General features: G+C 45.0%; 56 protein-coding genes, 1 tRNA gene, 1 pseudogene and 1 riboswitch (1 of these 59 running past the window's edge). Of the genes and pseudogenes, 35 read left to right on the top strand and 23 right to left on the bottom strand.

Annotation, left to right across the window (positions count from 1 at the left end; genetic code table 11):
- The first annotated feature begins 96 nt into the window (after window positions 1-96).
- Window positions 97-597, top strand: a complete 501-nt coding sequence (locus tag ACFSKO_RS01365) for an Lrp/AsnC family transcriptional regulator (protein ID WP_380247606.1) — start codon at window positions 97-99, stop codon at window positions 595-597.
- A gap of 148 nt (window positions 598-745) precedes the next feature.
- On the opposite strand, the gene ACFSKO_RS01360 is transcribed toward ACFSKO_RS01365, so the two are convergent.
- Both ACFSKO_RS01360 and ACFSKO_RS01355 read right to left on the bottom strand, forming a co-directional pair.
- A complete protein-coding gene (locus ACFSKO_RS01360; RefSeq protein ID WP_380247603.1) occupies window positions 746-1,846 on the bottom strand; it encodes a GGDEF domain-containing protein in 1,101 nt (366 codons plus the stop codon).
- Window positions 1,847-2,139: 293 nt separating this feature from the next.
- The gene (locus tag ACFSKO_RS01355) at window positions 2,140-3,198 is read right to left on the bottom strand and encodes a hypothetical protein (protein WP_380247601.1); all 1,059 of its coding nucleotides are present in this window, start codon (window positions 3,196-3,198) and stop codon (window positions 2,140-2,142) included.
- Between the two features lie 107 nt (window positions 3,199-3,305).
- Between ACFSKO_RS01355 and ACFSKO_RS01350 the strand changes: the two genes are divergently transcribed.
- Together ACFSKO_RS01350 and metZ are read left to right on the top strand one after the other, a co-directional pair.
- Window positions 3,306-3,728 carry a rhodanese-like domain-containing protein gene (locus ACFSKO_RS01350; protein ID WP_380247599.1) on the top strand — a complete coding sequence of 141 codons (423 nt, stop codon included), beginning with the start codon at window positions 3,306-3,308 and terminating at the stop codon, window positions 3,726-3,728.
- 57 nt (window positions 3,729-3,785) lie between these two features.
- Window positions 3,786-4,988, top strand: coding sequence for an O-succinylhomoserine sulfhydrylase (gene metZ, locus ACFSKO_RS01345; protein WP_380247597.1), 1,203 nt, complete (start codon window positions 3,786-3,788; stop codon window positions 4,986-4,988).
- Window positions 4,989-5,089: 101 nt separating this feature from the next.
- Here metZ and ACFSKO_RS01340 read toward each other — a convergent pair whose 3' ends face one another.
- Window positions 5,090-5,515 (bottom strand): Lrp/AsnC family transcriptional regulator, encoded by a 426-nt coding sequence (locus ACFSKO_RS01340; RefSeq protein WP_380247595.1) that lies wholly within the window; start codon window positions 5,513-5,515, stop codon window positions 5,090-5,092.
- A 135-nt stretch (window positions 5,516-5,650) separates the two neighbouring features.
- Between ACFSKO_RS01340 and ACFSKO_RS01335 the strand changes: the two genes are divergently transcribed.
- The 3 genes from ACFSKO_RS01335 to ACFSKO_RS01325 all read left to right on the top strand — a co-directional run bounded on the left by ACFSKO_RS01335 (window position 5,651) and on the right by ACFSKO_RS01325 (window position 9,375).
- A complete protein-coding gene (locus ACFSKO_RS01335; RefSeq protein ID WP_380247593.1) occupies window positions 5,651-5,962 on the top strand; it encodes a cupin domain-containing protein in 312 nt (103 codons plus the stop codon).
- Window positions 5,963-6,083: 121 nt separating this feature from the next.
- Window positions 6,084-7,205 (top strand): substrate-binding domain-containing protein, encoded by a 1,122-nt coding sequence (locus ACFSKO_RS01330; protein ID WP_380247591.1) that lies wholly within the window; start codon window positions 6,084-6,086, stop codon window positions 7,203-7,205.
- On the top strand, window positions 7,183-9,375 hold the full coding sequence (locus ACFSKO_RS01325; protein ID WP_380247588.1) for an ATP-binding protein: 2,193 nt from the start codon (window positions 7,183-7,185) through the stop codon (window positions 9,373-9,375). The genes ACFSKO_RS01330 and ACFSKO_RS01325 overlap by 23 nt, the downstream gene beginning before the upstream one ends.
- 17 nt (window positions 9,376-9,392) lie before the next feature.
- On the opposite strand, the gene ACFSKO_RS01320 is transcribed toward ACFSKO_RS01325, so the two are convergent.
- On the bottom strand, window positions 9,393-9,851 hold the full coding sequence (locus ACFSKO_RS01320) for a GNAT family N-acetyltransferase (RefSeq protein WP_380247586.1): 459 nt from the start codon (window positions 9,849-9,851) through the stop codon (window positions 9,393-9,395).
- Window positions 9,852-9,922: 71 nt separating this feature from the next.
- The gene (pbfA, locus tag ACFSKO_RS01315) at window positions 9,923-11,314 is read right to left on the bottom strand and encodes a (R)-1-hydroxy-2-aminoethylphosphonate ammonia-lyase (RefSeq protein WP_380247584.1); all 1,392 of its coding nucleotides are present in this window, start codon (window positions 11,312-11,314) and stop codon (window positions 9,923-9,925) included.
- A 125-nt stretch (window positions 11,315-11,439) separates the two neighbouring features.
- Here pbfA and ACFSKO_RS01310 point away from each other — a divergent pair, with 125 nt between their 5' ends.
- From ACFSKO_RS01310 to sigJ, 6 genes are all read left to right on the top strand, one after another.
- Window positions 11,440-12,312, top strand: a complete 873-nt coding sequence (locus tag ACFSKO_RS01310; RefSeq protein ID WP_380247582.1) for a LysR substrate-binding domain-containing protein — start codon at window positions 11,440-11,442, stop codon at window positions 12,310-12,312.
- A gap of 137 nt (window positions 12,313-12,449) precedes the next feature.
- Complete coding sequence (locus ACFSKO_RS01305; RefSeq protein ID WP_380247580.1) at window positions 12,450-12,791, top strand: EamA family transporter; 342 nt, start codon at window positions 12,450-12,452, stop codon at window positions 12,789-12,791.
- Window positions 12,792-12,801: 10 nt separating this feature from the next.
- Window positions 12,802-13,806: a glycosyltransferase family 2 protein gene (locus ACFSKO_RS01300; RefSeq protein ID WP_380247578.1), complete on the top strand. Its 1,005-nt coding sequence runs from the start codon at window positions 12,802-12,804 to the stop codon at window positions 13,804-13,806.
- A gap of 21 nt (window positions 13,807-13,827) precedes the next feature.
- A complete protein-coding gene (locus ACFSKO_RS01295; protein ID WP_380247576.1) occupies window positions 13,828-15,183 on the top strand; it encodes a hypothetical protein in 1,356 nt (451 codons plus the stop codon).
- 134 nt (window positions 15,184-15,317) lie between these two features.
- Complete coding sequence (locus tag ACFSKO_RS01290) at window positions 15,318-15,749, top strand: carboxymuconolactone decarboxylase family protein (protein WP_380247573.1); 432 nt, start codon at window positions 15,318-15,320, stop codon at window positions 15,747-15,749.
- A 17-nt stretch (window positions 15,750-15,766) separates the two neighbouring features.
- Window positions 15,767-16,660, top strand: coding sequence for an RNA polymerase sigma factor SigJ (gene sigJ, locus ACFSKO_RS01285; protein WP_380247571.1), 894 nt, complete (start codon window positions 15,767-15,769; stop codon window positions 16,658-16,660).
- Window positions 16,661-16,663: 3 nt separating this feature from the next.
- Here sigJ and ACFSKO_RS01280 read toward each other — a convergent pair whose 3' ends face one another.
- The 4 genes from ACFSKO_RS01280 to ACFSKO_RS01265 form a co-directional block, all read right to left on the bottom strand.
- Entirely contained in the window at window positions 16,664-17,266 is a 603-nt protein-coding gene (locus ACFSKO_RS01280) for a YfbR-like 5'-deoxynucleotidase (RefSeq protein ID WP_380247569.1), read from the bottom strand.
- 63 nt (window positions 17,267-17,329) lie between these two features.
- Entirely contained in the window at window positions 17,330-18,193 is an 864-nt protein-coding gene (locus tag ACFSKO_RS01275; protein WP_380247567.1) for a type 1 glutamine amidotransferase, read from the bottom strand.
- A gap of 32 nt (window positions 18,194-18,225) precedes the next feature.
- Window positions 18,226-18,984 (bottom strand): HAD family hydrolase, encoded by a 759-nt coding sequence (locus tag ACFSKO_RS01270; RefSeq protein ID WP_380247565.1) that lies wholly within the window; start codon window positions 18,982-18,984, stop codon window positions 18,226-18,228.
- Window positions 18,985-19,304: 320 nt separating this feature from the next.
- Window positions 19,305-19,913, bottom strand: a complete 609-nt coding sequence (locus ACFSKO_RS01265) for an FMN-dependent NADH-azoreductase (protein ID WP_380247563.1) — start codon at window positions 19,911-19,913, stop codon at window positions 19,305-19,307.
- Between the two features lie 104 nt (window positions 19,914-20,017).
- On the opposite strand from ACFSKO_RS01265, the gene ACFSKO_RS01260 reads away from it, so the two are divergent.
- The 4 genes from ACFSKO_RS01260 to ACFSKO_RS01245 all read left to right on the top strand — a co-directional run bounded on the left by ACFSKO_RS01260 (window position 20,018) and on the right by ACFSKO_RS01245 (window position 23,525).
- Entirely contained in the window at window positions 20,018-20,923 is a 906-nt protein-coding gene (locus tag ACFSKO_RS01260) for a LysR family transcriptional regulator (RefSeq protein WP_380247561.1), read from the top strand.
- 181 nt (window positions 20,924-21,104) lie between these two features.
- Window positions 21,105-22,061: a tRNA dihydrouridine(20/20a) synthase DusA gene (gene dusA, locus ACFSKO_RS01255; RefSeq protein WP_380249410.1), complete on the top strand. Its 957-nt coding sequence runs from the start codon at window positions 21,105-21,107 to the stop codon at window positions 22,059-22,061.
- Between the two features lie 68 nt (window positions 22,062-22,129).
- A complete protein-coding gene (locus ACFSKO_RS01250) occupies window positions 22,130-22,573 on the top strand; it encodes an OmpA family protein (RefSeq protein ID WP_380247559.1) in 444 nt (147 codons plus the stop codon).
- Between the two features lie 40 nt (window positions 22,574-22,613).
- Entirely contained in the window at window positions 22,614-23,525 is a 912-nt protein-coding gene (locus tag ACFSKO_RS01245; protein WP_380247557.1) for a polysaccharide deacetylase family protein, read from the top strand.
- 3 nt (window positions 23,526-23,528) lie between these two features.
- Here the strand turns inward: ACFSKO_RS01245 and ACFSKO_RS01240 are convergent, their stop codons facing one another.
- Window positions 23,529-24,806, bottom strand: a complete 1,278-nt coding sequence (locus ACFSKO_RS01240; protein ID WP_380247555.1) for a 3-deoxy-D-manno-octulosonic acid transferase — start codon at window positions 24,804-24,806, stop codon at window positions 23,529-23,531.
- Between the two features lie 14 nt (window positions 24,807-24,820).
- Window positions 24,821-25,948, bottom strand: coding sequence for a glycosyltransferase family 4 protein (locus ACFSKO_RS01235; RefSeq protein ID WP_380247553.1), 1,128 nt, complete (start codon window positions 25,946-25,948; stop codon window positions 24,821-24,823).
- A gap of 620 nt (window positions 25,949-26,568) precedes the next feature.
- Here ACFSKO_RS01235 and ACFSKO_RS01230 point away from each other — a divergent pair.
- The 3 genes from ACFSKO_RS01230 (at window position 26,569) to ACFSKO_RS01220 (ending at window position 29,744) form a co-directional block, all read left to right on the top strand.
- Window positions 26,569-27,276 carry a hypothetical protein gene (locus tag ACFSKO_RS01230; RefSeq protein ID WP_380247551.1) on the top strand — a complete coding sequence of 236 codons (708 nt, stop codon included), beginning with the start codon at window positions 26,569-26,571 and terminating at the stop codon, window positions 27,274-27,276.
- A 109-nt stretch (window positions 27,277-27,385) separates the two neighbouring features.
- Window positions 27,386-28,165, top strand: a complete 780-nt coding sequence (locus ACFSKO_RS01225; RefSeq protein ID WP_380247548.1) for a response regulator transcription factor — start codon at window positions 27,386-27,388, stop codon at window positions 28,163-28,165.
- Window positions 28,166-28,184: 19 nt separating this feature from the next.
- Window positions 28,185-29,744, top strand: a complete 1,560-nt coding sequence (locus tag ACFSKO_RS01220; protein ID WP_380247546.1) for a sensor histidine kinase — start codon at window positions 28,185-28,187, stop codon at window positions 29,742-29,744.
- 37 nt (window positions 29,745-29,781) lie between these two features.
- On the opposite strand, the gene ACFSKO_RS01215 is transcribed toward ACFSKO_RS01220, so the two are convergent.
- The 5 genes from ACFSKO_RS01215 to ACFSKO_RS01195 all read right to left on the bottom strand — a co-directional run bounded on the left by ACFSKO_RS01215 (window position 29,782) and on the right by ACFSKO_RS01195 (window position 34,526).
- The gene (locus tag ACFSKO_RS01215; RefSeq protein WP_380247544.1) at window positions 29,782-31,086 is read right to left on the bottom strand and encodes an MATE family efflux transporter; all 1,305 of its coding nucleotides are present in this window, start codon (window positions 31,084-31,086) and stop codon (window positions 29,782-29,784) included.
- Window positions 31,087-31,302: 216 nt separating this feature from the next.
- The gene (locus ACFSKO_RS01210; RefSeq protein WP_380247542.1) at window positions 31,303-31,644 is read right to left on the bottom strand and encodes a hypothetical protein; all 342 of its coding nucleotides are present in this window, start codon (window positions 31,642-31,644) and stop codon (window positions 31,303-31,305) included.
- A 36-nt stretch (window positions 31,645-31,680) separates the two neighbouring features.
- Window positions 31,681-31,885: riboswitch (cobalamin riboswitch) on the bottom strand.
- 129 nt (window positions 31,886-32,014) lie between these two features.
- Window positions 32,015-32,899, bottom strand: a complete 885-nt coding sequence (locus tag ACFSKO_RS01205) for a transglycosylase SLT domain-containing protein (protein ID WP_380247540.1) — start codon at window positions 32,897-32,899, stop codon at window positions 32,015-32,017.
- A 117-nt stretch (window positions 32,900-33,016) separates the two neighbouring features.
- On the bottom strand, window positions 33,017-33,190 hold the full coding sequence (locus ACFSKO_RS01200; protein WP_380247538.1) for a hypothetical protein: 174 nt from the start codon (window positions 33,188-33,190) through the stop codon (window positions 33,017-33,019).
- A gap of 388 nt (window positions 33,191-33,578) precedes the next feature.
- Complete coding sequence (locus ACFSKO_RS01195) at window positions 33,579-34,526, bottom strand: N-formylglutamate amidohydrolase (RefSeq protein WP_380247536.1); 948 nt, start codon at window positions 34,524-34,526, stop codon at window positions 33,579-33,581.
- 184 nt (window positions 34,527-34,710) lie between these two features.
- Here ACFSKO_RS01195 and ACFSKO_RS01190 point away from each other — a divergent pair, with 184 nt between their 5' ends.
- Both ACFSKO_RS01190 and ACFSKO_RS01185 read left to right on the top strand, forming a co-directional pair.
- Complete coding sequence (locus ACFSKO_RS01190; RefSeq protein WP_380247534.1) at window positions 34,711-35,079, top strand: response regulator; 369 nt, start codon at window positions 34,711-34,713, stop codon at window positions 35,077-35,079.
- Between the two features lie 140 nt (window positions 35,080-35,219).
- Window positions 35,220-35,294 (top strand) — tRNA-Val (locus ACFSKO_RS01185).
- A gap of 55 nt (window positions 35,295-35,349) precedes the next feature.
- On the opposite strand, the gene ACFSKO_RS01180 is transcribed toward ACFSKO_RS01185, so the two are convergent.
- The 4 genes from ACFSKO_RS01180 to ACFSKO_RS01165 form a co-directional block, all read right to left on the bottom strand.
- Window positions 35,350-36,717: a TRAP transporter large permease gene (locus ACFSKO_RS01180; RefSeq protein WP_380247532.1), complete on the bottom strand. Its 1,368-nt coding sequence runs from the start codon at window positions 36,715-36,717 to the stop codon at window positions 35,350-35,352.
- A 2-nt stretch (window positions 36,718-36,719) separates the two neighbouring features.
- Window positions 36,720-37,367 (bottom strand): TRAP transporter small permease subunit, encoded by a 648-nt coding sequence (locus tag ACFSKO_RS01175; protein WP_380247531.1) that lies wholly within the window; start codon window positions 37,365-37,367, stop codon window positions 36,720-36,722.
- Window positions 37,368-37,434: 67 nt separating this feature from the next.
- Window positions 37,435-38,502 (bottom strand): TRAP transporter substrate-binding protein, encoded by a 1,068-nt coding sequence (locus ACFSKO_RS01170; RefSeq protein WP_380247529.1) that lies wholly within the window; start codon window positions 38,500-38,502, stop codon window positions 37,435-37,437.
- A gap of 323 nt (window positions 38,503-38,825) precedes the next feature.
- Complete coding sequence (locus tag ACFSKO_RS01165) at window positions 38,826-40,454, bottom strand: GMC family oxidoreductase (RefSeq protein WP_380247527.1); 1,629 nt, start codon at window positions 40,452-40,454, stop codon at window positions 38,826-38,828.
- 240 nt (window positions 40,455-40,694) lie between these two features.
- On the opposite strand from ACFSKO_RS01165, the gene ACFSKO_RS01160 reads away from it, so the two are divergent.
- Window positions 40,695-41,609 (top strand): LysR family transcriptional regulator, encoded by a 915-nt coding sequence (locus ACFSKO_RS01160; RefSeq protein ID WP_380247525.1) that lies wholly within the window; start codon window positions 40,695-40,697, stop codon window positions 41,607-41,609.
- Window positions 41,610-41,615: 6 nt separating this feature from the next.
- Here the strand turns inward: ACFSKO_RS01160 and ACFSKO_RS01155 are convergent, their stop codons facing one another.
- Together ACFSKO_RS01155 and ACFSKO_RS01150 are read right to left on the bottom strand one after the other, a co-directional pair.
- On the bottom strand, window positions 41,616-42,773 hold the full coding sequence (locus tag ACFSKO_RS01155; RefSeq protein ID WP_380247522.1) for an iron-containing alcohol dehydrogenase: 1,158 nt from the start codon (window positions 42,771-42,773) through the stop codon (window positions 41,616-41,618).
- A gap of 199 nt (window positions 42,774-42,972) precedes the next feature.
- Window positions 42,973-43,686 carry a sulfite exporter TauE/SafE family protein gene (locus ACFSKO_RS01150; RefSeq protein WP_380247520.1) on the bottom strand — a complete coding sequence of 238 codons (714 nt, stop codon included), beginning with the start codon at window positions 43,684-43,686 and terminating at the stop codon, window positions 42,973-42,975.
- A 214-nt stretch (window positions 43,687-43,900) separates the two neighbouring features.
- Here ACFSKO_RS01150 and ACFSKO_RS01145 point away from each other — a divergent pair, with 214 nt between their 5' ends.
- The 11 genes and pseudogenes from ACFSKO_RS01145 to ACFSKO_RS01095 all read left to right on the top strand — a co-directional run bounded on the left by ACFSKO_RS01145 (window position 43,901) and on the right by ACFSKO_RS01095 (window position 54,782).
- Window positions 43,901-45,133, top strand: coding sequence for an MFS transporter (locus tag ACFSKO_RS01145; RefSeq protein ID WP_380247518.1), 1,233 nt, complete (start codon window positions 43,901-43,903; stop codon window positions 45,131-45,133).
- A 257-nt stretch (window positions 45,134-45,390) separates the two neighbouring features.
- A complete protein-coding gene (locus tag ACFSKO_RS01140) occupies window positions 45,391-46,743 on the top strand; it encodes a pilus assembly protein TadG-related protein (protein WP_380247516.1) in 1,353 nt (450 codons plus the stop codon).
- On the top strand, window positions 46,740-47,345 hold the full coding sequence (locus tag ACFSKO_RS01135) for a TadE/TadG family type IV pilus assembly protein (RefSeq protein ID WP_380247514.1): 606 nt from the start codon (window positions 46,740-46,742) through the stop codon (window positions 47,343-47,345). The genes ACFSKO_RS01140 and ACFSKO_RS01135 overlap by 4 nt, the downstream gene beginning before the upstream one ends.
- On the top strand, window positions 47,345-47,974 hold the full coding sequence (locus ACFSKO_RS01130) for a TadE/TadG family type IV pilus assembly protein (RefSeq protein WP_380247512.1): 630 nt from the start codon (window positions 47,345-47,347) through the stop codon (window positions 47,972-47,974). The genes ACFSKO_RS01135 and ACFSKO_RS01130 overlap by 1 nt, the downstream gene beginning before the upstream one ends.
- A gap of 216 nt (window positions 47,975-48,190) precedes the next feature.
- Window positions 48,191-49,129, top strand: a complete 939-nt coding sequence (locus tag ACFSKO_RS01125; RefSeq protein ID WP_380247510.1) for a class I SAM-dependent methyltransferase — start codon at window positions 48,191-48,193, stop codon at window positions 49,127-49,129.
- A gap of 183 nt (window positions 49,130-49,312) precedes the next feature.
- Window positions 49,313-49,438 (top strand): type B 50S ribosomal protein L36, encoded by a 126-nt coding sequence (ykgO, locus tag ACFSKO_RS01120; protein ID WP_046503444.1) that lies wholly within the window; start codon window positions 49,313-49,315, stop codon window positions 49,436-49,438.
- Window positions 49,439-49,618: 180 nt separating this feature from the next.
- Complete coding sequence (locus ACFSKO_RS01115; RefSeq protein WP_380247507.1) at window positions 49,619-51,106, top strand: FAD-linked oxidase C-terminal domain-containing protein; 1,488 nt, start codon at window positions 49,619-49,621, stop codon at window positions 51,104-51,106.
- A 313-nt stretch (window positions 51,107-51,419) separates the two neighbouring features.
- Window positions 51,420-51,719, top strand: a pseudogene (locus ACFSKO_RS01110) (FAD-binding protein); the annotation flags it as partial.
- Window positions 51,720-51,728: 9 nt separating this feature from the next.
- Complete coding sequence (locus ACFSKO_RS01105; protein WP_380249408.1) at window positions 51,729-52,772, top strand: FAD-linked oxidase C-terminal domain-containing protein; 1,044 nt, start codon at window positions 51,729-51,731, stop codon at window positions 52,770-52,772.
- Between the two features lie 9 nt (window positions 52,773-52,781).
- Window positions 52,782-54,095 carry a glycolate oxidase subunit GlcF gene (glcF, locus tag ACFSKO_RS01100; protein ID WP_380247505.1) on the top strand — a complete coding sequence of 438 codons (1,314 nt, stop codon included), beginning with the start codon at window positions 52,782-52,784 and terminating at the stop codon, window positions 54,093-54,095.
- A 219-nt stretch (window positions 54,096-54,314) separates the two neighbouring features.
- On the top strand, window positions 54,315-54,782 hold the full coding sequence (locus tag ACFSKO_RS01095) for a DUF3592 domain-containing protein (protein ID WP_380247503.1): 468 nt from the start codon (window positions 54,315-54,317) through the stop codon (window positions 54,780-54,782).
- A 50-nt stretch (window positions 54,783-54,832) separates the two neighbouring features.
- On the opposite strand, the gene ACFSKO_RS01090 is transcribed toward ACFSKO_RS01095, so the two are convergent.
- Window positions 54,833-55,243: a hypothetical protein gene (locus ACFSKO_RS01090; RefSeq protein WP_380247501.1), complete on the bottom strand. Its 411-nt coding sequence runs from the start codon at window positions 55,241-55,243 to the stop codon at window positions 54,833-54,835.
- A 295-nt stretch (window positions 55,244-55,538) separates the two neighbouring features.
- On the opposite strand from ACFSKO_RS01090, the gene ACFSKO_RS01085 reads away from it, so the two are divergent.
- Window positions 55,539-55,991, top strand: a complete 453-nt coding sequence (locus tag ACFSKO_RS01085) for a VOC family protein (protein WP_380247499.1) — start codon at window positions 55,539-55,541, stop codon at window positions 55,989-55,991.
- A gap of 300 nt (window positions 55,992-56,291) precedes the next feature.
- On the top strand, window positions 56,292-56,310 hold the 5' end (the start) of the coding sequence (locus tag ACFSKO_RS01080; RefSeq protein ID WP_380247497.1) for a toll/interleukin-1 receptor domain-containing protein. Its footprint extends 680 nt past the window's final position; only the first 19 of its 699 coding nucleotides appear in the window; the start codon lies at window positions 56,292-56,294; its stop codon lies off the right edge, out of view.

Here is a 56,310-nt window from a genome sequence, read left to right as displayed (position 1 = left end):
ATTGTTACCCAAATCACCTAGATTCGCTTAAAAGTTTATAATGTGAAGTCATGTAAACTTAGGGAATTGCCGTAAATCACTATACAGGACGTTTGCATGCGCCGGGTAAAGTTAGATCGTATTGATCTTCGTATTCTTCAAGACCTCCAAGAAGATGGACGTGTCACCAATGTCGAGTTAGCTCGACGGGCGGGCATTTCAGCACCACCTTGCTTGCGACGGGTCCGAGCACTGGAAGAAGCTGGATTTATTAAGGGCTATCACGCAGAACTCGAGGCAGAAGCCTTGGGATATGAAGTGACTTTTTATGCTTTGGTTGGCCTTGCCGGACAGTCCGAACAAGTTTTAACAGAATTTGAAAGTTATATGAACGAGTGGCCCGAAGTGCGCGAATGCAGCATGACACGCGGGTCAAATGACTTTGTTTTAAAGCTTGTTGCGCGGAATACTGGTCATGAGAACGAGTTAACTGAGAAGCTAACGGCAGCACCACATGTTTCTACTGTTCAGACAATTCAGGTGATTCGGACTTCTAAGAATATGCCCGGGGTGCCGATCGATGATAACGATACTATACTGTTGAGTGGGCACGAATAATTCTTTTCTGAAGTGATATTCTTTGGAAAGAACGATATTTTAAGGGGATGCAGAGTTTCTGCATCCTCTTTTTATTTTCAAATGTTTGGAAAAATAGGACTGAGGAACTCGATAGGTTGGTTGTTAACTAATAGAGTAAGGTCGATGTTTATTTTGTAATGACACAATTTCGACCTTTATCTTTGGCTTTGTATAGAGCGCGGTCAGCTTTTTTCATTACGTCACTTGGTTCTTCTTGTTTATCTGTACGCTCTGATAGCCCAATTGAAATCGTAACCTTTGTTTGTTTGCCTTCGGGCCTTTTACGAGTGATTTTTTTCTTCGAATTCGAAGGCTTTTTCTGCGGGCGGTCTGTACCGCGTATTACAAATATAGTGTCTTGAATTCTTTCGCGAACATCCTCTAAATAATCCAGAGCTTCATCTATGCTCTTTCCAGGAAAGAGAAGCGTGAATTCTTCTCCCCCATAACGATAGGCTCTACTGCCACCACCGGTTTGGCTTAACCTTGAAGAAACCATGCGAAGTACTTGATCGCCAACATCGTGACCATGAGTATCGTTGAATTTTTTGAAAAAATCGATATCAACCATGGCAAGACTATAATGTCGTCCGAGTTTCTTCATATCGGCAAGTAAGGCGCGGCGACCGGGTATACTCGTCAACTCATCAAGAAACGCCATCCGATGAGATTCTTGGAAAAGGCCGAGGACGAGTAATAAAGAGGCGAGAGATATAAATATCAGTGAAGCCGAAGGTTCCCCGTGTTTCAAAGCGGCACCAAAGAGGGCAACTAATCCCCCGAGGTATCCTAGGTCCATTGGGCGATGTTTACGGATAACTTTGACAGTGAGAACCAGTGTCGCAAGGGCAAAAGAACCTAGAGCTGGCGCGGGGAGGGGCATCCATCCTCCCCAACTGGGGCGCCATTGAATGGCATAGTGTAAATCTATCCAAAGATTTGCAAAGATGCCTAGATCATTGGCTGGATAACCAAGAGTGGCGATAATCAACCCGCAAGAAAGAAGCGAAAGGCCCTTGGAAAATCCCGTAGGATTTAATATGCCGCGCTCCTCACTAATAGTGAAAATCATCCAAAAAATTGGGATGAGCATATACCCAGCTGCAATCTGTGTGAGAGAAGCATCATCGCCAAAATAGAACAGAGCCATCGAAATCAGGAAGCAGAAAACGGGATTGGATTTTCTAAACCATAGGCAAAGTACGGCGCCAAACGTAGGAAGTACCATTGGAGTCACGCTCAACAATAGTGCTACAGGTGCAGGATAGCTTTGGTGGATGAGAGCCAAGTAAATTGCCGCTGACAATAGGGATATTGGCAATAGATATATTTTGAAAAAATGTGAGATCACAGGGTAATTAACTTCAAAAAAAAGGGACCACTTGGCTCAAACTCTTGTCGGGTTGCCTCAGGATTATAAAGAATAGTGAAGCAGAATTGAGAGGATAACAACGTCTGCTTCACTTTAAGAATTGTGATACTTGTACAATATTATGTTTAGGTCGTCGGGACTAAATCATATTAATCGTTCTGGGAGAGCGCCTGCTTTGAAATCCTTTCCATGATGTCTTCTATTTCAGGACTTGCTGGGGCTGTTTCATCTTCATTGGCGTTTTCATCAAGAAAAGCATCGATATCGGTGTCTTGAATACTGTTACCCTCAGTCTCTGTATCATCTACTCCCGGATCGTCGGCTTTGATATCCTCAGGTTCAGTAATTTCTTTTTGGGTTTCTTTTTTATCGGTGTTTTTAGCACCATCTGCCAGAAGAGCATCTTCAAGCGGATCTTCTAATCCTTCAAGAATGTCTTCTTCAGTACTCTGTTCTGTTTCAGGAGCAGATTCAGAATCGGAAATAACAAAATCCTCAATGATACTTTCATCTGGCGATGTTTCATCCTCGCTCTCTGGTTCTTCATCAGGAAGTGCTAATTCCAAACTTTCTGCAATTTCGGCAATTAAATCATCTTCAGAGTCGTCCGGTATTTCAGATTCGGAGAGCTCTTCGTTCTCAAGCCCCGTAGATTCGAGAACAGTGTCATCGGGCAAGGCTTCTTCAGCTTCTGGTGAGCTCTCTACAGGGAGAGGTAATTCACCAACCTCTTCGTCTTCCATCTCACCTTCATCCTCAGAACTATCGCTATCAGTATTCTGTTGTCCGGCTTGATCAGAAAGAAGTTCTTCCTCGTTCTTTTCTTTAAAACTGTCGTCTTCAGAATTGTCCTCGAGAGCTTCAACCTCTTGTGTAGGTTCATCGTCAGGCGCGGATAAGGTAAGGTTTTGTGCTGGAGATTCGTTGGCAATATCAACTGTTTGACTGGTCATTGCCGATATTCTGACATCCATGTCTTGCAAGGTGTTTGAAGTGTCACCTTTCTCTATTGCCTGTAATAAAGAAAAGAGCATTGATCGTAATTGCTCGTTCTCGTTTTCAAGTTTGCCGATGGCTTGATCTTTTTGTTCGGTCACATTGAGAAGGGCAATTAGTCGTTGGCTGTACCCTTTTTGTTGGTCAGCAATGAGTCCAAAGTTCTCTTCTGCTGCTTCAACTCGTTGGCGTAGTTCTTCTAAATCAGACATGGTTGAATCCTAGTTCAAAAGTATTTGTCTAAAGTATTTGATGAAAAAGGTTTTAAAATCCCTAATTCTCAATATTAATAGGCGCCATAGTGAAAATGGAGACCATAATGGAACAGAAATACGCTGGTGATGTATCTGCGAGTGAGGCTTGGGCAACTCTGCAAGAGAACCCAAAAGCAGCTTTGCTTGATGTTCGAACCATTCCAGAATTTCAGTTCGTTGGCGTTCCTGATCTTTCCGGAATTGGAAAAGAAACTCATTGTTTACCTTGGCAAGTTTATCCACAGATGCAGATCAATTCTGACTTTGTCGAAGCGGTCAAACTTTCAGGTATGACGCAAGATCAACCAATTTTGATCCTCTGCCGGTCCGGTGTAAGGTCGGTTTCTGCGGCGGTTGCCCTAACTGTGGCAGGTTTCACAAACTGTTTTAATATTGAACAGGGATTTGAGGGACCACCAGACGACAAAGGACATCGCGGCAATCTCGCGGGTTGGAAGGCAGCAGGTATTCCCTGGAAACAAAGTTAATTTAACCGCCAGCCTAAAGAATATGGTTTGGCAATGACGACTAAATGGAAAAGAGAGATGACAAACAGCACTTCAAACGCTTCAACGCAAAAGCTTCGTCCCCAGACACAACTGGTGCGCGGCGGGCTCATGCGCAGCGGCTTTGATGAAACCAGTGAAGCGCTGTTTTTAAACTCTGGTTATGTCTATAGCTCCGCTGAAGAAGCCGAGCAGGCCTTTAATGGTGAGCGCGAACGGTACGTCTATTCCCGTTATGCTAACCCGACTCTCTCCATGTTTGAAGAACGCATGCGCTTGCTTGAAGGCGCAGAAGTTTGTCGTGGGACGGCAAGCGGTATGGCGGCTGTTAATGCAGCGCTGTTATCTCAGGTAAAAGCAGGGGACCGTGTTGTCGGTGCCAAGGCTCTTTTTGGGTCTTGTCTTTATATCCTCAACGAACTGCTGCCGCGTTATGGTGTCGAGACTGAAGTTGTCGATGGCACTGATCTTAAGGCTTGGGAAGCTGCTCTTGCTAAAGGGGCTAAAGCTGTTCTTGTCGAAACGCCTTCTAACCCTGCCTTGGATATCATTGATCTCAAAGCTGTTTGTGATATGGCCCATGCCGCTGGTGCATTGGTCATTGTTGATAACGTGTTTGCCACGCCAATGTTGCAAAAACCTATGGAATACGGTGCTGATATCGTTGTCTATTCGACGACCAAGCATATTGATGGTCAAGGACGATGCATGGGAGGGGCAATTCTTTGTTCTAAAGAGTTTGATACCGACCACCTGAAGGATTTTTACCGTCACACAGGCCCGTCAATGAGCCCGTTCAATGCTTGGACAATGCTCAAGGGATTGGAGACCTTAAGTCTCCGTGTTGATCGGATGAGTGATAATGCTTTGGCATTGGCAATGCATCTTGAAACCTTGCCTGGTTTGAAAAAAGTTATCTATCCTGGTCTAAAATCACACCCGCAGCATGAGCTCGCTATGGCGCAGATGTCTGGTAAAGGCAGTACTTTGATCGGTTTGGAACTCGAAGGTGGCAAAGAAGCTGCATTTAACGTGCTTAATCGGCTCCGTGTTGCTGATATTTCCAATAACCTTGGAGATGCGAAGACTTTGATTACGCATCCTTCCTCGACGACGCATCAACGCTTGAGCGAAGAAGAAAGACTAGCGGTTGGCATTACTCAGAGCTTCTTAAGGTTGTCTGTTGGCCTCGAAGACGCAGAAGATCTCAAAGAAGATCTCGAACAGGCTATTCGCGGATAGATTTCCGGGGTAGAACAACACATAAAGAGCCGTCTCTTGGAATTCCGAGGGACGGCTTTTTTTATTTACCCCTAACTTTATCCAGAGCTTTACCCATAACTTTACTGAGGCCGCTTGATATGGGTTTTCAAAAGGGTAGAGGTCGTCACTTCACTTACTTCTGGATAGGCAGACAATGTTTCTCTGATCTCGTTTGCGCTCTCTATTGTATCCGTTGAGATCTCTACCATCATATCAATGGCACCGCCAAGCGAATGACAGGCAGTGATCTCGGGGATCTCTTTCAGTCTTGGGGCGATAAGCTCACAGGAGGGTTGGTGCGTCTTGATCATGAGAAAGAGTCGTAGAGTTTTTTCATTTTGGGATGGCTTTAAGGTATAACCCGTAATTTCACCGCCCCTTTCCAAACGTCTGAGCCGTTCGATGAGAGCAGTACGTGAAAGATTGATACCTGACGCAAGCTCCTTAATTGAAGCCCGGGCGTTTTCGCGCAACAACATGAGAAGTTTTTGATCTTTGTCGTCCAATTGGAGCGCCTTATTTTCTTGTTGTTCTACTAGTCAAAATAACAGTCTCTACACTACATCATGTCTATATATTTGAGCTAAACAAGTTTCTAACCTCTACACGATCTAATTAATTATCTTGTGATGGAATACATTATGAAATTTGTGGAGCCGAGTAATTATACAGGTAATAAAGCCTGGGATGCTTTAGATGTTGCTGAAATCGAAGGTGCAACAGTACGACTTCATTGGACCGATCAGCCTTACAAATGGCATCAAAACGACGGTGATGAAGTCTTTGTTGTGCTCAATGGCAAGGTGAAAATGTTCTACCGGAGCAGGGGAGTTGAACAACACCAGATTATGAAGCCGGGAGATATTTTCCACGCTGGGAATGGCGACGAGCATGTCGCCCACCCGTTAGGTGAAGCTAGAGTACTCGTGATTGAGAAAAAAGGAAGTATCTGATTTTTGTGTAATTATTTAGATGGGAAAGAGGTAGGTATTATTCTGGGGGTAACATTATTGATATTATATGGTCTAATGGCTTCGTGAGTTGTATGGCTATTAAACCAAATAGGAAAATTTCATGAATGTGTATCTTTTCTTCAGACGGTTTCTTTGTGTTATTTTTTTCTTATTTACTGTCCCCTTTTATACAAAAAGTCATGCTCAAGATAATCAAGGATATTGGTTACTTGAAGATTATCTTGAAATGCATCCAGAACAGGTGAAAATTTCAGACAGGTTTGTTAGTCGAGTTCGCTCTACAGCTCTTGCGTTTAGCAAGCATCAACAAGACTCCACGAAAGTTTTAATTGTATATCCAGGCCTTCAGGTTTCTGATTACTGGAGACGATCTGTTGCTTCTTTTGAGGGGCGGATGCGAGAGTTAAATATTGACTATGAATTATCCTCTCATTTTACAAAAGCAGGATCGGATATCGAGTTACAGGGAAAGTTACTTGGCCAAAGTAGGGGTAACCCGCCTGATTTTTTAATATTTACTCTTGATGCTACACGCCACAAAGGAATGATAGATAGAATTATTTCAACAGATGAAACCCAGGTAATTTTGCAAAATATTACTTCACCTATCAAAGCTTTCGAAAAAAAACAGCCTTTGCTGTACGTTGGGTTTGACCATGGAATAGGCGCAAGGATACTTGCTGAGCGTTACAAGAGTGAGTACCCTGCAGGAGCAAATTATGCCATCCTTTACGGTACGCAGGGGTATGTAAGTAGCCTCAGGGGAGATGTTTTTTATCATGAAATGTCACAACATCTGAACTCAAAATTGCTTGGGTCTTATTATGTTGATTTTGATAGAGAGAAAGCTTACCGCGCAACACTGGAACTTCTAAGAGAGCATCCAGATCTTGATTTTATTTATGCTTGTTCAACAGATATTGCGATTGGTGCAATTGACGCTTTGAAAGAAACAGGGCGCCTCAGGCAGGTAAAAGTAAACGGTTGGGGTGGGGGAAGTGAAGAGCTTTCCGCAATCGAAAAAGGGCTGATGGATTTTACGGTTATGCGGATGAATGATGATAATGGTGTTGCCATGGCCGAAGCTATAAAATCAGTTTTAGAAGGAAAAGAAGCACACGTTCCAGTGGTGTTTTCTGGTGATTTTAGAACGGTTGATCAAGAGACAACCTCTGAACGGCTCTTATTATGGAGGAGCGATGCCTTTCGATATTCTGACTAATTCTCCCTCACAAAAACGTATGTTCAGATTATCAACGGTAATTGTTGCAGCATTCTTGTTTCTTATGGTGTTTGTGACAGGAACAGTTGTTGTTGCTGGTTACTGGGGCGCACGTGATGCTGTTCAAGCTGATATGGTGAGTTTAGGGGAGAAGAGTAAAACCATTGCAAGCCTAATATTTGATGCTCACTTTCAAGTGTCGAAAAGTGTGTTGGACCTTATTGCTGTGAATGAGAAAGTCACGAGAGGGCTTCAGGCCGCCGATTATAATCTTGTCAAAGAGGTTTTGAATGAAGCGTATTATTCTCAACGAGATGGGGATTTGGATGTCTTGTTTGTTCAAATTGGGCGGGAGCAAGAAACTATTGATGTTAGCGCGACACTTTTTGAAACCAATGGCCTTTTACAACAAGCACTGGCAAAAAACAAAATACGGTTTACTAATGAATTGTTTGTGACCTCTACAGAGAGGCAAGTACTTCATGCAATTTTACACAAAAAAGAAATTCTTCATCCTCTATCGGGAAAGGTTTTAGGTTACCTTTACGCTGGAATTATTCTTAATGATACGACGGCAATACTCAGTAAAATAGATGAAAATATTCAAGCTTCTGCACTTACTCTGGTGTTCGATGGTGCGATTGTCTCCTTGGTGAATAATACCGAAATCACGATTGATGCTATAGATACCTCATCTGCAGATACGTTTGTTTTATCATTGCCTCTGAATATTGAAAGCTCAGATAATCAATCTTTAGATTTGAAAATATTCTACCCTCAGGAAACGGTTAAAAATTTGGGGAAAAATTATAAAGATATTGTTCTAAGTATATTGGGAATAACGCTTGTTATATCAATTATTTCTGTATGGTTGGTTCGGCGGATAGCTAAAATAGCAATCTTTAATTTAAAAGAATATGCGGATGATATCTCACAAGGAAACGTGCAAAAAGAGTATGCACCCTCCCGGATTATAGAGTTTAACCAAATTGGTAGGGTGCTTCACCAGGTTGTTTTGAATCTTGAAGAAAGTGAAGCTCGAGCCAAAGCTATTTTAGATAACACATCTGCTGTTGTTTATTATAAGGATCTAGAGGGGCGATACTTACTTGTAAATAAAAGTTATGAAGACCTTTTTCAAATCAAAAAATCTGACGTTATTGGCCGTAAGAGCATGGCTCATTTACCTCCTGATTATATGGAAGAACTGGTCAGAAATGATATGGAAGTTCTCAGTAAAGATAAAGCGTTGACCTATGAGGAAAGCGCTGTTTTACCTGATGGGATGCATACATATTTAAGTATTAAATTTCCATTGAAATCAGCTCATGGTGATACAGTTGGAGTTTGCGGTTTCTCTACTGATATAACGGATCGTATTAATGCTGAAAAAGATCTGAGATCTGCTAAAGAACGAGCTGAATATGCTAACCGTAGTAAAGTCGAATTTCTAGCGAATATGAGCCATGAATTAAGAACACCTTTGAATGCTGTGATTGGATTTTCTGATCTCTTACTAATGCAGTTGAAGGGCAAAATTGATGAGAAACAACTTCAATATGTAGATGATATCAATAAATCTGGCGCATACCTTTTAAGCCTCATCAATGATATTCTTGATGTATCACGCTTAGAGCTACACAAAGTTAATATTGATGAAGATCATTTCAATTTAAATAAGACGTTGGACGATGCTTGCGGCATGTTGAAAACGCGTGCAGAAGAGGCACGGGTAGATTTCGAGATTGTTCCATTCAAAGAGCTTCCAGTTATGATTGGGGACGAAAGACGAGTGAAACAAATTATTCTTAATCTTGTGAGTAACGCTATTAAGTTTACGCCGCGGCCCGGGGTTGTGAGAGCATCTACGTTGATGAACGAAAAGAATGAAATCGTCTTAAAAGTTACAGATACGGGATTGGGGATATCCGAAAAAGACCTTGCTCGGGTAATGAATCCTTTTGTTCAGGTTGAGGGCAGTTTGACCAGAACGAGAGAAGGTTCAGGATTAGGGCTATCCCTTGTACAGTCCCTTACCGATCTTCATAACGGAGTTCTTGATATTAATAGTCAGCTGGGGAAGGGAACTGAAATAACTGTTACTTTTCCAGCTTCAAGAACTACTTCTCATGATATGAAGCCGGTGTCTGAGCATAATACCCTTCATTAGGATATTTTTTCTGAACTTCAAAGGCTGAGTTTCATACCTTCATGACTGGCTTTAAAACCGAGTTTTTCGTAAAATTTTAAAGCTTCGGGTCTAGATTTATCTGTCGCAAGCTGGACAAGTTTACAACCACGTTCCCGGCACTGACCTAAGGCCCATTTGAACATCTGGCTACCAAGTCCTGTTCCTCGGTGAGATGATGCAATACGTACACTCTCGACCTGTCCACGCCACATTCCAAGACGTGAAAGTCCGGGGATAAAGGTCAGTTGCAGACAGCCAATGATCTCCCCAGCTTGTTCAACCACCGCTAGGTATTGATTAGGATCGCGGTCGATCGCTTCAAAAGCAGCAATGTACTTGGTATTCACGGGCAAGGAACTGTCCTCGCGCTTGGTTCCAAGATCATCATCAGCAAGCATGATAATGATGGCAGGGAGATCGGCTTCTTTAGCGTGGCGGAAGTGGATATCAGTCATTCTTAAAGATTAGATATTCATTCCCAATCTCACAATACTTAAATCAATATGTGAGGTCGAAGATAATGACATTACTTGTACCCAAGTTCACTTTCCACCTCGCTAAGACAGATATCAATGATATTCATCGCGTACTCCATATCTTTTTGAGAGGTCACTAGTGCCGGGGTGAAGGTAAGGACGTTGCCCATAGTAGTTTTAAAACTTAGGCCTTTGTCTAAAGCACGATAAAGCACCATGTCAGCGGCGTCATTTGCAGGCGTACGAGTATCTCTATCCGTTACGAGTTCTGCGCCGAACAGACATCCGCGACCGCGTACGTCCCCAATTAAGGGGTGGCGGGTCATCATCTCCTGAAGGCGCTCCAGAGCATAGGTTCCAACTTTGGCGGCGTTATCGACGAGGCCTTCGTCTTCAATGATTTGAAGGGTTGTTAGGGCGGCGCGTGTGGTGACTGGGTTCTTTTCATGAGTGTAGTGACCATAGGCATAACGATCAGCGATATCGAGATCCGGACGGCAGATGGTTGCAGCAATTGGCAAGATGCCTCCGCCGAGGCTTTTGCCGACTACGAGGATATCGGGCACCACCCCATCATATTCGCATGAGAACATCTTCCCCGTTTTGCCAAGGCCTGTAGGGATTTCGTCAAAGATCAGCAGGGCACCAAAATCGCTGCAGGCTTCACGGACTTTTTTCCAAAAGCCGGGGGGCGCGATATAAGGTACCGCGCGGGTGGGCTCGGCAATAACCGCGGCTACATCGCCTTCTTTTTCAAGGACATAACGAATGGTATTGGCGCAGAGTTCCGCGGAACCTTCACGAACACCCCAGGCATTACGATAATCCCCAAAGGGTGGCACATGTTCAGTTCCCGGCAAAAGTGGGCCAATTGGCCCAGAGCGGAACATTTCTTCGCCGCCGATGGAACGGGCACCAAAGCCCGCGCCATGGAAGGAATCCCAAAAGGATATGGTTTTGAAGCGGCCTGTTTTTGCTCGAGCATAGGCGAGAGCGATCTCAATGGCGTCTGATCCACCGGTGGCAAAAAGAACTTTGCTGAGATCTCCGGGTGCTAGTTCGGTTAGTTTTTCCGCAAGCTCTACGGCGGGATCACAGGTGAAACGCCGAGGGGCGAATGGCAGATCGTCGAGCTGTTTTTTGATAGCATCTTTCAGACGTGGGTGTCCGTAGCCGATGTGATGCACATTGTTGCCGTGAAAATCCATAAATTTGTGGCCACGTGTATCCTCTATCCAGATACCTTCAGCCTTTTTGATCACAGAAAGACAGGGGGTCGAGACTGATTGGTGGAGGAAAACCTTTTGGTCTCTTTTTAGCAGGCGTTGGGCTTCATCATCTATATTGCGATTATGCCAGTCTTTGCGTCTGGGAGAGTGATTAACATCGCCTTCTGCACCCTGAGGTGTCACATGTTTGATCTTGTCGTTAGTGATGCTCATAAACGGCTCCATTGAATGCACAGGTGAATTCACAAATGTAGTATTTTGGATTATGGGCATTAAAATGATATAGTTCTAATTGTTAATTTTGATTTCTCCCATAACTATATATTATGACAAAATAAATGAACCTTACTCAACTTCGTGCTTTTGATGCTGTCGCCCGTGAAAGCAGCTTCACGCGGGCTGCTGAACGTCTTTCTATAAGTCAGCCAGCAGTAACAACCCATATTCGGGCGTTGGAGGAGAGGTACGAAGTCAGCCTTTTTCGACGGGGAAGCCGTGGGGTAGAGTTAACAGATGTTGGGGTTGATCTTGCTGAAATCAGTACCCGGATTTTTGCGATGGAGATTGAAGCGTCCGAACTCCTAACCGCAACTAAAAACCTAACGCGGGGTACGCTTCGTATTGCGGCGGGAAGTCCTTACTTTATTGTTCCAGTTCTCGCGGCTTTTCAGAAGAAGTTTCCAAAAGTGCATGTTGGACTAAATATTGGAAACTCTCAAAAGGTCACGGCAGACTTACTCACAGAAAAGGTTGATCTGGCTTTGCAAACCGGATGGGAGGAAAATTCGCTGGTCGAAGCCATTCCTTTCCACACCCATCGCGTGGTGGTTTTCTGTCAACGAGAACATCCTTGGGCCGTGGCCGGGAAGTCTAAGCTTAAACTGGCCGAGTTAATCAGCGAGAAGATGATATGGCGCGAACCGCAGTCCATTACTCGTCAAGTTTTTGAGAAAGCCTGTAAAGTCGCAGACATTGAAATAATCCCTGTGATGGAAGTCGCCAGTCGTGAAACTCTGTTGGAAGTTGTTGCGGCAGGTCTTGGCCTGGGGATCGTGTCTTCACACGAATTGCCTAGTGATGGTCGAATACACGTGATGGAAGTTGAGGATGCAGAACTTGAAACCACAGAGTTTTTATTAACGCTTAATCGAAAGCAAAATTTGAGAATAGTGAAGGAATTTCATAAGGTCGCGATAGACTTCAAGGGGTAAAGATATTTTAGATGGAAGTGGTTTGGATGGCATTGTTATTAAATATAATAGTGTATATAGATTTCAACTCAATAAATAGCCGTCTTCCCGTTAGGGGATCTTAGTTTCATAAGTATCGTTATTGAAAAGATTATTGTATGAAAATACTGATATTGATTCTCTTTACTTTAATAATGTCTATCGGACAGCTTTTATTTAAAAAAGCATCTTTGGAGATTAATTGGAATGAGGGAGTTTTGGGGTTTTTGAACCCTTGGCTCATCGTTGCTGTGATTTTATATGGTTTCGCGACATTAATTTGGGTATGGATACTACGAACTGTTCCTCTTAACTTTGCCTACCCTTTTACTGCAATTGCATTTGTTATTGTTCCTGTAGCAGCATCTATATTGTTTAAAGAGAATTTGGGATGGCAGAATGTAGTTGGGACGATACTTGTTATGGCTGGCATTGCAGTAATTTCTTTAAAAGAGATATAGAAACGTTTCAATGGTCGATACCAAACCGAAAAGATCAATCGCTGTTGTAATTCCTTGTTACCAAGTTAAAGCCCATATACAGCGGGTTCTAGAAGCAATTCCCGATTATGTTGATGCTGTCATTTGTGTCGATGATGCCTGTCCGGAAAAGTCAGGAGACTACATTAAGAGTATTTCTAGAGATGAACGAGTATCTGTGTATTGGCATGATCAAAACCAAGGGGTAGGCGGTGCTATGCTTACTGGTTTTAAGGCTGCTCAAACAGCTGGTCATGAGATTGCTGTAAAGATTGATGGTGATGGGCAAATGGATCCAAGTTTAATTTCTCTATTTGTTGACCCCATACTTGAAGGGGAAGCTGATTATACTAAGGGAAATCGATTTTGGGATAGCCGGAGTTTGGTGTCGATGCCGAAAATCAGGGTGGTTGGAAATGCTATTCTTGGCTTTTTGAATAAGTTCTCTTCAGGATATTGGCGTATAATGGATCCAACAAATGGGTACGTCGCTATTCACCTTTCTGTGTTTCAATTGTTAGATACAACTAAGATTGCGTCGAGTTATTTCTTTGAAAGCGACATGCTTTTTAGATTAAATATTGCACGGGCTGTGGTTAAAGATATTCCTATGGATGCTAGGTATGGGGATGAAGTTTCAAACTTAAAAATACATAAAATAATTCTTCCATTTTTATGTGGCCATGCTAGGAATGCACTTAAGAGATTGTTATATAGTTATTTAATTCGTGATTTCAGTTTAGCATCTATTGAGCTTATCTTAGGGCCCATACTCCTTTGTTTTGGGACGGTTTTTGGTGCTTGGCATTGGTATCTTTCTTCCTTTGAAGGGCTGCAGGCGACTTCTGGCCAAGTTATGCTTGCGGCTCTACCCATGATCGTCGGCTTGCAACTATTGCTTTCAGCTCTAAATTTTGACATTACAAATGAGCCCAAAGTACCTCTTCAAAGAATGATAAAGCGGAAATCGATACTTGATACACAAGAAAAATGTTAGTTAGGTAGGATTGTTATTCCAGTGATTTCGAGTATTACAGAAAAAAAATCATTTACTCTTCCTCTATTAGTTTGTCTGATTGTTATTAGTATTCAGTCTTTTCTGATCGGGTACCAGGAACCAGTTTTTGACGCTTTAGCTTATGCCGAACGAGCCCTCAATTTTTCTTTTATCCCTGCTGTTGATGCTCCTGAAACAGGAATAGTATTCGCTCCCCTTTACCCAGGGTTTCTCAATTTAATGATGCAGTTAGACTCTTCAGTAGAGCGGGCATTGAATTGTTATGTTGCTCGAACTGGTGGCTGTGATGTATCTGGATTGGCTTCTGTTTACGCCATCCAGACATTAATCATTGCTTTAGTCGTGTATTTTTCTTTCTTAGCCAGTTATTTTATTACTAATCGATACGGGTTTTCGATTGCGGTTATGATTCTTATTCTTTTTGCTGGCCGGTTATCAGAATATACAACCTGGCTCATTACTGAATCTTTCGCGTTTGTTGGGTTCATGAGTTTTGCGGCCTGTCTGGCTTATGCTTTAAAGGTAAAGGACGGCTTTGTTGCTTTTTTTTTAATGGGGCTGACATTATCTTTGTCAGTATTGACGCGGCCTTCTTATCTGTATCTTCTTTACTCATTAATATTTCTAATTCCAATTTATTGGGGAATAGCTCATAGGAATAAACCTTTTGATATTCTTATTAAGCTAGTCGCCTTTCTGCTACCTTTTTTGTGTTTAGTAATTCCGTGGATGCTCAGAAATTACTATTACCATGGTGTGTTTGGTGTGAGTGCGGGGTATGGGGCTTATATTCTGTCAGAACGCGTTGCCTATAATTTGATGAGTTGGTCCGAGTACGGCGTTAGTTTTGTTTATTGGTTGCCAGACTTTGGAGATTCGATCAGTAAAAATATCTTTGATAGTGCTCTATATAGTAAACTGGATTTCGGTAGTGCTGATGGGTATTACAGATATGGAAATTCGACCATTCGTTCTGCTGTTTATGACTCTGCGCAGACAGATCCGGAACGTGTCAGGTTCATTTTAGATCAGTATATTTTACCAGATTTTTTGAAGCACGTTTTAGTGACTGTTTCTCTTTCCTTTAGGGGGATGTGGGTTGCTAAGTATTTTGGTTTGATTGGGGTGGTTACTCTGATACCAGCCTTCTTCCAGATTAAACGGATGATTGGGGCTGCACCAATATTATTCTTAGCATATCCCTTTTTCTTTATGGTTGGGTTCCATGCTTTCGTATCGGTTAGTATACCGCGGTATAATGCGCCCATGGTACTGATCTATTCGATGGCAATAATAATAACAGTAATTGCAGTCGGGCGGGTTTTTCAAAAGCTGCAGTGGCCTTGGAAAAATTAATTACTCGGCTTCTGTCTTCTTTGGCGTTTTATTGAATCCCAAAAATAATTTCTGATTACCTGTCACAACGATAACTCTCCAATCGTCTTACTTCATGACGACAGTGTCATAGTTTCAAATCATGGAGTTAGAAAATGGCTGTAACAAACGCGGTTCGTTATGAGCAGGAAGTTGGGGATATTCTGGAGCAGCTCGGAGGGGTTCATCAGGCAATTGCACATCATAGTCTTGACCACAAGATCAGGCATCTTGTGGAGATAAGAGCTTCTCAAATAAACCAGTGCGGGTTTTGTATTAAGATGCACAGCGCGGAAGCCCGCGCTGCCGGGGAAACTAGCGAACGTCTTGAGCGTTTGATTGTTTGGCGGCATATCCAGGATTTTAGTGATAGCGAAAAAGCAGCCCTTGCCTGGACGGAAGCCTTGACCGAGCTGGATCTTAAAGCGGATTATGGTCCGCTGCGTGCCGAGCTGAAGGAATATTTTTCTGACAAGGAAATATCGGCCCTTACAATGGTTATCTGTATGATCAATCTTTGGAATAGATTTCAAATTTCGAAGCACTGATACTTTTAGGTACTGATATGATGGAACAAGATCACATCTCATCCTTTGAAAAAGCCAGCCCGACACTGACCGGGCTGGCTTATCGGATTTTAGGATCTTTTGCTGAGGCTGAAGACGCGGTGCAGGACACTTTTTTGAAGTGGTCGCAGGCAGACAAGGATAAGATCCTCAACCCCAAATCCTGGCTGATGACGGTTTGCACACGCCGATCTCTCGATTTGTTAAAGGCCAGCCACAAATCAAGAGTGGCCTATGTGGGAAACTGGCTTCCCGAACCCGTGGGGGATGATTTTAAGGAAAGCCCGGAGGATCAGACGGAGCTGGCTTCATCCGTGACGACAGCCTTTTTGTTGTTGTTGGAACGCCTGACACCAAAGGAGCGCGCGGCCTATCTTTTGCGAGAAATTTTTGACTATTCCTACGCTGATTTATCCGGGGTGCTGGAAGCCTCGGAAACCACTTGTCGCAAATTGGTGTCGCGGGCCAAGAAAAACGTCGAAGCTTCCAAGGTGCGGCAAGAGACACCCCCTGATAGGCAAGAAGAGCTGCTGAAGGTTTTTCAGGCAGCCCTTTTGAGCGGTTCTCCTGATGAACTCGGGACGTTGCTTTCGGAAGATATCCAGTTGGTTGCCGATAGTGGTGGTAAAGTTATTGCTGTCCAGGATATTCTTCAGGGAAAGGCGGGTGTCTTGGATTTTACCCTGCAAACACTTGGCCCTGTTTGGCGTGAGTATGAACAGATTGTAACGCGATTAAATGGTCAGTTAGGGCTTGTCCTTCTGCAACAGGGGAAGGTCACAGCAGCGGTTACTTTCGATTATGACGACACAAACCAGCTGTGTAATGTTTATATAATGCGCAACCCGGATAAGCTTGTGCGGATAGAGCAGTCTCTTCGGATCGTTCAGTAAGGTTCAGGATAGTTCCTGAAAGCGTTTTAGAAAATCTTCGCGGGCTTTTTGCGGGGAGACACCCGTGATCCGGATGTTTGGCATGGCGCGGGGCTTGCCAAAGATTTTGCTGGCTTCCTTGTCATTAAAACCAGCCAGTTGGGTGGCCTCCAAATAAGCAGCCATACGGTCGGCACGTTTTATAAGTTTGTTGACGCTATCAGAGAGATTGGCTGGAAGGCCAAAACGAAGGTGGATTGCTGCCATCAAACGGTTCTCAAGGTCTTTATAGCCCGGACCAATGGCGTATTTGAAAGGCGTGATGAGATCGCCGATCACATATTCGGGCGCATCGTGTAAAAGTGCTGCTAATCGTATTTCTGTTTTTACGTCGGGTTTGAGAAGACCAACGATCTCTTCGACCAATAGAGAATGTTCGGCAATTGTGTAACCCCACTCGCCAATACTTTGTCCATTCCAGCGAACTTCGCGGGACAGACCAAGCGCAATGTCGTCGATTTCAATGTCGAGAGGAGAGGGATCAAGAAGATCCAGTCTGCGCCCGCTTAACATGCGTTGCCAAGCACGAGGGGAAGGGGTGGTCTTTGGTGAGGAAGTCTTACTCATATTATAATCAGGTCTGTTTCTCGTTTGAGCTACAGACCTGATTATATCAGAAATCTATAGCGATTAACGTTTGCGTGCCATGGTTGGAACAACTAGGCGTTCGATCCAGTTTTTCACTTCCGCCTGACGAATGTCGGCGTTCATGATGTCGTGATCGATACCCAGCAACCACCAGAGATCTTTTCGGCTAGGATCTTGGTGGAGAGCTTCGAGCATGTCCACAAATTTTTGTGCATCATCCACGTTGAGGAAGAAGCCTTTATCGACCAGCTTCTGCTTGCGGCAATAACAAAGACGCGCCATCTCATGTAGATCATATTCAGGGTGATATTGAACAGACCAGAACACACCACCATTGTGCGTCACGGATACAGCCTGAACAGAGGTCCAGTCATTTGAAGCCAACACTTGCCCATTTGGTGGCATGTGAGTGATTTCATCGTCGTGGCTGATGAAGGCGTCAAAGGTGGATTTTTTACCTTCGTACATCGGGTGCGCACGGCCTTCAGGTGTTAGAGAGATCTTGCGCGCAAAACCCATTTCACGATCTTTGGGGTTTACGGCGCAAGCACCGCCCGCGGCAACAACTGAAATCTGTGCTGCCCAACAGCTGCCAAAGCTTGGGACCTGCGCTTTATAGGCGGCTTTGGCAAACTCGATTTGCGGGACGACTTTGGGATCATCTGAATGAACCGTTAGACTTGACCCAGTCCAGGCAATGCCGTCGTACTGATCAAGACCAGTGCCGGATGGCAATGTCGCGCCCGGATCGGCCGGGTATACAATGTCACACTGTGCGCCAGGACTTTGGGTCTGGAGCATTTTAACGTAAAGGTCGCCTGCGGTAGAGGCGCCGCCTTCTTTCAGGCCATCACGACCTTCTTTGGCATAGCCATCGACAATTAGGAAACGCGGGGTTTGAGACATCTCGTCTTCTCCGAGTGGGTAGTAAGTATCTGTTATCTACTGAGTTCAGCGAGGCGGTCAATAGTAGATGGTAAATCTGCGTAGCTATTGACGATGGCGTCCGCGGTGGTATGGCCTTTGTCGGCATCCCGTGTCGCGGTGAAGAGAATAGCTTTCATACCGAGAGCGTGGGGACCTTTGATGTCGTTGTGATCACGATCGCCAATGTGAAGCATTTCTTCAACTTTAACTCCGACCTGACTTGCCGCTGTATCAAACATGCTGCGGTGAGGTTTGGAGTGGCCGACTTCATCAGAGAAAGCAAAGCCACTGAAATATTGCTTAAGATCATAATCCTCCAAGATCTGGCGAAGACCCGTTCCTGGCGTCACGATAGCGTCCGAAACAATGCAAAGTTTGTAGCGACTGGCCAAATTGGCGAGGGCTTCTTTCACACCTTCGATCGCATTTGGTGGAATGTTTACTTCCATATCGCCAGTCTCTTTAACGACACGATTGAAAAGCTCTGCTGGAAGGCGGCGGCCCAAACCATTTAGAATCGCATTAATGCGTTGCTCTACGGTCCAGTTAATGAAGAGTTCTTTCCAAACAATATTGAAAGAGGCGTCGGCAACGTCATAAGCGAGGTTGACGGTTTCCAAGTCTATCACTTCAACTTCGTTTAAGGCAGACCATACGATGTGACGGCGTTCTTCTTTTTTAGTCCTAAGGCCTTTGGCGGCACGTTTGGGCTCATCTGAATCGTCATCGACGATAGTATCCCACAGGTCAAAGGTAATCGCTTTGATCATTCCCGGGTTTCCTCTTTCGTATCATTGCGTAATTTAATTACGCTGAGTTAATCAGGTGTTTGTGTCATTTTTTGACTTATGTGTGGGAATATTAGGGCGGATTGAAAGTGCGATCAAGGTTAAAAGTGGGAAATAAGTGGATATTGTTGATAAATTGTGGGTTACGTTGTTTTAAAAGCGCAAAAATTGTGAATTGGACTGGCAGTAATTTGCAATATGTGGGGCTTAGTGGTCTGGTTATTCCCAGTGAACTGAAAAAGCGACCTCTAAAAGGTCGCTTTTCTAGGTATATTCTGTGCTGTAAAATTAAGGGTGTCTGTCTAAGCGGCAATTGTTTGTTTGAGAAGCTCTTGGGCTTGACTTAAGCCTTCGTCGCTTTTAGCCGAATTTATTGCAGAAATGAATTCTACGTCACTAATGCCTAAGAAGCCGAGCACGGTACGAAGATAGGGATCTACAAAATTCATACCGCTTGCAGGACTGCCATCTCTATAGTCGCCGCCAGTTGCAGTAAGCACATAGGCCTTTTTGCCTTTTAGAAGGCCTTTGGGGCCTTTTTCAGTGTAAGAGAACGTTTTCCCCACCCGGGCAACAAGATCAATATATGACTTCAAGGTCGAAGGTATTGAAAAGTTGTGCATCGGTGCACCAATAATGATGGTATCGGCTTTGATGAGTTCATCTACTAAGGTGTTAGAAAGGGCAACGCGTTTTTTTTGATCATCGTTAAGTTGATCTTCCGGTGTATAAAATGCGCCGATTGTTGGTTCGTCTAAATGACCTAGTTCGGTTTTGCTCAAATCGCGTTCGACAATGCTAACCTCAGTATTTTTAAGCCGCCATTCTTTTGCAAAAGTATCTGTTAGTGCGCGAGATTTAGAACCCTCACTGAGAGGGCTTGAGTTGATAACCAGTAGATTTTTACTCATGGGATTCTCCTTGTATATCCATTACAACAAGAATTAGTGTTATTTTTAATAAATGAAATTGTTATAATTTGACAATTTGTGTCGATTAAATAGAAAGAATTTTTGTGATTGGATCCGTAACCCTCGAACAGTGGCGTATTTTTCATGCTGTTGTTAAGTTTGGTGGCTATGCACATGCAGCTAAAGAGCTTAATAAAAGCCATTCGTCGTTACATCACGCACTTTCCAAAATGCAGAATCTCTTAGGCGTTGCTCTTTTAAGAACGGAGGGAAAGTCGCTTGTCCTTACCTCAGAGGGGGAAGTGCTGTTGAGGCGCTCTGCGCGCCTTTTAGAAAACTCTGAAGAATTACAAATGACAGCTAAAACCCTATCTCAAGGGTGGGAGACCGAACTGTCCATTGCTGTTGAATCTATTTTCCCCACCAGTTGTCTGTTCAATACATTAAAGGCTTTTTATCCACAAAGCCGAGGGTGCCGATTGCGTGTTAGGGATACGGTGATTGGGGCAACAACAGCAGCCATTGAGAACAAAGAAGTTGATTTGGCGATTGCCAGTTTCTTGCCAAAGGGGCACTCGGGAACGTCCATTGTTGATGTTGAAATGTTAATAGTTGTTCACAGTAGCCATCCTTTGGCGTTGCGCAAAGAGCCTATAACCGAAAGAAATTTGGCCGGGCACTTGCAAATCGTAATTTCTGAGAAGATGGTGAAAGACACTAAAGATAAAGGGTGGCTCAAAGCAGAACAGCGTTGGACCGTTGATAGTATCGGTGCTGCGCTTTCGTGTTTACATCAGGGGATAGGATTTTGTTTACTGCCTCGGCATGAGGTCGCAGATGACTTAGCTTCTGGAATTTTAGTATCTTTACAGGTGGAGAATCTTCTCTCGCCTAAAGTATGGTTAACTCTTGTCGTGCCAAGGCCGGAAACATTAGGGCCTGCAGGTCAGTTACTAAGAGATCTCTTTTTAGAGCGCATAGATGATCCTTACCTGAAAAGTAAAACGTAACAAAAAAAACATCAATTTATGAGATTGCTGGTAAATTTCGCGTCAAGCTATTATACGAAGCCGATAGTTTCGATTTATCTTGATAAGCCTCTGTCATTTTAACTCTGAAGGCAGTGCAGGATTTAGTGAAGGTGAGTTTGTGGAACAAAATGTTTTGAACCGTAAGATATGTGTTGCGCCAATGTTGGACTGGACCGACCGGCACGAACGGTCTTTCCTGCGAATGATCTCGAAACATACTGTTCTCTATACCGAGATGATTACAACGGGCGCTTTGTTACATGGACGAGATCCCGAACGGTTCTTGCGGTTTGATGAAAAAGAACATCCAATCGCACTGCAGTTGGGCGGAAGTGACCCTGAAGCGATTGCAACTTGCTCCAAAATGGCGGGAGACTTTGGATATGACGAGATTAATCTCAATGTTGGTTGCCCTAGTGATCGTGTGCAAAAGGGGCGTTTTGGGGCTTGTTTAATGGCCGAGCCAGAGTTAGTGGCTGAATGTGTATCTGCGATGGCACAGTCCGGTTTAGCCTCAACCGTGAAGACTCGGATTGGGATTGATGATCAGGACTCTTATGAATTCTTACACGACTTGGTCAGTAAAGTTGTCGGCGCAGGCTGTAAAACTTTAATCGTTCATGCCCGCAAAGCTTGGTTAGAAGGTTTGAGCCCGAAACAAAATCGTGAAGTTCCGCCTCTCAGATATGATATCGTGTACCGGGTTAAGCAGGATTTTCCTGAACTGGAAGTCATTTTGAACGGTGGGGTCCAAACTCTCGATGCCGCGCAAGAACATATAAAACACGTTGATGGCGTGATGATCGGTCGTGAAGCGTACCAAAATCCTTATGTAATGGCCGAAGTTGATCAAAGATTTTATGCAAAAACAGGTGTTAGAGATCGATCTGAAATCGTAGCGGATCTTATTGAGTATGCTGCTTTGAAAGTTCGAGAGGATGTTCCTGTCAAATCCATCACACGGCATGTCCTTGGGTTATTTAACGGTTTACCCGGCGCACGCGCATGGCGCCGCAGTTTGAGTCAGAACGCGTTTAAGCCTGGGGCAGATGAGGGTGTGATCTTACGTGCTTACGAAGAATACCTTTCGTCGTCTCTAACAAAAGAAGCTGTCTGATCTGGTTATCTACACCATTATTGGATACAGTTGGGTTATCAACCTGTTGTCTATAGAGGAGTGTGAAGATGTTTAAACTCGCAGCAATAACGAGCGCAATGATATTTTCTTTGGGGATATCAAGCGTTTCCGCGAGTGCGATAAATTGCTCTCAAACTCTTGATCATACGCCCATTATTAAGAAGGTGATTTATTTTGAGACAGGGCAAACGGCGTTGAGCACCGAGGCGCGAAAACAAATTGATCAACTTGTTGATGTCGTAACGGGCAACCCTTCTCTTAAAATTTGTGCTGTGGGGCAAGCAGATAAAGAGGGTGATCCGGATGCGAATAAAAAGCTCTCCTTGAAAAGAGCGGAGAGTGCAAAAAGCTATTTGATAAAAAAAGGCATTGAGAAAAAGCGGGTAGAAACGGTCTTTCGGGGGGAAGCTTATGGAGGGTTTTCGTTTTGGGGAGCTGCGGATAAAAAAGATGAAGATCGACGCGTTGAAATATTTGCATACAGCGAATAGATTATTTCACTAACGCTCTAAAACTGTTGAGGCAATTCTATTGTCAGATCAATATCGTGGCGGCCATGTCTTACTGTATCACGGTGTGTTTCTTGATATTCCATCTGGTTTAGAGAGTCGCATTCATAATGTATCTCCGGAAAATTTCCGACAACAAATTACCTGGCTCAGACAGAATTTTGATATTGTCACCCTTGAAGAATTTTCTATATCTGGAAGTCGGAAAGGGTTGGCTGCAATCACATTTGATGATGCTTACTCGTCTGTTTTTTCAAATGCACTTCCTTGGTTGATTGATCAAAAGATTCCTGCAACGGTTTTTGTGAACAGTTCGTTGGTTGAGGGAGGGCTCTTTTGGCGGGACAAGGTGCGTTATATCATCGGAAATCAGTTAACGGATGATTTTTTATCTTATAGCTGTAAAGCTCCGTGGATATCGAGGGTCCGCCGGGAAAGGTTTTATAAAGATACCAAAAATCCTTACTTGAATAGTAAAATTGTAAGTGACGCGATTGATACCTTTTTTCAAGACCGTGGGCTTGTTGGGATTGTTGAAAAGCATCTTGAAAATATCATCGCGCGTCGAGAAGATTTTCTATCTCATCCTTTGATAACCTATGGTAACCATTCCCATTCCCATTTTGTTTTGTCTTCGTTGACAAAAGAGCAGCAACTTGCGGAAATTACGTGTTGTCAGTCTTGGTTGGTGCAAAGCAGGCTTGAGGTTTGTAATCTTTTTGCGGCTCCCTTTGGGGGAAGCGCAGATGTAAATGAGATCACGAATGAGATACTTTTAGATCAAGGAAGCTCTGGCCTTGTTATGAGCCGTAAGGCAGTGAATTCAAGTGTTAATAGCATGAGAAGTGGTGGGATCAACACCATTGAGCGTTATATGGCGCCGGCAACTCTTTCTGAGTTAAAAGATATGGCTTCTACGCTTGATCAAAGATAATATTTAGAGTTCTTCTAACACCCGTGCCGCGATGGCGTGGATTTCCTCACCTTTGCTGGTCATATAATGAGAAGCAGTTTTTGCCAGTTCTCGGCGTTCTTCCGTATGTGACAGCAGGTGTATTAATTGGTTCTCTAATTGATCCGTATTCCTTAATTTTATAATGGCGTCAGCTTCAATCATTTCATCACATATCGCTTCAAAATTTTGCATCTCTGGGCCACAGATAATAGCACAGTTTTGCCGTGCTGGTTCAAGCAGGTTTTGGCCTCCTTTTCTAAGGAAGGAGCCTGCCATGACAACAATGGGAGAAAGCTCGTAAAACAAACCGAGTTCACCAAGGGTATCAGCTAAATAAAGATCTGTGTCTGAATAAATGGTTTCTGATTTACTTCGGGCAGAAACCTTTAATTTTGTTGAGCCAAGTTCTGCAAGGATGTCTGGGCCTCGATTAGGGTGCCTGGGGGCAACGATACAAAGTATGTTCGGGATCTTGGCTTTTAATTTTTCTTGTACTCGAGCAAAAAAAAGCTCTTCCCCCTTATGTGTCGAACTCGCGAACCAGACGGGACGTTTCTTAATAAGGTTTGTAAGTTCATCAAGACTTGCGCTGTCATAAGATAGTTTGTCAGCTGAAAACTTTAGATTCCCGCTTTCCAGGACCTGAGTTGAGCCGAGCTGTCTAAAATGTCGGGCGTCTTGTTGGGACTGGGCCATAACAATCCTAAAGCACGCCAACAGATCTTTAATGAAGAACGGAAAACGGTACCAGGATTTTGTCGACTTTTTAGACATTCGTCCATTGATAAGAAGTAAAGGAATGTTGTGATTTGCGCTGCGAAAAATCAATTGGGGCCAAAGCTCTGATTCAACAATTAATCCAAGATCAGGGGACCAGTGTTCAATAAAGCGTTCAATGGCCGCGGGGATATCAACGGGAACAAACTGATGTATCGCGTTTTCAGGCAATCGTTTTGCCATTAGCTCGGCAGAAGTCGTTGTGCCTGTTGTAATCAAAAACTTTAAATTTGACTGTTGCGCGTTAAGCGCTGTTATCAAAGGTAGGATAGATAGAGATTCCCCCACTGATGCACCATGGATCCATAGCAGTGGGCCACTGGGGCGTTGAGTAACGCTATAGCCCAAACGTTCAGGGTGACGCTCAGGGTGTTCTTTGCCGCGTAACCGGCGACTTTTGAGATGGTATTTGATAAGCGGCGTTAGAAGGGTTGCCGTCGTACCATAAAGTTTTAGAGCGATTTGTGTCAGGGACGTAGTCATATCTTGTCCCTACTTTAGGAGAGAGCAAGGATTTGGAGCTGAGTGGCAATTACTTTTTGCTCATCATATAGCTCGAGAGCACGTTCTCTACTTGCGTTGCCCATCGTCTCACGTAGCTTGGGACTGTTGACCAGCTTGCAAAGGGCGTCGGCAAGTTTATCTGGGGAGTGCACAGGCACCAGTAAACCAGTTTTCCCATCAATGACTTCTTCTCTCGATCCGCGAATGTTCGTTGCGACGACAGGTAAACCAGTCATCATTGCTTCAATGATAGAACGGGGCATCCCTTCTCTGTGAGAGGGGAGTGTGAAAATATCTGAAGCGCGCATAATTTGGTTCACATCTTGCCGATAGCCTAAAAACCGGATGCGCTTTTTTAACTTGGGATCATTCTTAGCAAGTTCAATGGCCTCGTTAATATCAGATGCGTGATCACTTTCAAGTCTATCGCCGACGATCCAAAGTGTCGCCCCCACTTTTCGCATAGCTTCAATGAGTTCAACATAACCTTTTTCATGAACAAGGCGGCCGACCATTAGTATTATGGTCTCATCGTCTTTGGCACCAAATTCAGTCCGAAGGGCTTTACGATAAGATTTTGGAGAAGCAGGGTAAAATTTATCGATATCAATCCCGTTACCTATGGCAACGATTGTCCCGTTTTTACAAAGATTATGATTTCTTGCCGTTTCGGCGTCTTCTTCGGCTTGGGTAAAGAGGGTGTCAGTGCAGCGACCAGCAAGCCATTCGAGGCCAATAAAGATGTTCCGCTTTAAGGCAGGCATGTTTTCATGGAAGTAAAAGCCATGAGCTGTGTATGCAATTTTTGGAACCTTTGCTATACGTGCTGCAAATCGGGCGATAAGAGATGCGACCGGGGTATGGGCGTGAACGAGGTCAAATTTCTCTTCGCTGAAGAACCGTTTTAATTGCTGGAATGATTTTGTGTGAGACAAAAGATTAAGACTTCTCTCAATTTCGATTGTTTCGACACGAAAGCCTTCTGCGCGAATTTTATCAACCAGAGGACCATCGCTGCACACGCCAACCACTTCATGGCCTGCATCTCTCATGCCCTTCATTAAGGGGAGTATCATATGATAGAGTGAGAAATCGACAGCGCAAATTTGGCAGATTTTCATTCGGTTCCTGCTGGTTAGACTTGGACGGATGCTTCTATTTGCTGGACATCATATAGTTGTCATCAGCTTACGGAAACGCAATAGTAGATTTTCTGAGAAAAGCGTGCCCTTAAATACCGACTTATTTCCGGGCATGCAATGTTTGAAGATACCTTTTTCTGTCCGTGATCATGGGCGAACTTGAAAGCGAACATTGTTGAAAGCTTTGATGCTGTGGAGGTTTATTAAAGAGGGCCAATGATTTCATTATTCTGTTGAAGAGAAATGTTAAACGAGCTCCCTCAAAGAGAGGGTAATCTGCTTACACGTAATCGGTGACATAGTTTTTGTGACTAAGTTATGGGTGTTTTCTCTACCTTTTCGCGTTGTATATCGTATTATTCCATTGATTTAGGTATAAGCGAGTTGCTTTACACTAGGATTGTCGCTGTCATTTGAGGAGATAACTTAACGTAACTAAAATCATAAGGTGGCGTGATTTTGGATGTCGTGAAGGTATGAAATTTCCCTAAATAGCAGTCCGGAACACAAAAAAAACACAAGCCTTGAGGGGTGCGTGTCGATAAGGGATAGTTAGCGCTCGCGCGATGAAACAATTTATGCCGGGATATGTTCACGTAATGAATAGGTTTGAGGGGGCTCTTCGTTTTCTACAGCTCTCTGCATTAATATTACTCTTGTCTGGCTGTAGTTATTTACAATCGGCACAGGGTATTTTTGCGGATAAGGAAGATGTTGGACTGAAAAGTGATACTGATCAACCTAACGAAGCCGCTCTGGGGAGTGCTAAATATGAACCGGAAACAGCTGCAGAATTAAGTGTGCCAAAACCCAAATGGAAACCCAATACAATTCCTGTTGAGCCCAACCGTACAGCGGAACGGGCTGTTGATGATTCAGAAGTCATGTCAACAGAAGGTATTGATCAGATAACCCTTGTTGAAAATACCGATGTCCAGCAATTGTTGGGTATGTCTTTTCTTCAAGTTAAAGAAAAGCTAGGGCAACCTGTTTGGATAAGAGACGTCTACCCAGCAAGAGTTTGGGGATACGATCGGGCGACGTGCAGTTTGCAGATCTTCTTTTACCCCAAACTTGATCAAGCTGGAGATTACCGTGTTCTCGCTTATGAAAGCGGACTTCAAAGCGAAGCGAACGGTGTCGAGAAAAAGTTGAAAAATGTGGAAAAACCTTTGGGCGTGACTTCGCCAAATACGAATGATGATGTAAGCAGCCTAGAGCAAAAACTCATTCAGACTTGCTTTGAAGAGCTTTTACTAGGGGCACCTTCGACCAAAGACTATGTGCCAAACAAGGTATCCCCTTGATTCGTAATAATATGGCCCACAGTTTTGGAATAGAAGCGCCAGAGACTGAATATGCGTACATAAATATCCCTGGTGGGAAGTTGAAGATCGAGATTTTAGGAGAGAGAAAATGATGGCAGCGTCCGTAATGGAAACAACCAGTCCTCGCGTTATTTTGGTTGATGATGATGATCTTTTCCGTGAATCACTCGGATTGAACCTTTCTGAAGAAGGCTTCGAAGTTATTGATTTTGACAATGGTTCGGATGTCTTGAGTTTCCTTCTCAATGAACCTTCGCTAGATCCTATCTTACTGGATTGGCGCATGCCTGGCCTTGATGGCCTTGCCGTTTTACGCCGGTTGCGTGAAGCCAGGATGGATAATCCAGTTATTTTTCTGACTATGCTGAGTGACGAAATTTATGAAGAGGCGGCATTACGCTGGGGGGCGGTAGATTTCATCGATAAATCGCGACGTCTTCCCATTATACTGCAACGTTTACGGTTGATTGCAGAGGGTACAAAAGGTTTCTCTCCTGCTCAGGAAAGCGACAATCAAACGGGACATCCATCGTCCACAAGAGTGGGGGATCTTGAGATCCGTGAAGACATTATGCGGGCTTATTGGAAGGGCGAGCAGCTTGACTTGACCTTAACTGAGTTTGCGATTGTTTGTTTCCTGGCAACAGGTATTGGTAATGACGTTAGCTACAGACAAATATATGACCTCGTACATGGCAAAGACTTTGTCGCAGGATATGGAACGGATGGCTATAAGGCGAATGTCCGGTCCTTTATAAAGCGGATAAGAAAGAAGTTCCGGGAAATCGATGAAGGCTTCGAGCATATCGAAAATTACCCTGGTTTTGGTTACCGCTGGCGGAACGATGGACCGTCTGGAACGGCCTGATTAGCCAGGAAGTTATAACGTGAAAACTCAAAGTACTGTGACAGTTGGCAACGAATACAAGGCAAGGCGATCCCGTGTTAATCGGGCGGTACACTCTCTTATTGCCAAATTCGTTATCATGGTACTGGTTTTCTTTGCAGTGCCTGCTCTATTGTATCAAGAATTTCGCCAAGCAGATCTTGATCGTCAAAATATCGTTTTAACGGCGGTGAGAGAGCAAGGACGTTTGATGGCTGAAAGCCTTCGTCCTACGTTAGAACGGGCAGACCCCTCTTCTCTTTTAGAGTTACCTGAGGAAATTGAACGTATTGCGACCAAGGGAAACGGTATTAAAGTTCTCTTCCGACCTGTGGGCGAAGAGGGGGTTCAGGGGGTTTTCTTTGTCGCTTCTGAGCCGAGACTTTCTCCTGATGAACTGAGAAAAGAAAGACAAGCACTGGTCGAGCAAGGTGTATTCGATAACCTTACAGCCAGTTGTTTAATTGAACGTCCGATGGCGATCCGCCACCTTCGTCCCAGTGGGGTCGAAGAGCTCCTAACATCGATGACGGCAATTCAGACCGATGCAGGTTGTTGGGCCGTTATTGCGACGCAATCTGCTCAGGTCTTTCTTGGTTCTTCGATCGGACAGCCCTATTGGAAAACTCTCGAGGTCCAGATCGCTTCTGCAATTTATCTTGGGATGGCATTTATTCTGGCAATCCTTGTCTTTACAGTGTGGCGAGATTTGTCTCGTTTTCGTGATCTCGCCCGCGGTATTCGAGAGGGTCGTATTGGGAAAAGTAGTTTTATGGTCGGAAATAAGGTTCCGGAGCTTGAACCCGTAGCCTATGAATTTGACCGTATGACGCATACATTACGGGAATCATCTGACTCAATCCGCAGGGCTGCTGAAGATAACGCCCATGCGTTTAAAACACCTCTTGCGATTATACGCCAAGCTCTGGAACCATTAAATAAAACCGTTGAGCCAGAAAATAAACGAGCACAACGTGCGTTACAAGTTGTCGAGGAAGCTCTTGATCGCTTGGAGAATTTAGTTTCTACAGCCCGACACCTTGAACATACTTCGGCAGAACTACTCGACCCACCTCGTGAAAATATTGGCCTTTCTGCTTTGTTACTTCGTATGTTAGAGGCCTACAATGTGAGTTTCTCTGAGCAAGGAGTGATTCTTCAAAGTTCTATCGATCATGAAATTTCCGTGTTGGCTGGCGAAGATATGCTTGAGACGATCTTGGAAAATATCATTGATAATGCATTGGAAGTTTCTCCGCGGGGAACAACGGTGACGGTCGAATTGATCAACGGCAAGAAAACCGCAGAACTTGCTGTGCGGGACCGTGGGCCTGGTGTCCCGGAAAGCGAGCTGGAGCGGATATTTGAGCGTTATGTGTCTTATCGTCCGCGCAAATCCAATCAAGATCTCGACGAAACGGCCAGTAGTAATAACCATATGGGGATTGGGCTCTGGATTGTCCGACGGAATGTCGAGGCGATTGGAGGCTATGTCCGTGCTGAAAACCGACAGGACGGGGGGCTATCCATCATTGTCTCTCTTCCACAAAACACCGATTAAAACTCTCTTCAAGAAGTAGGGGGGAGTTGATCGTGAATTATCCAATAGATCGAGCAAGTGCAGGGTAATACCTCAATAAAGTAAGTCCACGGGCCGCCATATAAATTGACATCGAGAACCAGAGACCGTGATTTCCCCATAAAGGTACGAAAATCCAACAGCTACCTAAGAATATAATCAAGCATTGGATCATTGCATTCCTAAGCTCTTTGGTTTGTGTCGTGCCTATGAATATGCCATCAAGTTGAAAACTTGTGACACTAATCATAGGCATTAAAATGACCCATGGTAGATAGTTATGGGCAATTTCTTTTACACTGTTGATATCGGTAAATAGGCCAATAATCATTGATCCTGAAAGATAGAAAATCAGAGAAAAAACGACCGAGGTAAGTAAGGCCATAAAGCTGCTGGCTTTTACGACATTTCGAAATTCGGTGTTGTCTTTTTTACCTTTGGCATAGCCCGTCGTTATTTCTGCCGCATGTGCAAAGCCATCCAGCCCATAAGCAGAAAAATACATGAATTGCATTAGAATTGCATTTGCAGCAAGTGTGCTGTCACCAAGATTAGCTCCAACACGTGTGAAGTAGGCAAAAGAGAAGATCAGACATAATGTTCGGATAAATATGTCGCGGTTTACCGTAAAGAGGGACCGAATATGGGATGCTTCAAGTACATTTCCCCACTTTATTTTTTGTTCGAGAAAATGAGAACGTTTCAGGATGAACCAAATTCCGGCAATGAGGCCAACAGCTTCTGCAATAACAGTGGCCAGCGCCACGCCCTCCACACCCCAACCAAGCTCAATAACAAAAAGTAAATCCAAGAGGATATTTACAGTATTGATTAGAACTTGAAGCAGGAAAGTTAAGCGTGGCTCCCCTTTTCCAATCAACCACCCAATAACGGCATAGTTTGCGAGGGTTACCGGAGCACTCCATATCCGTATGTAGCTGTAATCAAGGGATAGAGTACGAACTTGCTCGCTTCCGTCAATCAAATCAACACATAGCTTTAATAGGGGGGCTTGGAAAAGTATCAGCAGACAGCCAAGCATAATCGAGAGTACAAGCGGACGCAGTAACGAGGCCTGTTGCTCGTCTTTGTTTTCGGCACCAAAGGATTGAGCTGTAAAGCCAACAGTACCCATTTTAAGAAACCCGAAACCCCAAAATAAGAAGCTGAAAATTGTGCTCCCCACTGCGACACCACCAATATAAGCCGGATCAGGGAGATGACCCATCACGGCAGTGTCGACAGCCCCTAATAGAGGGACCGTCAGATTAGAGATGATAAGGGGGGTCGCAAGAACAAGAATGCGTTTGTATTGATCGGTCAAAAAAGCCTGCTGTGTCGATTGACAATAAAAAAGACGTCATGATTAGAAAAGGTCAGCCCCTTTATATGAAAACACAAGCCAACCTTTTCTATTTATCAGTAAAATCTTATTTTAAACAAGCTTATTGGCAGAGAGAAAAAGGAGGACAAAAAGACTCTTTAGATTAGACACAGTATGTGTTCGCCAAAGGTCGCGGTGTCTGCCTTCGTCTTTTTTTCAGTTGTGATATCTACGTTGGGATCTGGTCTTCCGTCGACAATTCGACAGGCGGGATTGGGGATACTCTGCTGTTTGTTTTAAAAATCCAAGGGTTTTGATCGCTCCTTCATTGGATTTTACTGCGAGATCCTCGTATTTATCCAGCAAGCGTTTGGCGGCTGATGCTGGATCAAGCTCGTTTGGGAGACTCAAAATCCAAGCCAGGATAGCGTCTTCGGCAGGCGTACGTTTGCAGCTGTCGATCATTACCATTTGATGGATAATCGACTTGGGGTCGTCATTGAGTTTTGTATGTGAAAATGTTTCAGTATGACCGATATCAGTCGTAAGAGTCGACATTGTACTATCTCCTCCGGTGCACCCCGCCCGGGTTAATGGTTGAACAATGCGATGGCAGGTCTCCTGGCTCATGGATCATCAACTTTTGTCTAATCCTTCCCGATCTCCTTGTTGAGATCAGTGGGCAACATGACAAAGTCTAACCACTTACAGTTGCGGGGGCAGCTTTGGACTCAATCCTTTCGGACGTCACCAAATTCCCTTTTCATCCCACAGGGGGAACCTCGCGATTTAGGAAACGTTACTTGAGGAATGGGGCGAGTGTCAATTGGTGGAGAGTGTTTGATCGGTAAATTAGAGAAGAAAGCCTCATCCGTTTAAGAAAGTGTCGCATATGTCATATTTGCTCTACTTGGTTTCAAATCGGACGTTAGGATTCTTGTTTCTTGATAGTGTAAAATAGTCGTGTCGCGATAGAGCGATTATCCAATGATTGTTTAGGAGTATCCGCAATAATCATTTGTGTCGGTGTCGGTGTCGGTGTCGATACATTTTTGGTGATGTTGTTGTCCGCGGGGGTGTTTTTAGTAATATTTTTCTTTCGTGGGCTCGATTTGGGCACGTTTTTGATAAGCTTGGGATCAGCCTCAACCTTGATATGTGTTACAGAAATGGCGCCGGGCTGTCTGGCCTTAATGGCGGCTTGCTTTATCGCCTTTTTTTCTAAGGCCGCAATTCGCATTTCTTTATTAAGACGATGTTTTTCATCCCTCCAAGCTTTAAGAACTTTGCGCCTGTAGGGAGTGCTAAATTCTTGGTTATATGAATGATAGCGTCCAACAGCAGAAGTCCATGATGGAGATTTTTTACGTAAATCAATGAGAAATTGAGCAGCATAGGCAACGTTTGTCTGTGGGTCGAAGGCGGCCTCTAAATTAGAAAAAGCTTTGGCGTGATGATGAAGGTTAACTTGCATACAACCAACGTCGATGTTCCTTACGCCCTTGGCCTTGAGCTTGCGCACCTCATTGATTGCAGCTTCTTTTGAGTGGAGATATCTGCCTTTCCCCTCTGCCATTACAGTCCAGGGCCAGGCAACTCTTGCCCCCTTTTTCTTGTCCCATTTTCCTGATTCGACCAAAGAAATCGCGCGGAGAAGGTGAAGCGGAATGGTTTTCTGCATTTCTGTTTTTGTTATAATGCCAGCACAGATGTCGCTATTACCTTTGATCTCTTGGGATAAGGCGTGCTGGCCCGTTAAAACGGTGGCCAAAAGACTTGCACTGAAAAATAAAACTAAATTACGGGGTACCATATTACTTCTCCTCTCCCCTCCTTCTCAGCAAGATATATGCCAGTATATATCTTGCTGTTGATCAAGCATCTTTATGATAGTCACTCTTGTTAGCTTGGCAGTGGATTTTTTGAGTTCTTAATCTGTTTGGATTGGCAACATTCTTGGGAGAATTTCCCAATGTGCCTTTGGGAACCGCCGGGTAACACGGCCTATATAATTTTTGGCTTCGTCTTCTTTGAATGCCAAAATTTTTATAGGTTCTTCATTTTTACGAATAAGAAAGTCTTGACGGTGCTCTGAGTGTAACATTCTCTCCTCCTTAGCTGAGGTCAAAATTTTGACGGGAAGTTCTGTACCTTCTTTAACAGTGCAAATATAAGGCCAGCGAGTTTGGAGAATCGGTTAACTATTGATTGCTATAGAAGTAAGGTGGGGAAGGTTTTTGCAGATAATTTCTCGATGGTATGATGCTTTAAGTGTTGAAATATTTAGTAATTATAAAATCTTAATATAAGTATTAAACGGACCCGTCGACGTCATTTTATCCTATACTCAGAGAGGGTGTTTTTTGGGAGGGCTTTGGTAATTAATCTTTGAGGGGGTCACTATATTTTGAAAGAACATTAATAGATCGGGCAAAATCTGCCATGCATGTCGTTTAATAAGGATCTTTATATCTAACCTTATTGGGCGCGATTTAATAGTCGAGAGAATTTACGTCTATGGTTCCGACCTTTAATACGATCTGCTCCATGAGAGATCGGATATCGTCTATCTCCGGGCGTCGTTCAATAGCTTCTTCGTTCATATATAAATGTCTGGAGATTTCAATTTGAAGACAGTTTATTCCCAAAGATGGCTCACCATAGTGTTGGGTTATAAAGCCGCCAGGATAGGGGGTATTGTTTAGCACCCGATAGTCTTTAGCCTTGAGAATAGATTCAACAGTTTTACCGATGATGCTTGAACTGGACTTTCCAAATCTGTCTCCAAGTACAAAATCGACTTTGGCGGGCCTTGGGTTATTTTTTGTCGCTTGGGTTGAGAGGATGGGCATGGAGTGACAATCGATGAGGATGCAAAAGCCAAACTTTCGTTTCGTTGTATCAACGAGTTGCCGTAAAACTTGATGGTAGGGCCAGTAAAATTTTTCTATCCGCTCTTTTGCTTCTGCAAAAGTGAGTTTGTCTTTATAGATTAGGGTATCGCTTGTCACGTTTCGCGCAATTGTACCTAGCCCAACGGCAACTCTTGGTGAGTTGGTATTGACGTAACTTGGAAGTTCGTCCTCAAACATATGAGGATCGAGTTCAAATGGTTCTCTGTTTGCATCAACAAAAGCCCGAGGAAATAATGCACAAAGCAGTGGTGCTCCAAGTTTGGGAGCATTTTGAAAAAGCTCATCTACGAAACTATCCTCGGAGCGTCTTAGATTATGGCTATCAAGCCGTGAGCCTTCGATGAAAGACGTTGGATAATTGTTTCCACTGTGGGGGGAGGAGAGAACAACCGGCAAAGTCTGTTCTTGGGGAAGGTGCAGGCGATAAGATTCGGTTTCATTTACGACACCAATACCCAGATCCGTTGTTGTCGGTGTGGGGAGAGTCGGTTGCTTATTTCCCATCTCGTTCATATCAAAAGTCATAAGTTCTCTGCCAAGGTACGTCGTTTATTCTTATGCATCGATGTTCTTAGCTTCAATCCAAGTCTCTCATCTAAATTTTGTAATTTTGTGCTTATGATTAAAGGTTACTATAGTCTGTAGAATAACCCAATAAGGGACTGTGGGATTTTGAATAAACATTTATGTTTTATAAAGTTGGTACGCAATGGCAGATATTCTACTTGCGGAAGATGATGATAATCTGAGGTATTATCTGCAGCGTGCGTTAGAGCGTGCTGGGCATAAGGTTGTCGCAGCAGCAAATGGTCTTGAAGCCGAAGAAACTCTCTCCTTTCATCGTTTTGATCTGGTTTTGACAGATGTTGTGATGCCAGAAAAAGGCGGGATTGATCTCGCGAAGGCTGCGCGTCAGTTTCATCCTGATATCAGAGTGATGTTCATCACAGGATTTTCTGGAGTGGTTCTTAGTGAAGCTGAGGGGATGTTTGGAGAAGCAACTCTATTGTCGAAGCCTTTTCATCTTAAAGAACTGGTGATTCAAGTTGAAAAGGTTTTGGCGAGTTCCAGGCGATAGTTTAAATTAAAACTTACCTGATGAAATGGGCAATAGATAATAAGATGTAACTATTGTTGAAAACTTCCTTTAAACACTTGTCAAACATCTAACAGTTTGATACTTCCCTTTCCACCGAGAGAGGTAACTCGTCGGGTACAGGGCGCATAGCTCAGCGGTAGAGCACTTCGGTGACATCGAAGGGGTCGTAGGTTCAAACCCTACTGCGCCCACCATGAAAACCTCAAGGGAAACCTTGGGGTTTTTCTTTTATCCGCTCATTATTCCAAATTAGTTACCATAGGCGACATTCGGCAACCAGGTTACGATCTTTGGGAAGTAATATATCAAGGTAAGACCCAGCAGCTGTAGCAGGATAAAGGGCGCGACACCTTTGTAGATGTGGGTGACTTTAATCTCTGGCGGGCATACCCCTTTAATATAGAACAGGGCAAAGCCGACAGGGGGTGTGAGGAACGATGTTTGCAAACAGACAGCGAACAGGATAGTAAACCAGACCAGATCGAACCCCATTGCCTGAACGACAGGGGCCACAAGCGGTAAAATGATCAGGGTGATTTCGACCCAATCGAGGAAAAATCCAAGTAAAAATACGATAAACAGTATGGTGAGCAAAACGCCGTCGGGACCAAAGGGCAATCCGGTTAGGGCATCTGCAATGACCTCATCTCCGCCGAGACCTCGCAATACGACGGAAAAAGCTGTGGCACCCACAAAAATTGCAAAGATAAAGGATGCCGTTTTGGTGGTGGAATAAAGCGTATCTTTGATGACGCTGAGACTTAACCGCCTGTTTGCCGCTGCCAGTGCCATGGCACCTGCAGCGCCAACGCCAGAAGCTTCTGTTGGGGTTGCAACGCCCGCAAAAATAGATCCTAGAACCAGTAAAATCAAACCTGCAGTTGGCAGGACGGCCTTTACAACATCCCAAGCGACAGACAAGTCAACTTTTTCTCGATTTGGGTCAACAGGGGCAACGGAAGGTTTAAGGTAAGCGAGAACCAGCACATAAGTTACATACATTGCCCCGAGCATTATACCTGGGAAGAAGGCGCCCATAAAAAGGTCACCAACGGATGCTTCCGGCGTTGCAAGGCGGTCAGCCATCAAAACCAGCATGATAGATGGGGGGATAAGGATGCCTAGGGTTCCCGTTGCGCAGGCGGTTCCGACTGCAAGTTCTTTTGAATAACCACTACGCATCATTATCGGCAGAGAGAGCATGCCGAGTAGGACAACGGAAGCACCGATAATCCCGGTAGTTGCAGCCAAGAGTACGCCGATTACAATCACGGTTACTGCATAACCACCTCTAACGCCGCCAAATAACTTCACCATATTTGTCATCAGGCGCTCTGCTACCCCGGATTGGTCAAGCATGATACCCATGAAAATAAACATGGGCAGGGCAACCAGTGTTTCGCTTCCGACTAGTCCCCAAAGTCGCTCGGGAACCAGTCCGATTGAGCTGCCCCAGTCAAACCAGAGATCTGCGCCGAACTGTTCAACTGAAATGATACCAATAAATGTCCAGATAACGGCCGTGCCGGCAAGGACCCATGCAACTGGAAAGCCACTAAATAAGAGTACGCCGAAGGTGGCAAACATGCCTATTACAAAGAGAGTGGTCATCTCCATGATCATTTCTCCCTTTCAAGTGTGCTGTTATTTGGTTTTGTGGAGGTATCTGTCTTTACAGCATGGGGAAAGCCGAAGAGAAGAGATGTTACCTTTAATAGTCGGGAAGTGGTGGCCACTATCAATAGTCCAACCGACAGAGGAAGAAAGGATTTCAGAACCCATCTCATAGGAAGGCCCCCCGGAGCTTGGGAGCGTTCTCCTTGTTCAAAAGAACTCAGGGCATAGGGGATGACTTCCCACAATGCGATGATAAGAAAGGGCATTAAAAGGAGCAAGATACCAAGAAACTCGCACCAAGCTTGAGTTTTTAATGAAAAGCGCTCGTGAAGGACATCAACCCGAACATGGTCGTCGTGTACGACTGTATAAGAAAGACCGACCAGCCAAGCTGCGCCCGCGAGATGCCATTGAACTTCTTCCAACATCACTGATCCATGAGAAAATACATAACGCGAAATCACGGAGTATAAAATAACCCCGACGGTTATGACCCATAGCCAGGAAAACAAAATCCCTATGCGGTTAATGAACGAATCAAGCTGATCTGAGAGTATCGTGCGCGGCAACTCAGTATGATGAATTATTTCATGTTCAATATCGGTTAAACTGTGAGGGTGGCCCTCGGTTTTCCGAAGTTTGTCTTCCATGTCAATTCTTCCTCATACATACGCTGTCTACGCACGATACTTTATCATTTTGATTTTGGCTTACGTACTACTTGAGTAGCTCAGTTGGCAGGTAGGCATGTTCATCCCAAATCACATATTCTGCTTGAAATGCTTGTTGTGATTCCAGTGCGCGTTTGAAATCAGCATCGCCTGCAGCTTCTTCCGCTAGAACGTCATTGGTTATGTCTTTTAATTGCTTCAAAATAGGCATTGGGATCTTGCCAATGTTAATGCCTTCAGCCGCAAGTTTAGTCAAAACAGCACCATTTTTATATTCGCCTTCGGCTAGACCACGAAGTACACCTGCTGTACAGGTTGCTTCGATCAAGGCTTTTTGTGCCGGAGTTGTACTCTTCCATTCATCGCCGTTGATTAGCATGTACTGCGCTGTGAACGGTTGGTGCCATCCTGGGAACAGATTATTCTTCACGATCTGATTAAATCCAAGGATTTGGTCAATGGCAGGCATGGAAAACTCTGTCGCATCAATGGTACCCTTTTCCAGAGCCTGGAATAGTTCTCCGCCCGGTAACATTGTCACAGAGGCACCAAGTTTCTCCATAACTTTACCTCCTAGCCCGGCAAAGCGAATTTTCATCCCCTTGTAATCATCCAAACTTGTGATCGGTTCTTTGTACCAACCAGCTGTTTCTGGGCCGATAATACCGCATAGTTGTGCGTGTACGTTGAAGCCTTTATTAGCGTAAACTTCCTGTAACATTTCTTCGCCACCGCCGTAGAGATACCAACCTGCAAATGCGGGAGGCTTTAGACCGAAAGGTACAGCTGCGAATAGAGGAAGAGCGGGTACTTTACCTTGATCGTATCCAATCCAGGTATAACCTGCACTGACTTTGCCGTCGGAAACCGCCTGTAAAATTTCAAATGGCGGAAGTAATTCTTTGGGTTCATATACTTTAATTTTCAGAGAACCGTCACTTGCTGTCGTGATCTTGTCTGCAACCCATGCAGCAGGGGAGCCAAGCCCTGGGAGTTTTGTCGAAAAGGCTACGGGCATTTTCCAGCGTAAGTCATCGGCTTGGGCTGCGCTGAAGGCGGATAAACCTGCTGTGACAACAGCTGCGGATAGAAATAGATTTTTAATTTTTGACATTGAATGCCTCCCTTAGAGATTCAAAAACAAATTATGCTTCTTTTCTTTTGAAATGTTTCAAAACAAACAGATGCTTAACGTATTCTGTGATGAAGGTGGCTGATTTTCTACAAGACGTAATGTCGGTTACCCCAAGGTCAGATTTATTTTACCTGGGTAATTCTCTTTTTTCTATTGTAGCATTGCGTCATTCAGCAACCCTCTTACGATACTCAATCGATTATGAATGAGTGTAAGTGATTTTTTTATACTGATTTTGATAAGTTGGTACTGAACATCTCCTTTTTGATATTTGACTTCTTGTTATTTGTAGCGAATTGGAACTAAGCGTTTCTATCAGCCTTGATCATGTCGGCTGCTTTTTCTGCAATCATAATTGTTGGGGAATTTGTGTTGCCACTGATGATCGTTGGCATAATCGAAGCGTCAGCGATACGCAGGCCACGCAAACCATGGACACGGAGACGATCGTCAACAACAGACATGTCGTCTGTTCCCATTTTACAAGTGCTTACGGGATGGAAGATAGTAGTGCCTATCTTGCTGGCGGCGATGGCCAAATCATCATCGCTATCAATACTTGATCCGGGTAGATATTCTTCTGGCTTGTATTTTTGAAAGGCGGGTTGAGAAGTTATTTTTCGGGCAAGGCGGATAGAATCAGCTGCGACTTGACGATCGCCTGGGGTGGAAAGGTAATTGGGTTGAATTTCAGGGTGGGTAAAAGGATCTGGCCCTTTAACACTGACATGGCCACGACTTTCTGGGCGTAAATTACAGATACTTGCTGTAAAGGCTGGGAAATCGTGAAGAGGGTCACCAAATTTATCTAGAGAAAGAGGTTGAACATGGAACTCAACATTAGGCGTTTCATAGGCGGCGTTAGTTTTTGCAAAGGCCCCGAGTTGAGAGGGGGCCATGGACATGGGGCCACTGCGTGAAATTGCGTACTCAAGGCCAATACCGATACGTCCGAGCAGGCTGTTGGCACGTTCGTTAAGAGTGGGAATGCCTTCAACTTTATAGATGCACCTTAGCTGTAGGTGGTCCTGGAGGTTTTCGCCGACGCCTTTGAGTGAATGAACAGGATCGATCCCGTTATCTTTAAGACGTTTATCCCCACCGATCCCCGAAAGTTGAAGGATCTGAGGAGATCCAATGGCCCCAGCGGAAAGGATGGTTTCGCCTGTGCTCTGGATGCGGGCATCCTGGTCGCCCAAACGTATATCGGCACCCGTTACACGGCCTTCTTTGATGGTTAGTTTCTTAACCTGAGCGTGGGTGAAAATAGCAAGATTTTCCCGGTTTTTTACTGGCCTCAGAAAACCCTTGGATGTGTTCCAACGCCATCCACGGCGCTGGTTGACGTGAAAATAACCACAGCCTTCATTATTTCCGCGGTTAAAGTCGTCGGTTTTGGGAATACCTGCCTCTTCTGCGGCATCGCGAAAAACTTCGAGAATTTCCCATTGCAAGCGTTGCTTTTCAACCCGCCACTCACCTCCTTGGCGATGGAAGTCGTCAGCTGGAACTGCTTGCTGATCTTCTGATTTGAGGAAATAGGGCAGGACATCGTCCCAACCCCAGCCAAGATTGCCGAGTTGCCGCCATTGATCGTAATCCTGAGCCTGGCCACGCATATAAATCATGCCGTTGATCGATGAACAGCCGCCGAGAACACGCCCGCGTGGATAGTTCAGCATACGTCCGCCGAGACCTGGAACAGGTTCGGTTTTAAAGCCCCAATCCGTACGTGGATTTCCCATGCAGTGCAGATAGCCGACGGGGATGTGTATCCACATATAGTTGTCTTTGCCGCCTGCTTCGAGGAGGGCGACTTTGACGCTTGGATCTTCTGACAATCGGTTGGCGAGCACGCACCCGGCACTGCCAGCACCGATGACAACATAGTCGAATGTTCCAAGATCTTTTATCTGGGATTCATTCTTCATAGATTTTCACTTGCCCTTAACAACACTTAACCCCAGACTTAAATCAACAGCCTTCATCTTTTGTCCTGCAATACAGGATTTGAATCTTTGGCTATGTCGCGCTTGATAAAAATTGGCTGCTTATGATTGATGTTTGTTTAAGCCAATTAGGTGCACGTTTCATTTTGTTACACGACAGTGATGATTATTAATGATCATTAAAATGTGCAATTTTGTATTTGTCTGTGCTATTTTGCATAAATGATTGCAGATAAACTTAATTGGAACGACCTTCGGTACTTTGTGGAAGTTGCCCATAGGGGAAGATTGTTGACGGCGGCTAAGCGGCTTGGTGTCAACCACACAACTGTTGCACGGCGGATCTCTGCACTGGAAAACGCGCTCGAAGTAAAGCTGTTTGAGCAAGACGAGAGCGGGTATCACCTCACTGATGTCGGAGAGAATCTTTTGCCCTTAGCCCAACAGATGGAAGATATCTCGGAGCTTGCAAAAGAACGTGCCCAACTTTCTGGACAGTCACTGTCGGGAAATATTCGCATTGGAGCACCAGATGGATTTGGGAACTCTTTTCTTTCAGAGCAGATCACAGAGTTTCTGATTGAGAATTCAGGTTTGACGATTGAGCTCTTGCCCGTTCCTCTGACGCATAACCTGCTGAAAAGAGAAGTCGATCTTTATATTACCTTTGAAGAAACCACGAATAAAAATATCTTCTGCCGCAAGATCACGGATTATAAATTGTATCTTTATACATCCCAAAAATTTATTGAGGCCAATAACATTGACCTAACGGATGCTGGCGAAATAACCAGCGCACCCTTTGCCAGCTATGTGGATGATATTCTCTATACAGAGCATTTGAGTTTCAATAAGCACATCAATAGTAATTTGAATAATCAATTCCAAAGCTCAACTTTTAATGCACAGCAGCAGTTTGTTGCCAATGGAGGAGGCTTTGGTGTGTTGGCTTATTATATGGCCTGTAAAGATCCTCGTTTGATCCCGGTATTTACGGATAAATATAGCTTTACCCGTTCGTACTGGATGCAAACACCCCTGGAACTCCGGCGGTTGGCGAGTGTCCGAAAACTGGAAAAGAAGATCATGACGCAGGCGCGCCAAAACCAGGCTCAGTTTATGCCAGAAGATATTTGAAGTGAATTACCACGCGGCTTGGTAAATTGAGAGAGCGTCTTCTTCTCTGAGTTCTCTTGGATTGTTAATCAGAAGTCGGGTTTGATTCATGGCATCCTTGGCCAATTGGGGAAGGATGTCTTGGGGAATATCCATTTCTCGCAGGGTTTGTTGCAGCCCGCAGCGTTTGGATAACGCGGCCATCGCCTCGTAAAAGGCTTGTGCCCGTTCTGGCCCTTCTAACTTTGCAATTTCAGGAAAAGCATAAGGCGCGATATCGGCGTAGGGCTGAGGTGTCGTTTTTGAGTTGAACTTCAATACGTGAGGTAAAACCAGCGCGTTTGAAAGGCCGTGCGGGATATGGAAGTGACCTCCGAGCGGGTAGGCCAAGGCATGTACGGCGGCGACGGGAGAATTGGCAAAAGCCTGCCCCGCGAGCAAAGATCCCAATAACATTTGTGATCGTGCGTTGATGTCGTTGCCATGGTGTACAGCTTGCTCCAGGGAGGCCCCCATTAAGCTCAGAGCTTCGGTGGCGAGGTTTTTCGATACTGGATTGTTGTTAGGGTTGATAGAGGTATAGGCCTCAATGGCATGAACCATGGCATCAATCCCCGTTGCGGCTGTAATGTGTGCCGGTAGATCTCGGGTCAATTCAGGATCCAAAAGGGCGATATCGGGTAGAATGACGGGCGAAACAACACCCATTTTTTCGTTGGTGCCCGTTGTGACGATTGAAATTGGCGTCACTTCTGACCCCGTTCCTGCAGTTGTAGGAATAAGGATCAGAGGAAGGCGGGGGCCTTTGGCATTGCCAACACCGTAAACCTGTTCCAGCTTTTCAGTACCAGGGGCAAGTAGGGCCACCAGCTTGGCGACATCAAGAGAAGAGCCACCTCCTAAACCAACAATAACCTCGGCACCACATTCAATGGCAATGTTTGTAGCCTCCAGAACAATTTCTTCAGGGGGATCCGCGCGGACATTGCTGTAAAGCACGGCTTCAACATCTCGTGCTTTGAGCGCTTCAAGGCAGAGATCAACAATGCCTGTGTCCAACATTCCGGGATCGGTTACGACTAAAACACGGCCCTTGAATCTGTCTTTGATGATATCCCCGAGTTTCGATAGCTGTCCGGCACCAAACAGAATGCTGGCTGAAGTATTGAAGGTAAACGGGGACATATTTTTCTCCGATATATGGAATGCCAGGTAGAAAGGCTGGTTATCTTATAATGCCAGCAATCAGAATTTTGAGCCTGTTTAGGTGCCACAAATGAAGGTCTTGAAGATTTGGAATGGGGTGGATGAAGTGAGGTTTGAACTCAAAGCCTACTGCGTTCCTTGGGACAATTTCAAGCGAAACGATAGATTTTTGGTTGTTTTATTTCAGAATTAGCGCCGAAGCTGAAAGAATAAGAATGATAGACAACCCCTGTTTATATCTTCCCTCAGGGATATGAGTGACAAGCCTTTTGCCAAAGAGCGCGGAAAAAATCGCAATAATAACCAAGCCAATTCCAGTGGGGAGGTGTTCTGGTCTTAAAATTTGATTGTCGGAATAGCTCAATAGCTTTGTGATATTGACGCCGAGTGCCGTTGCGGCCATGGCCCCGATGAAAGCCTGTTTTTCAAAACCCATACGCTCCATAGCGAGCGCTTTTATCGGGTTCCCACTGCTTAAAAGGCCAGAAAGAAACCCGTATGCGGCTGAGACGGAGATAGCAACAGTGGTTGTATGGGGCAGTGTCAGACGCAAACCGAGCTGATTAATGATGACGCTGACAATGATAAAGCCTGCAAGAATTGGCTTTAGCGGCGCCGGATCAATAACGGCGAGTGTCTCGGCACCAAGCCAGGCAAAGGGAATACTGCCAAGAGCAATAATGCGAGATAGTCGCCAGTTGATGTCCCGTCGGTAAATATAGGCCTTGGTAAAGGTTGAGGCTGTGAACAAAATGGTTGTGAGGGCTATGCAGTCTTTTAAGGGTAGTAATAAAGATCCGAGAGAGAGGACGATGAAACCACTCCCGAGACCAAAAACAGAGGAGACAAGTGATCCGCAAAAAGCGACGGCGAGAAAGGCCAAAAGTTCCATATAAGTGCTCTTCCTATATTAGTTCCCTTTCAATACGCTTATTTTCAGGAGGCCTCAACGACGCAGTTTATCCGTCGCTCCCTTTTCTATCTGTCTTTTTCAAAAGCTGTGATAAGGGGGGAACGGGTATAAAACGAAAATCCATGAATTAGTCCCGGCTCAAAATGAGAGTGTGAACGTAGGGGAGACATGGTGAAAATGGGGTAGTGAAGTTATGTGGGTAGCAATACGGTCATCTTGGGTTCTGTTTATCGGCATGGTATTTCTGATGATCAGCAACGGCCTTTTGGCCACCTTGCTAACTTTGCGTGCCAATGATTTGGGCTTTAGTGCGTCGGGTATTGGGTTGATGCAATCAGCCTATCCAGTCGGGTCATTTCTGGGCTGCTTTATTGCGCCGCGCCTGATTATGGGGGTGGGGCATATTCGGACCTTTGCCGCCTTGGCTTCTGTGGCGAGCGTTGCTGCTCTGGTTCATCTTATTACATACGACCTTTGGAGTTGGGGCGCGATGCGTCTACTTTCAGGGTTTTGTTTTTCAGGTCTGTATATTGTTGCGGAAAGTTGGCTCAATGGCCGCGCTGACAATAACACCCGGGGGAGTTTACTTTCGATTTATTTCATTATTCAGACCGGGGGGGTGACTATTGGGCAGCTTTTGTTAAATCTCTCCAGCCCGGAGGGGATTTCCCTTTTTGTTCTGGTTTCTATCCTCATTTCGTTGTCCTTGGTGCCGATGTTGATATCGGGGAGCACGACCCCCTCCTATGAATTACCAGAAAGAATTACCTTTATAGAACTATTCCGACTTTCCCCCATGGGGTTAACGGGAAGTTTTGTAAATGGTGTTTCCCAAGGAGCGCTCTATGTGGCGCTGGCTCTCTATGCAAGTGCGATTGGTTTTTCAAGTGGCGCTGTGGGAACCTTGATTGGTTTTATGACTTTAGGGGGGATGCTTGCTCAATTTCCGATGGGGAAATTGTCTGATCGGGTGGATAGGCGTTTTGTCATTGTCGGTGCGCCGATCCTGACCCTTCCGGTTTGTTATTTTCTTATCACCTTGGAAAATCCGTTGGATAGCCGTGCTTTGCTTTTTGCGGCGGTAAGTGTGGTTGGGGCCCTGGTTTTGCCGCTCTACTCAATTTGTATGGCGCATATGAACGATTACCTGAAGCCCGGACAGATGGTTGCCGCCAGTGGCTCGCTGGTTTTAATTTTTGCCATGGGGATGATATTTGGTCCTGTTCTTGGCTCCGTCGCGGTTGATTGTTATGGGCCTGAAGGGCTTTTTTATCTTCTGTCAATTACCTCAGCAGTTACAGTGAGCACAGGGCTCTTTCGCCTTTGGAACGGACAATCTCGTGTGGATAACCCGAATGCTGCAGTGGCAATGACGACAAATGTGACCCCTGAAGCGGCTAATTTGTTTCCCAAAACACGTAAATAAAACAAATTGATTTCAAAGTTAGAGTGAAGCCTGCTTCCATAGCGGTTTGAATTTCTTGACATTTTTAACATGTATTTTATATCAAATTGAATCTAAATTTATTATATTTTTTAATGGCTTAGCTTTAATTTTTTTTTAATTGTTTATCCGATATTGTTATGGGGCACTCCTGTATCAAATAAATTTTGATGAATGAAAGCTGTGGGGGTTTTAAAGAAGGGTCTGTAATGAGATCGATAAAGAGCATCGTTACAAAAATGAAATCGACAAATCGGAAGGTCATTAAAGACCTGCGTCGCCTTTGTTTTTGTGATCGGGGAGCAATACTCGTCAATTTTGGGTTAGCTGTAATTCCATTAGTTGGAATGGTTGGACTGGGTGTGGATACTGGCCGAGGGTATATTGTTAAAGCCCGTTTAAGCCAAGCCCTTGATGCGGCTGCTCTCGCGGCAGCACCCTATGCAGATGATAATGTTAAACTTCAAGCAACATTTAGAAACTATTTTGATGCCAACTTTCCGAGTGACTTTATGGGGGCAGATATCACTCTTGCGGTACCAGTTATAGAGAACAACGGTACAATCGTAACCGTTACTGCTTCAGCGACGGTAGATACGACTTTGATGCAAGTCTTAGGTAAAGATACAATGTCTGTCTCAGCTGTTGCTGAGGTTACAAGACTTATAACGCCATTAGATGTTGTTATTTCAATTGATACCACGGGCTCAATGGGGTCTTCTGATGGGTCAGGTTCCCGGTTAACTTCAGCCAAAGCGGCTGCTAATGTCCTTGTCGACAAGCTTTTTGGTGCAGAAACTGAAAGTGAGAATTTACAAGTTGCTCTCGTTCCTTGGTCTGCGGCTGTAAATGTTGCCTATCGCGGTGTGGATTACGATTCTGACTTAAATCAAGAAATCAGCGGCTTATGGTATACGAATAATTCGCCTGTTCCGTTTAGAACTGAGCCTGATGATGACTGGCTTGGCTGTGCTTATGCTCGTTATACCGATAATGGGGATAACGATGATGCTGATCACCTTTTATACGATGCGGATGTCGGTGGTATAACTTGGGATTCTTGGGACCCCATGCCAAGACGAGTTGTAAACCCTGGTAACGGCAATCTTTACACAGTTCGTTGCCCTGACTGGGGCATATCTCCTTTAACAGGAACAAAAGCAACGACGACGGCGGCGATTGGTGAGTTGGATGACCCTGAAGGAACAACAACAATTGCTCAAGGTTTGGTGTGGGCATGGCGGACGCTTATGCCTGGAGATCCTTTTGATGAAGCGAGTACAAAGAGTAATCTTCGTCGGGCAATCGTCATAATGACAGATGGTATGAACACAAGTTCATATAGAGACGCGTACCGTGGAAATCTTAATACATCCGAAATGGATGATCGTCTCGAGGCTGTTGCAGCGCAAGTTAAAGCGACTGGTGTTGATGTCTATGTCGTGGAATACCACGTCGAAACTAACCTTATGAAGTCAGTTGCGAGCGCAATGACAGCTCCTTATTATTTCCACGCTGACAATGCGGCTGATTTAGAAGCTGCATTTGATAAGATCGGCACAGAACTTTCAGAGTTGCGAGTGTCAAAATGATATCTCTGTCTAGACTCTATAATAGAAAATTTGGAAAAGAGTTTCGTGATTGTGATCGCGGTGCCTTCGCGGTGGAGTATGCCTTTGCAATGCCAGTTTTTTTGAGTCTTTTGTTGGGAACTTTTGATTTGGCCGGAATATTTTTCGGCACCATCTTGCTTGAGGGAGGGTTACGTGAGGCTGCACGCTACGGTATTACGGGCGATCTTTCTTCTGGGTTATCAAAAGAAGAGCGTATTCTTGAAACGATTAATAATCATGGCGCAGGATATGTTCGGGTTCAGCAAAGTGAACTGAAGACTCTTGTTTATAGCGATTTTGATGCAATCGGCGATCCTGAACCATTTGTCGATGCTGACGGTAATAATGCTTACGATGTTGGTGAAACATTCACAGATTTGAATTGTAATGGGAATTGGGACGCTGATGCTGGTTTCGACGGCGCTGGGAATGGATCTGAAGTGGTTTTATATACTGTTGAACACGAGAAAAAACTCATCACGGGATTTCTCGCACCTATTTTTGGGAATGATGATACTTATACATTGAAAGCGAGCGTGGCGGTTAGAAACGAACCTTATGGTGGTGGAGCTTCTTGTTGATGTTTAGTGCTTTTAATCAACTCAAAGAAATGACCTCAAACATGGGGCGGTTTAGGAGAGTTCTGCACAGAATATGTCGATGCGATCGTGGGGTCGCATTAGTTGAGCTTGCTTTGGCACTACCTATATTTATTATATTTCTAACAGGTGCGATCGAAATGACGCGCTATGTTTGGATTAATCATAAACTTTTGCGTTTAACTTCAGAAATCAGTGATTTAGTTACACAATCACCAAGCATGTCTGTAACTGAAATTAATGTTCTATTTGAAGCTGCTAACTATATCATTGAGCCCTTTGATATTCAGACCAATGGCGTGATTATTATATCTTCTGTGAGTGGTACAGCAGAAGATCCTCCACAAGTTAACTGGCGCCAATGTGGCGGGGGGAATTTGGTCGTTGCGGGGGTTGTTGGTGCAGAGGGTGCTGACGCAAACATTCCGAATGGTCTGGTTGTTAATCCTTTGGATAATATAATTATTGCAGAGGTTTATTACGATTATGAACCTTTGATGTTTGACAATATTATTAGTGATAAACAATTAACACGTGTTGCGATCCACAGTCCTCGCATTAAATCATTGATTTCAATTCTGCGTGAGGGGGGGCAAACTGACGGTTGCTAATAGCTGAAAATCCTTGCTATTAATCATTCCCTAAATTTTTAATGTAATGATTGTATTGATGAAAATGTACTTTAACGCCCAAATAGAAGGCGTATGTTAGGTTTAAGGTTGGGGGAGGCAGGTACTTTATCAACAGTTGTTTTGATGGGGTGTCTGTTAACGTTTGTAGTTTTTTATGCGATACGTTAGCCTCCTAGGCATGAGGATAAGGCTTAGATGGCGAAATCAGCCAGTACACAAGTTATGAACAGGCAGATCTCATTATTGGATCGCCTAAAGGCTTGGTGGTTTGGATACGAGTTGCGGATCGTTCCTAAAGCCCCTCCTATGCCCGTTGTAAAAGAGCATGACGTCAGGGCAGATACTCACAAATGGGAAGATCTTCGGATACAGTTGTTACAAGATGTTTGGGGCGCAGGAAACTCTACACCAGGTGACGCTGAATATATAGAAGAGCTTATCAAGCCTTTTGGGCTGGATCCTTCAAAAACGGTTCTGGATATTGGTTCCGGATTGGGAGGGGTCGGGCGAGCGATGTCCGAAAAATTCGGTGTTTGGGTTACCTGTATGGAACGAGAACATGGAATGGTCGAAGCGGGCATGGAGATTTCGACCATGGCAGGAATGGCCAAAAAAGCTCCAGTACTGACCTTTGATCCCGAGAAATTCGAATTTAAACCCAAATCATACGATTGCATCTTTTCTAAGGAATCTCTTTATACGATTCTCAATAAAGAGCAATTTTTTAAGGATACCTGTCGTGCCTTGAAGGATGGTGGGCAGTTTCTTTTTACGGACTTTGTTGCGGCTGAAGACCCTGATGAAAAGGTTTTAGCAGCGTTTAAAGAAGGTGAAGACGGGCCAGTACAGATTTGGAGTAAACTCGAATACGAAAAGGGCTTTACGACAGGCAATGTCCAAAGCCGGATCTTTGAAGATATGACCGATCGTTATCTTGCGATGGTTAAAAGTGGGTGGTCTGACTATCTCAGTGCGATCAAGGAGAGGGGATCGGATAAGGACATGGAAGAAGTTCTTGTTGCCGAGCTGGAGCTTTGGGCACGTCGAACTCATGCTATGGAATCCGGGGCGGTTCGTCTATACCGGTTCCTTGCAATTAGACAATCTCAGACACAGATGATGTCTGATTGGTAAAAGAATCCGAAAAAGACCTGAAAAGAGACTCTTTTCCCTTTTAATTCTGAAAAAAGGTGCGTATAGAAGCGCTCAGTTTTCACACTGTTTGACTAGGCAGTTGACATCTAAGAGGCCCTTACATATTGTCCGGGCTTCTTGATAGCCCGGTCAGCGGGTACATTTTTTACCAAAGGTAGGACCATGAAAGTTGTAAACTCTCTGAAGACTGCCAAGCTGCGCGATAAGAACTGCCGTGTTGTTCGTCGTCGCGGCCGGGTTTATGTCATCAACAAGAAGAATCCTCGCTTTAAAGCGCGTCAGGGTTAATCTTGCACAATCTGGCTCTTGTCAGAATGTAATTTAGAAAAAACCGCTTCTCGCAAGAGAGGGCGGTTTTTTTCTTTTTTGTCTCAAATACTATGAAACTTTCTCATCGAAAGTTTTCTTGTCCTCTTGGCCAACATCAGCAACTCTAGACGTACAAAATAAGAAGTCTGGAGAGACCTGATGAAAATGCCCGATCCCGACCAATCTATACTGGCGCGGCGAGAAGAGATTGCTGATCGCTTAAGGCTAATTGTGCCCGGTGAAGGGGTGATTATCAGTTCTCAAGAGTTACAGGTTTACGAATCTGATGGTTTGACGGCTTATCGTCAGCCTCCACTCCTTGCTGTTCTTCCAGAAAATACTCAACAAGTTAGCGAAATCCTAAAGTATTGCCATACCGAAGGGGTCAAGGTTGTTCCTCGTGGATCAGGGACCTCACTTTCGGGCGGTGCTCTGCCTTTGGCTGATGCCATCTTGCTGTGCATGGGAAAGTTTAACCAAATTCTCGACGTGGATTATGATAACCGCTGCTCCGTGGTTCAACCCGGCGTAACCAATCTTGGGATTACAAAGGCGGTTGAAGGTGATGGGTTTTATTATGCGCCAGATCCTTCCAGTCAGATTGCTTGTTCCATTGGTGGGAATGTTGCCGAGAATGCTGGTGGCGTTCATTGCCTAAAATACGGTCTGACCACAAACAATCTCCTTGGAATAGAAATGGTTCTCATTGATGGAACCGTCCTCCGGTTTGGCGGTAAGCACTTTGATGGCGCGGGCTATGACCTCCTTGGTCTTATGACAGGGTCTGAAGGCTTACTGGGCGTTGTGACTGAAGTCACAGTACGCATCTTACCCAAACCTGAGACTGCACGTGCTCTACTCCTAGGTTTTTCGACTTCTGAAGAAGGTGGGGCTTGTGTTGCTGCGATTATATCCGAGGGGATTATTCCGGGCGGTATGGAGATGATGGATAAGCCGGCGATACAAGCGGCGGAGGCCTTTGTGAATGCGGGTTATCCTCTCGATGTTGATGCTTTGCTTATCGTGGAGTTGGACGGTCCGCAGGCTGAAGTGGATTATCTTATTGAGCGCGTTTCTGATATCGCCAAGAAATCTGGGGCAGTTACCAGTCGTATAAGTCAGAACGAGGAAGAGCGTCAGTTGTTTTGGGCAGGACGGAAAGCGGCCTTCCCGGCGGTGGGGCGTTTGACGCCTGATTACTACTGCATGGATGGTACCATCCCACGCAACAAGCTCCCATTGGTTCTCAAGCGTATGCGGGAGATGAGCGCGCATTATGGACTTGGGGTCGCCAACGTTTTCCATGCGGGAGACGGTAACCTGCATCCGTTGATTATGTACGATGCGAATAATCCGGGTGAGTTGGAAAAGGCTGAAGACTTTGGCTCTGATATCCTGAGGCTGTGTGTTGAGGTTGGTGGCGTGCTGACAGGAGAGCATGGAGTTGGGGTTGAGAAGCGCGATCTGATGCCTGAAATGTTTACCGATGTAGACCTTAAGCAGCAGTTGCGGGTTAAGTGTGCGTTTGATGCGAAGGCGCTGCTCAATCCGGGGAAGGTGTTTCCGGAGCTACACCGCTGTGCAGAGCTGGGCCGCATGCATATTCATAAGGGCAAACTTCCCTTCCCGGATATCCCGCGCTTCTAAAACGCGGCAAAAACACGGCAGCAAGCAGGTCTACTGCCGGGTCTATTACGAAGTCGACCGGGCGGGTTAAATATCCACCAAAAAGCATCTACTAGTAGCCATCTAAGAAAAGCGAGCACCACGAAATAATAGGACCAAAACAATAACTACAGCCCGTCCGCGAGAGAGTGTCATGAGCTATATAAACTGGATATTGCAGCTCAGCTTGAAAACGCGGTCAGGTGGATAGCTAGCGCAAGAAGAACTAAAAGCAATAAGACCCGAAGCCCTAATAATAAACTCAATAATAACAGCCCGTCCGTGAGAGAAGATCATGAGCCATATAAAACCTGATAACGCAGCGCAGCTTGAAGAAGCGGTTCAGTGGGCGCTTGCGCAAGAAGAGACGCTGGAAGTTCTGGGCTCGGGGAGTAAAAAATCACTAGGGCGCAAGGTCGTCTGCGATCACCAGCTTGATCTCACCAGCCTCACCGGGATTACGCTTTATGAGCCTGAGGAGCTTGTGCTCTCTGCCCGCGCGGGCACGCCCTTGAACGAAATCGAAGCCGCCTTGGCCGAGCACAGTCAGTACATGGCTTTTGAGCCGCTGGACTATAGTTCTCTATTCTCTGGTTCCTTGCTTATGGGTAAACCCACCCTGGGAGAGACAAGCGCCGGAAAGGCAAATGTCGGGAAAACCAACCCCAGAAAAGAAAACCCCGGAAAAATCAACGTGGACAAGACCCACATAGGAATACGTAACTCTGGCAAATCAAATTCGGGTACGATTGGCGGCGCCATAGCCTGTAATCTGTCGGGGCCACGCCGCATAAAGGCGGGTGCGGCGCGTGATCACTTCCTGGGATTTTCGGCGGTGTCAGGTCGCGGAGAAACGTTTAAATCCGGCGGTCGGGTGGTCAAGAACGTCACGGGCTATGACATGATGAAATTGATGGCGGGATCTTATGGAACGCTTGGCGTGATGAGCGACATTACCATCAAGGTTCTGCCCGCGCCAAACGAAGAGAAAACTTACCTGCTCCACGGTTTAACAGACGCTGAAGCGATGGAGGCCATGAAGCAGGCCTTGAATTCCTCTTGCGAGATTTCATCGGCCGCCCATATTCCGCAACCCGTTGCCATGACACTCAAGACCCTTTCCAGTGATCAGGCCACCACAACCTTCCGCCTCGAAGGGCATGGCCCTTCTGTTATCTATCGGGCAGACAAACTCGAGGGCTTGTTAAAAGACTTTGGGGCAGGGCAGCTCATCGATATGGGGGATAGCCGTACTCTATGGCGAGATTTACGTGATGGAGCACCACTGGCGGGCAATCCTGATCATGCTGTCTGGCGCATTTCTGTGCCTCCCAAATCCGGCAGCGCCTATATCGAAAGCCTAAATCTAGAGCCCGATGCCAGATACTTTTATGACTGGGGCGGCGGGTTAATCTGGCTGTCTCTACCGGGCGGAGATAACGCAACGCGGCTTCGTAATAACCTGGAAAACAATGCCGAGAGCATAACGGGCCACGCCACGCTGCTGATGTCGCCAGATGGCGCACAAGACCAAGACGTTCCCAATCATCCGCTTGGCACCGGGGAACACTTGCTTATGCGCCGGGTTAAAGAGAACTTTGATCCCAAGGCTATCTTGAACCCCGGTCGTTTGTTCAGCGATCTATAGGAGCGAGATATGCAAACGAACTTTTCCCTCGCCCAACTCGCCGATCCCAATGTTGCCGAAGCCGAAGATATCCTGCGCAAATGCGTGCATTGTGGTTTCTGCACCGCGACCTGTCCGACCTATGTCCTGCTTGGGGATGAGCTGGATAGCCCGCGCGGGCGGATTTATCTGATCAAGGGTATGTTGGAAGGCGATGAAGCCGCAACCCCGGAAGTCACCAAACATGTCGACCGCTGTCTGTCGTGCCTGTCGTGCATGACAACCTGCCCGTCCGGGGTGAACTATATGCATCTGGTTGATCACGCCAGAAACCACATCGAAGAAACCTATACACGCCCGTTGTTCGAACGCGCCCTACGCAATTTGCTCAGCTTTGTGATACCGCGCCCGTTTTGGTTTCGCGGCGCTTTAAATTTGGCCTCTTTGTCTGCCCCGATCATGCGTCGGTTTTTAAGTGGACGTTTGCGCGCACTTATTGATCTCGCCCCCAAATCCATGCCTGCGCCCAGTGTTGTCGACCAACCACAAACCTTTGCGGCAAAGGGCGTCAAACGGGGTCGTGTCGCGCTTCTTTCGGGCTGTGCGCAAACCGTTCTTGCGCCATCAATCAACGAAGCAACCGTGCGGCTTCTCACGCGCCTTGGGATAGAGGTGGTGATTGCAAAGGGCGTTGGCTGCTGTGGCTCGTTAGTGCACCACATGGGCAAAGAACACGCCGCAGACCAACAGATCAAAGCGGCAATTGCGGGCTGGACGTGTGAGGTCGAAGGCGAAGGTCTGGACGCCATCATCACTAATGCTTCTGGCTGTGGCACAACGATAAAAGATTACGGCTTTATGTTGCGCAATGATCCCGATTGGGCAGTAAAGGCCGCCAAGATATCTGGACTTGCCCGGGATATTACGGAGTATCTTGTTGAAATTGGGAGTGCAGAAAATGGGGGACTTGTGATTGATCAGTCACTAAATGATCAGGCTAAAATCGTTGCGTACCACGCCCCCTGTTCCATTCAGCATGGTCAGAAAATAACAAAGCAACCAAAGCAATTGTTACAAAGCGTAGGCTTTGAGGTCCGTGACGTGCCCGAGGGTCATCTTTGCTGTGGTTCTGCTGGCACCTATAATATCATGCAGCCCGAACTCGCGGGTAAGCTTCGGGATCGTAAGATCAAAAACATCCAGTCTCTGTCACCGGATATTATCGCAACGGGAAATATCGGCTGTCAGTGCCAAATCTCTGGCGGAACCGATATCCCGGTTGTTCACAATATTGAACTTCTCGATTGGGCAACGGGTGGGCCTAAGCCCGCAGGGTTAGGATAGAGGGTCGAAGACCCCTATCAATTTTAGGATGAGATCATTCGCCGTCTTGATTGCAACACGCCGCTTAAATACGAAAATAATTTGAACCATCAAGTATCCGCGCCCGACTAATGGATAATTGCAGATCAGGCGCAGGTTAGAGTGCCGTGGTCATGGGTTACACTGGATGCTCTGAGACGGGGGCGTTCTTTAAAATACACACGAATTGTGGAGAGCGAAATGAGCCTGTCACTTGGGTTTGGTATCTTGTTTACGTTAGTAACGATTATGTTTGGCTATTTGTTTTACCACAACTTTACCCATGCGAGTGCGCTCGACAAACGGGGGATTGTTACGGGGGCAGAAATCATCAGGAAATTTGAACAATCCTCGACGTCCTCTTCCAATCTTTCAATTACGAATAACCCGAAATCAAGAAAACAAGGCCCGACGTCATATCTTGTGGAATATGAATATGAAACCCAAGGTGGGCAGGTCATTCTTGAAACTGAAAATGTTGGAAAAGAATATCAAGCGTCATTGGAAATCGGGGGTATTTACGATGTTAAATATGATCCGGAAAACCCTGACATATCCACACTGTCTTATGTTGGTGGCTATGAAAGAGGTGTTCGAACGCTTCAAATACTGATAACAATCTTCTCTATTCTGAGCTTAATCTGCTGGGGCTTTTATTTTAGAAAATAGCCTCATAAAAAAGTGCCGTATATTTGAAGGAATACTGATTTTTGGGCTTTTTAAAACAACTTTGCGATTGGCGCGGGCCAAAACCGCCACAAGCCCACAGTCATGACAGAGCAAACAGCAGATAGCACAAGCCACCCCGTTAAATTTCCAGAATTCCGAATGCCGTTACTGAGATCAAAGGGCATGAACCATTTTTGTGCGCCGAGCGCCACAGCAACGCTAAACACCCCAGCGATGACCATTGGTATAAAAACGATTAAACCGCCCAAGCCCATTGAACCCGGCGTGTGCGTCCAGAGTAATGTGAGTGCTTCTGTAATGCAGACGCAGATTAAGGGGAGGGCCAATATAAGGACGACTGCATTGCTAAAGGCGAACCGAACACCGATTAACTTAAGAATAAAAACCGTCGCGATGCCAACACTATAGCCCGCGATTATGATTCCCAATTGAAACAACATTATATTCCGCCCCTTGATCGTTCCACTCAAACAAAGAGTGTATTTTTATTGATTGAGGTTAGCATAAGGGGAACGGTTCAATATTGAAAGATTGAACAGCTTAACGTGTTCGACATCTGATAATCTATCAATAAGAAATTTTTCGATGACGAAAATCATCTTTACAGTTTATTTTAATGTTGAATTTGAACTCTACTTTTGGTGGAAAATTAATGGAATATTCAAAATGCATGTTATTTTGGGCAACAAAATAGGCATCGGTTCGTAATAGATGTAAAAATTGTAAGGATAACACATGGAAGATCGAGGATTTAAGGTACGGGCGTTGGGCGAAATTGCGATCCGATGTCGAGATAAGAAAGCAATGATGAAGTTTTATGGTGAGGTGATTGGGCTCGAACACCTTGCGGGAGACGTTGATGACACTGTGACATTTTTCAAGATTGCAGAAGGGTTCGGCGGTCACACCAGCGTGCTTGCACTGTTTCGCCATGACCGCGAAACCACCAGGATGCATATCGTTGGAGACCAATTACCTGAAACAGGAGCAGGGTCGTCGTTGCACCACATTGCTTTGTCACTGCCTTATGAAGAACAACAAGAAGTAATGGACTGGTATGAACGGATCAATCAGGATTATAGTGTAAAATTGTTCAATTGGGTTGGGTGGCGTGGGATTTTTACCCGCGATCCTGATGGAAACACAGTGGAGCTGGTGGCATATGATCCTGAATGGTCAGTGGCTTGATCAATAGTTTATTTGAATAAGCTGCGCTCTGTTTGCTGAGCAGGCATTATATGATTTGTTTTTGATTTTACAGTCGCTTTTTATGATGAACTCAAGGCACCTTTGAGTATTGATATTTATATTATTTTCAATCATAAATAAACATATAGTATGCAGCGTCGTCGAACTCGTAAGTAGGTATTGAAATGTCAGCTTTCAACCCAAAGCGGAAGTTAGCAAAAGTAAACTCTCTATTTGATCCAGCCAACCTAATCGATAAAAAAATGTCAGAACTTCATCATCCTGTAAGGAGAATAAAACATGGCAAGATGCACTGCGC

It is taken from the genome of Kiloniella antarctica, assembly GCF_042682825.1.
GTDB lineage: Bacteria > Pseudomonadota > Alphaproteobacteria > Kiloniellales > Kiloniellaceae > Kiloniella > Kiloniella antarctica.
Note: the sequence above shows the minus strand (reverse complement) of the source record. Positions and strands in the feature narration are given on the sequence as shown.

What these genes read in the sequence shown, in the direction of transcription:
- ACFSKO_RS01270 (WP_380247565.1), bottom strand. Translation starts at nt 18,984, where the DNA reads ATGATCAAAGCGATTACCTTTGACCTGTGGGATACTATCGTCGATGAC.
- ACFSKO_RS01145 (WP_380247518.1), top strand. Translation starts at nt 43,901, where the DNA reads ATGTGGGTAGCAATACGGTCATCTTGGGTTCTGTTTATCGGCATGGTA.
- ACFSKO_RS01135 (WP_380247514.1), top strand. Translation starts at nt 46,740, where the DNA reads ATGATATCTCTGTCTAGACTCTATAATAGAAAATTTGGAAAAGAGTTT.
- ACFSKO_RS01140 (WP_380247516.1), top strand. Translation starts at nt 45,391, where the DNA reads ATGAAATCGACAAATCGGAAGGTCATTAAAGACCTGCGTCGCCTTTGT.
- ACFSKO_RS01365 (WP_380247606.1), top strand. Translation starts at nt 97, where the DNA reads ATGCGCCGGGTAAAGTTAGATCGTATTGATCTTCGTATTCTTCAAGAC.
- ACFSKO_RS01335 (WP_380247593.1), top strand. Translation starts at nt 5,651, where the DNA reads ATGAAATTTGTGGAGCCGAGTAATTATACAGGTAATAAAGCCTGGGAT.
- ACFSKO_RS01280 (WP_380247569.1), bottom strand. Translation starts at nt 17,266, where the DNA reads ATGAGTAAGACTTCCTCACCAAAGACCACCCCTTCCCCTCGTGCTTGG.
- ACFSKO_RS01200 (WP_380247538.1), bottom strand. Translation starts at nt 33,190, where the DNA reads ATGTTACACTCAGAGCACCGTCAAGACTTTCTTATTCGTAAAAATGAA.
- ACFSKO_RS01275 (WP_380247567.1), bottom strand. Translation starts at nt 18,193, where the DNA reads ATGTCTCAAACCCCGCGTTTCCTAATTGTCGATGGCTATGCCAAAGAA.
- ACFSKO_RS01125 (WP_380247510.1), top strand. Translation starts at nt 48,191, where the DNA reads ATGGCGAAATCAGCCAGTACACAAGTTATGAACAGGCAGATCTCATTA.
- ACFSKO_RS01175 (WP_380247531.1), bottom strand. Translation starts at nt 37,367, where the DNA reads ATGGAAGACAAACTTCGGAAAACCGAGGGCCACCCTCACAGTTTAACC.
- ACFSKO_RS01095 (WP_380247503.1), top strand. Translation starts at nt 54,315, where the DNA reads ATGAGCCTGTCACTTGGGTTTGGTATCTTGTTTACGTTAGTAACGATT.
- ACFSKO_RS01325 (WP_380247588.1), top strand. Translation starts at nt 7,183, where the DNA reads ATGCCTTTCGATATTCTGACTAATTCTCCCTCACAAAAACGTATGTTC.
- ACFSKO_RS01115 (WP_380247507.1), top strand. Translation starts at nt 49,619, where the DNA reads ATGAAAATGCCCGATCCCGACCAATCTATACTGGCGCGGCGAGAAGAG.
- glcF (WP_380247505.1), top strand. Translation starts at nt 52,782, where the DNA reads ATGCAAACGAACTTTTCCCTCGCCCAACTCGCCGATCCCAATGTTGCC.
- ACFSKO_RS01265 (WP_380247563.1), bottom strand. Translation starts at nt 19,913, where the DNA reads ATGAGTAAAAATCTACTGGTTATCAACTCAAGCCCTCTCAGTGAGGGT.
- ACFSKO_RS01330 (WP_380247591.1), top strand. Translation starts at nt 6,084, where the DNA reads ATGAATGTGTATCTTTTCTTCAGACGGTTTCTTTGTGTTATTTTTTTC.
- sigJ (WP_380247571.1), top strand. Translation starts at nt 15,767, where the DNA reads ATGATGGAACAAGATCACATCTCATCCTTTGAAAAAGCCAGCCCGACA.
- ACFSKO_RS01205 (WP_380247540.1), bottom strand. Translation starts at nt 32,899, where the DNA reads ATGGTACCCCGTAATTTAGTTTTATTTTTCAGTGCAAGTCTTTTGGCC.
- ACFSKO_RS01195 (WP_380247536.1), bottom strand. Translation starts at nt 34,526, where the DNA reads ATGACTTTTGATATGAACGAGATGGGAAATAAGCAACCGACTCTCCCC.
- ACFSKO_RS01310 (WP_380247582.1), top strand. Translation starts at nt 11,440, where the DNA reads ATGAACCTTACTCAACTTCGTGCTTTTGATGCTGTCGCCCGTGAAAGC.
- ACFSKO_RS01090 (WP_380247501.1), bottom strand. Translation starts at nt 55,243, where the DNA reads ATGTTGTTTCAATTGGGAATCATAATCGCGGGCTATAGTGTTGGCATC.
- ACFSKO_RS01290 (WP_380247573.1), top strand. Translation starts at nt 15,318, where the DNA reads ATGGCTGTAACAAACGCGGTTCGTTATGAGCAGGAAGTTGGGGATATT.
- ACFSKO_RS01320 (WP_380247586.1), bottom strand. Translation starts at nt 9,851, where the DNA reads ATGACTGATATCCACTTCCGCCACGCTAAAGAAGCCGATCTCCCTGCC.
- ACFSKO_RS01305 (WP_380247580.1), top strand. Translation starts at nt 12,450, where the DNA reads ATGAAAATACTGATATTGATTCTCTTTACTTTAATAATGTCTATCGGA.
- ACFSKO_RS01160 (WP_380247525.1), top strand. Translation starts at nt 40,695, where the DNA reads ATGATTGCAGATAAACTTAATTGGAACGACCTTCGGTACTTTGTGGAA.
- ACFSKO_RS01235 (WP_380247553.1), bottom strand. Translation starts at nt 25,948, where the DNA reads ATGAAAATCTGCCAAATTTGCGCTGTCGATTTCTCACTCTATCATATG.
- ACFSKO_RS01105 (WP_380249408.1), top strand. Translation starts at nt 51,729, where the DNA reads ATGGGTAAACCCACCCTGGGAGAGACAAGCGCCGGAAAGGCAAATGTC.
- ACFSKO_RS01165 (WP_380247527.1), bottom strand. Translation starts at nt 40,454, where the DNA reads ATGAAGAATGAATCCCAGATAAAAGATCTTGGAACATTCGACTATGTT.
- ykgO (WP_046503444.1), top strand. Translation starts at nt 49,313, where the DNA reads ATGAAAGTTGTAAACTCTCTGAAGACTGCCAAGCTGCGCGATAAGAAC.
- ACFSKO_RS01355 (WP_380247601.1), bottom strand. Translation starts at nt 3,198, where the DNA reads ATGTCTGATTTAGAAGAACTACGCCAACGAGTTGAAGCAGCAGAAGAG.
- ACFSKO_RS01300 (WP_380247578.1), top strand. Translation starts at nt 12,802, where the DNA reads ATGGTCGATACCAAACCGAAAAGATCAATCGCTGTTGTAATTCCTTGT.
- ACFSKO_RS01350 (WP_380247599.1), top strand. Translation starts at nt 3,306, where the DNA reads ATGGAACAGAAATACGCTGGTGATGTATCTGCGAGTGAGGCTTGGGCA.
- ACFSKO_RS01250 (WP_380247559.1), top strand. Translation starts at nt 22,130, where the DNA reads ATGTTTAAACTCGCAGCAATAACGAGCGCAATGATATTTTCTTTGGGG.
- ACFSKO_RS01180 (WP_380247532.1), bottom strand. Translation starts at nt 36,717, where the DNA reads ATGGAGATGACCACTCTCTTTGTAATAGGCATGTTTGCCACCTTCGGC.
- dusA (WP_380249410.1), top strand. Translation starts at nt 21,105, where the DNA reads ATGTTGGACTGGACCGACCGGCACGAACGGTCTTTCCTGCGAATGATC.
- ACFSKO_RS01085 (WP_380247499.1), top strand. Translation starts at nt 55,539, where the DNA reads ATGGAAGATCGAGGATTTAAGGTACGGGCGTTGGGCGAAATTGCGATC.
- ACFSKO_RS01130 (WP_380247512.1), top strand. Translation starts at nt 47,345, where the DNA reads ATGTTTAGTGCTTTTAATCAACTCAAAGAAATGACCTCAAACATGGGG.
- ACFSKO_RS01360 (WP_380247603.1), bottom strand. Translation starts at nt 1,846, where the DNA reads ATGGTACTTCCTACGTTTGGCGCCGTACTTTGCCTATGGTTTAGAAAA.
- ACFSKO_RS01190 (WP_380247534.1), top strand. Translation starts at nt 34,711, where the DNA reads ATGGCAGATATTCTACTTGCGGAAGATGATGATAATCTGAGGTATTAT.
- ACFSKO_RS01170 (WP_380247529.1), bottom strand. Translation starts at nt 38,502, where the DNA reads ATGTCAAAAATTAAAAATCTATTTCTATCCGCAGCTGTTGTCACAGCA.
- ACFSKO_RS01230 (WP_380247551.1), top strand. Translation starts at nt 26,569, where the DNA reads ATGAATAGGTTTGAGGGGGCTCTTCGTTTTCTACAGCTCTCTGCATTA.
- metZ (WP_380247597.1), top strand. Translation starts at nt 3,786, where the DNA reads ATGACAAACAGCACTTCAAACGCTTCAACGCAAAAGCTTCGTCCCCAG.
- ACFSKO_RS01150 (WP_380247520.1), bottom strand. Translation starts at nt 43,686, where the DNA reads ATGGAACTTTTGGCCTTTCTCGCCGTCGCTTTTTGCGGATCACTTGTC.
- pbfA (WP_380247584.1), bottom strand. Translation starts at nt 11,314, where the DNA reads ATGAGCATCACTAACGACAAGATCAAACATGTGACACCTCAGGGTGCA.
- ACFSKO_RS01225 (WP_380247548.1), top strand. Translation starts at nt 27,386, where the DNA reads ATGATGGCAGCGTCCGTAATGGAAACAACCAGTCCTCGCGTTATTTTG.
- ACFSKO_RS01240 (WP_380247555.1), bottom strand. Translation starts at nt 24,806, where the DNA reads ATGACTACGTCCCTGACACAAATCGCTCTAAAACTTTATGGTACGACG.
- ACFSKO_RS01210 (WP_380247542.1), bottom strand. Translation starts at nt 31,644, where the DNA reads ATGTCGACTCTTACGACTGATATCGGTCATACTGAAACATTTTCACAT.
- ACFSKO_RS01155 (WP_380247522.1), bottom strand. Translation starts at nt 42,773, where the DNA reads ATGTCCCCGTTTACCTTCAATACTTCAGCCAGCATTCTGTTTGGTGCC.